This window comes from Clostridium sp. YIM B02569, from assembly GCF_022320765.1.
Taxonomy (GTDB): domain Bacteria; phylum Bacillota; class Clostridia; order Clostridiales; family Clostridiaceae; genus Clostridium; species Clostridium beijerinckii.
Window position 1 is genome coordinate 1 of record NZ_JAKJJX010000013.1, and the last position, 57,671, is coordinate 57,671.

Annotated in this window: 49 protein-coding genes, 2 tRNA genes and 2 riboswitches (1 of these 53 running past the window's edge); of the genes, 42 read left to right on the top strand and 9 right to left on the bottom strand. The window is 29.2% G+C overall.

Features of this window, described 5'->3' with window-relative positions:
* Positions 1-189: 189 nt before the first annotated feature.
* A riboswitch (SAM riboswitch) is annotated at positions 190-287 on the top strand.
* 146 nt (positions 288-433) lie between these two features.
* The 7 genes from metK (at position 434) to prfB (ending at position 11,069) form a co-directional block, all read left to right on the top strand.
* The gene (gene metK / locus L3B96_RS12945; protein WP_011967777.1) at positions 434-1,609 is read left to right on the top strand and encodes a methionine adenosyltransferase; all 1,176 of its coding nucleotides are present in this window, start codon (positions 434-436) and stop codon (positions 1,607-1,609) included.
* Between the two features lie 446 nt (positions 1,610-2,055).
* Positions 2,056-4,284: an ATP-dependent RecD-like DNA helicase gene (locus L3B96_RS12950; protein ID WP_039768516.1), complete on the top strand. Its 2,229-nt coding sequence runs from the start codon at positions 2,056-2,058 to the stop codon at positions 4,282-4,284.
* Positions 4,285-4,302: 18 nt separating this feature from the next.
* The gene (locus L3B96_RS12955; RefSeq protein WP_236895689.1) at positions 4,303-5,319 is read left to right on the top strand and encodes a hypothetical protein; all 1,017 of its coding nucleotides are present in this window, start codon (positions 4,303-4,305) and stop codon (positions 5,317-5,319) included.
* Positions 5,292-5,948 carry a ComF family protein gene (locus L3B96_RS12960; RefSeq protein ID WP_011967780.1) on the top strand — a complete coding sequence of 219 codons (657 nt, stop codon included), beginning with the start codon at positions 5,292-5,294 and terminating at the stop codon, positions 5,946-5,948. The genes L3B96_RS12955 and L3B96_RS12960 overlap by 28 nt, the downstream gene beginning before the upstream one ends.
* Positions 5,949-6,363: 415 nt before the next feature.
* The gene (gene raiA / locus L3B96_RS12965; RefSeq protein WP_011967781.1) at positions 6,364-6,897 is read left to right on the top strand and encodes a ribosome-associated translation inhibitor RaiA; all 534 of its coding nucleotides are present in this window, start codon (positions 6,364-6,366) and stop codon (positions 6,895-6,897) included.
* Positions 6,898-7,241: 344 nt separating this feature from the next.
* Positions 7,242-9,800, top strand: a complete 2,559-nt coding sequence (gene secA / locus L3B96_RS12970; protein WP_238861322.1) for a preprotein translocase subunit SecA — start codon at positions 7,242-7,244, stop codon at positions 9,798-9,800.
* A 170-nt stretch (positions 9,801-9,970) separates the two neighbouring features.
* Positions 9,971-11,069 (top strand): peptide chain release factor 2 gene (gene prfB / locus L3B96_RS12975; protein WP_238861323.1). Its coding sequence is split into 2 segments (ribosomal slippage): positions 9,971-10,048 and positions 10,050-11,069, totalling 1,098 coding nucleotides; the frame shifts between segments, so codons are not numbered across the junction.
* Positions 11,070-11,203: 134 nt separating this feature from the next.
* Here the strand turns inward: prfB and L3B96_RS12980 are convergent.
* On the bottom strand, positions 11,204-11,536 hold the full coding sequence (locus tag L3B96_RS12980) for a hypothetical protein (protein WP_017213034.1): 333 nt from the start codon (positions 11,534-11,536) through the stop codon (positions 11,204-11,206).
* Between the two features lie 194 nt (positions 11,537-11,730).
* Here L3B96_RS12980 and L3B96_RS12985 point away from each other — a divergent pair, with 194 nt between their 5' ends.
* The 11 genes from L3B96_RS12985 (at position 11,731) to L3B96_RS13035 (ending at position 24,531) form a co-directional block, all read left to right on the top strand.
* Positions 11,731-12,426, top strand: coding sequence for a response regulator transcription factor (locus tag L3B96_RS12985; RefSeq protein WP_017213033.1), 696 nt, complete (start codon positions 11,731-11,733; stop codon positions 12,424-12,426).
* The gene (locus tag L3B96_RS12990) at positions 12,416-13,915 is read left to right on the top strand and encodes a HAMP domain-containing sensor histidine kinase (protein WP_238861324.1); all 1,500 of its coding nucleotides are present in this window, start codon (positions 12,416-12,418) and stop codon (positions 13,913-13,915) included. The genes L3B96_RS12985 and L3B96_RS12990 overlap by 11 nt, the downstream gene beginning before the upstream one ends.
* A gap of 198 nt (positions 13,916-14,113) precedes the next feature.
* On the top strand, positions 14,114-15,025 hold the full coding sequence (locus L3B96_RS12995) for a site-2 protease family protein (protein WP_238861326.1): 912 nt from the start codon (positions 14,114-14,116) through the stop codon (positions 15,023-15,025).
* A gap of 17 nt (positions 15,026-15,042) precedes the next feature.
* Positions 15,043-15,378: a hypothetical protein gene (locus L3B96_RS13000; RefSeq protein WP_238861328.1), complete on the top strand. Its 336-nt coding sequence runs from the start codon at positions 15,043-15,045 to the stop codon at positions 15,376-15,378.
* Positions 15,379-15,533: 155 nt separating this feature from the next.
* Positions 15,534-17,711, top strand: coding sequence for a Tex family protein (locus tag L3B96_RS13005; RefSeq protein ID WP_238861330.1), 2,178 nt, complete (start codon positions 15,534-15,536; stop codon positions 17,709-17,711).
* A 257-nt stretch (positions 17,712-17,968) separates the two neighbouring features.
* On the top strand, positions 17,969-18,925 hold the full coding sequence (locus L3B96_RS13010) for a Gfo/Idh/MocA family oxidoreductase (protein WP_238861332.1): 957 nt from the start codon (positions 17,969-17,971) through the stop codon (positions 18,923-18,925).
* 55 nt (positions 18,926-18,980) lie between these two features.
* Positions 18,981-19,904 carry a DMT family transporter gene (locus tag L3B96_RS13015; protein WP_236895682.1) on the top strand — a complete coding sequence of 308 codons (924 nt, stop codon included), beginning with the start codon at positions 18,981-18,983 and terminating at the stop codon, positions 19,902-19,904.
* Positions 19,905-20,166: 262 nt separating this feature from the next.
* The gene (locus L3B96_RS13020) at positions 20,167-21,471 is read left to right on the top strand and encodes an MATE family efflux transporter (protein ID WP_238861333.1); all 1,305 of its coding nucleotides are present in this window, start codon (positions 20,167-20,169) and stop codon (positions 21,469-21,471) included.
* 20 nt (positions 21,472-21,491) lie between these two features.
* The gene (locus L3B96_RS13025) at positions 21,492-22,307 is read left to right on the top strand and encodes a MerR family transcriptional regulator (protein WP_077855887.1); all 816 of its coding nucleotides are present in this window, start codon (positions 21,492-21,494) and stop codon (positions 22,305-22,307) included.
* Between the two features lie 3 nt (positions 22,308-22,310).
* Positions 22,311-23,291, top strand: coding sequence for an AraC family transcriptional regulator (locus tag L3B96_RS13030; protein WP_238861334.1), 981 nt, complete (start codon positions 22,311-22,313; stop codon positions 23,289-23,291).
* A gap of 346 nt (positions 23,292-23,637) precedes the next feature.
* Positions 23,638-24,531: an ROK family protein gene (locus tag L3B96_RS13035; RefSeq protein ID WP_238861335.1), complete on the top strand. Its 894-nt coding sequence runs from the start codon at positions 23,638-23,640 to the stop codon at positions 24,529-24,531.
* A 155-nt stretch (positions 24,532-24,686) separates the two neighbouring features.
* Here the strand turns inward: L3B96_RS13035 and L3B96_RS13040 are convergent, their stop codons facing one another.
* The gene (locus L3B96_RS13040) at positions 24,687-26,780 is read right to left on the bottom strand and encodes a glutamine synthetase III (RefSeq protein WP_238861336.1); all 2,094 of its coding nucleotides are present in this window, start codon (positions 26,778-26,780) and stop codon (positions 24,687-24,689) included.
* Between the two features lie 724 nt (positions 26,781-27,504).
* Between L3B96_RS13040 and rhaB the strand changes: the two genes are divergently transcribed.
* The 4 genes from rhaB to kduD (L3B96_RS13060) all read left to right on the top strand — a co-directional run bounded on the left by rhaB (position 27,505) and on the right by kduD (L3B96_RS13060) (position 32,071).
* Positions 27,505-28,908 carry a rhamnulokinase gene (gene rhaB / locus L3B96_RS13045; protein WP_238861338.1) on the top strand — a complete coding sequence of 468 codons (1,404 nt, stop codon included), beginning with the start codon at positions 27,505-27,507 and terminating at the stop codon, positions 28,906-28,908.
* Positions 28,909-29,042: 134 nt separating this feature from the next.
* A complete protein-coding gene (gene rhaA, locus L3B96_RS13050) occupies positions 29,043-30,299 on the top strand; it encodes an L-rhamnose isomerase (RefSeq protein WP_011967795.1) in 1,257 nt (418 codons plus the stop codon).
* A gap of 128 nt (positions 30,300-30,427) precedes the next feature.
* Complete coding sequence (gene kduI, locus L3B96_RS13055) at positions 30,428-31,264, top strand: 5-dehydro-4-deoxy-D-glucuronate isomerase (RefSeq protein WP_238861340.1); 837 nt, start codon at positions 30,428-30,430, stop codon at positions 31,262-31,264.
* Positions 31,265-31,288: 24 nt separating this feature from the next.
* A complete protein-coding gene (gene kduD / locus L3B96_RS13060) occupies positions 31,289-32,071 on the top strand; it encodes a 2-dehydro-3-deoxy-D-gluconate 5-dehydrogenase KduD (protein WP_238861342.1) in 783 nt (260 codons plus the stop codon).
* Between the two features lie 398 nt (positions 32,072-32,469).
* Here kduD (L3B96_RS13060) and L3B96_RS13065 read toward each other — a convergent pair whose 3' ends face one another.
* A complete protein-coding gene (locus L3B96_RS13065; protein WP_236895673.1) occupies positions 32,470-33,597 on the bottom strand; it encodes a glycoside hydrolase family 88 protein in 1,128 nt (375 codons plus the stop codon).
* A 498-nt stretch (positions 33,598-34,095) separates the two neighbouring features.
* On the opposite strand from L3B96_RS13065, the gene L3B96_RS13070 reads away from it, so the two are divergent.
* Both L3B96_RS13070 and L3B96_RS13075 read left to right on the top strand, forming a co-directional pair.
* A complete protein-coding gene (locus L3B96_RS13070; protein ID WP_238861344.1) occupies positions 34,096-34,932 on the top strand; it encodes a sugar phosphate isomerase/epimerase in 837 nt (278 codons plus the stop codon).
* A 588-nt stretch (positions 34,933-35,520) separates the two neighbouring features.
* On the top strand, positions 35,521-37,059 hold the full coding sequence (locus tag L3B96_RS13075) for an MFS transporter (RefSeq protein ID WP_238861346.1): 1,539 nt from the start codon (positions 35,521-35,523) through the stop codon (positions 37,057-37,059).
* Positions 37,060-37,217: 158 nt separating this feature from the next.
* On the opposite strand, the gene rhaM is transcribed toward L3B96_RS13075, so the two are convergent.
* A complete protein-coding gene (gene rhaM / locus L3B96_RS13080) occupies positions 37,218-37,532 on the bottom strand; it encodes an L-rhamnose mutarotase (RefSeq protein ID WP_238861348.1) in 315 nt (104 codons plus the stop codon).
* A 235-nt stretch (positions 37,533-37,767) separates the two neighbouring features.
* Here rhaM and L3B96_RS13085 point away from each other — a divergent pair, with 235 nt between their 5' ends.
* From L3B96_RS13085 to L3B96_RS13110, 6 genes are all read left to right on the top strand, one after another.
* On the top strand, positions 37,768-38,526 hold the full coding sequence (locus L3B96_RS13085) for a DeoR/GlpR family DNA-binding transcription regulator (RefSeq protein ID WP_011967802.1): 759 nt from the start codon (positions 37,768-37,770) through the stop codon (positions 38,524-38,526).
* 371 nt (positions 38,527-38,897) lie between these two features.
* A complete protein-coding gene (gene rhaD, locus L3B96_RS13090) occupies positions 38,898-39,716 on the top strand; it encodes a rhamnulose-1-phosphate aldolase (RefSeq protein WP_238861435.1) in 819 nt (272 codons plus the stop codon).
* Between the two features lie 339 nt (positions 39,717-40,055).
* Complete coding sequence (fucO, locus tag L3B96_RS13095) at positions 40,056-41,210, top strand: lactaldehyde reductase (RefSeq protein ID WP_238861350.1); 1,155 nt, start codon at positions 40,056-40,058, stop codon at positions 41,208-41,210.
* 449 nt (positions 41,211-41,659) lie between these two features.
* Positions 41,660-42,127 (top strand): methylated-DNA--[protein]-cysteine S-methyltransferase, encoded by a 468-nt coding sequence (locus L3B96_RS13100; protein ID WP_238861352.1) that lies wholly within the window; start codon positions 41,660-41,662, stop codon positions 42,125-42,127.
* Positions 42,128-42,433: 306 nt separating this feature from the next.
* A complete protein-coding gene (locus L3B96_RS13105; protein ID WP_238861353.1) occupies positions 42,434-43,051 on the top strand; it encodes a DeoR/GlpR family DNA-binding transcription regulator in 618 nt (205 codons plus the stop codon).
* Positions 43,052-43,182: 131 nt separating this feature from the next.
* Entirely contained in the window at positions 43,183-43,995 is an 813-nt protein-coding gene (locus tag L3B96_RS13110; RefSeq protein WP_238861354.1) for a Cof-type HAD-IIB family hydrolase, read from the top strand.
* 242 nt (positions 43,996-44,237) lie between these two features.
* On the opposite strand, the gene L3B96_RS13115 is transcribed toward L3B96_RS13110, so the two are convergent.
* Positions 44,238-45,047, bottom strand: a complete 810-nt coding sequence (locus L3B96_RS13115) for an IclR family transcriptional regulator (RefSeq protein WP_238861355.1) — start codon at positions 45,045-45,047, stop codon at positions 44,238-44,240.
* 243 nt (positions 45,048-45,290) lie between these two features.
* Between L3B96_RS13115 and kduD (L3B96_RS13120) the strand changes: the two genes are divergently transcribed.
* The 7 genes from kduD (L3B96_RS13120) (at position 45,291) to L3B96_RS13150 (ending at position 51,536) form a co-directional block, all read left to right on the top strand.
* Positions 45,291-46,073 (top strand): 2-dehydro-3-deoxy-D-gluconate 5-dehydrogenase KduD, encoded by a 783-nt coding sequence (gene kduD / locus L3B96_RS13120; protein ID WP_077304101.1) that lies wholly within the window; start codon positions 45,291-45,293, stop codon positions 46,071-46,073.
* A gap of 136 nt (positions 46,074-46,209) precedes the next feature.
* Positions 46,210-47,157, top strand: coding sequence for a sugar kinase (locus tag L3B96_RS13125; RefSeq protein WP_238861356.1), 948 nt, complete (start codon positions 46,210-46,212; stop codon positions 47,155-47,157).
* A gap of 89 nt (positions 47,158-47,246) precedes the next feature.
* A complete protein-coding gene (locus tag L3B96_RS13130) occupies positions 47,247-47,873 on the top strand; it encodes a bifunctional 4-hydroxy-2-oxoglutarate aldolase/2-dehydro-3-deoxy-phosphogluconate aldolase (protein WP_238861357.1) in 627 nt (208 codons plus the stop codon).
* Positions 47,874-48,189: 316 nt separating this feature from the next.
* Positions 48,190-48,579 (top strand): hemerythrin family protein, encoded by a 390-nt coding sequence (locus tag L3B96_RS13135; RefSeq protein WP_011967812.1) that lies wholly within the window; start codon positions 48,190-48,192, stop codon positions 48,577-48,579.
* A gap of 164 nt (positions 48,580-48,743) precedes the next feature.
* Positions 48,744-48,861: riboswitch (FMN riboswitch) on the top strand.
* A gap of 191 nt (positions 48,862-49,052) precedes the next feature.
* Positions 49,053-49,634 carry an ECF transporter S component gene (locus L3B96_RS13140; protein WP_011967813.1) on the top strand — a complete coding sequence of 194 codons (582 nt, stop codon included), beginning with the start codon at positions 49,053-49,055 and terminating at the stop codon, positions 49,632-49,634.
* A 779-nt stretch (positions 49,635-50,413) separates the two neighbouring features.
* Positions 50,414-50,575, top strand: coding sequence for a rubredoxin (gene rd, locus L3B96_RS13145; RefSeq protein WP_023974876.1), 162 nt, complete (start codon positions 50,414-50,416; stop codon positions 50,573-50,575).
* Between the two features lie 196 nt (positions 50,576-50,771).
* Positions 50,772-51,536, top strand: a complete 765-nt coding sequence (locus L3B96_RS13150) for a DeoR/GlpR family DNA-binding transcription regulator (protein ID WP_023974877.1) — start codon at positions 50,772-50,774, stop codon at positions 51,534-51,536.
* A gap of 152 nt (positions 51,537-51,688) precedes the next feature.
* On the opposite strand, the gene rimI is transcribed toward L3B96_RS13150, so the two are convergent.
* From rimI to tsaE, 3 genes are read right to left on the bottom strand one after another with little or no spacing between them, the layout of a single operon-like run.
* Complete coding sequence (gene rimI / locus L3B96_RS13155; protein ID WP_011967816.1) at positions 51,689-52,129, bottom strand: ribosomal protein S18-alanine N-acetyltransferase; 441 nt, start codon at positions 52,127-52,129, stop codon at positions 51,689-51,691.
* Complete coding sequence (gene tsaB / locus L3B96_RS13160; RefSeq protein ID WP_041893893.1) at positions 52,129-52,863, bottom strand: tRNA (adenosine(37)-N6)-threonylcarbamoyltransferase complex dimerization subunit type 1 TsaB; 735 nt, start codon at positions 52,861-52,863, stop codon at positions 52,129-52,131. Before tsaB ends, rimI begins: the two co-directional genes overlap by 1 nt.
* Positions 52,860-53,321 carry a tRNA (adenosine(37)-N6)-threonylcarbamoyltransferase complex ATPase subunit type 1 TsaE gene (tsaE, locus tag L3B96_RS13165; RefSeq protein ID WP_011967818.1) on the bottom strand — a complete coding sequence of 154 codons (462 nt, stop codon included), beginning with the start codon at positions 53,319-53,321 and terminating at the stop codon, positions 52,860-52,862. Before tsaE ends, tsaB begins: the two co-directional genes overlap by 4 nt.
* A gap of 447 nt (positions 53,322-53,768) precedes the next feature.
* Between tsaE and L3B96_RS13170 the strand changes: the two genes are divergently transcribed.
* From L3B96_RS13170 to L3B96_RS13180, 3 genes are all read left to right on the top strand, one after another.
* On the top strand, positions 53,769-54,671 hold the full coding sequence (locus L3B96_RS13170) for a zinc ABC transporter substrate-binding protein (RefSeq protein ID WP_238861358.1): 903 nt from the start codon (positions 53,769-53,771) through the stop codon (positions 54,669-54,671).
* Positions 54,672-54,858: 187 nt separating this feature from the next.
* Positions 54,859-54,933, top strand: a tRNA-Trp gene (locus tag L3B96_RS13175).
* 208 nt (positions 54,934-55,141) lie between these two features.
* Positions 55,142-55,522, top strand: a complete 381-nt coding sequence (locus L3B96_RS13180) for a RidA family protein (RefSeq protein ID WP_011967820.1) — start codon at positions 55,142-55,144, stop codon at positions 55,520-55,522.
* 97 nt (positions 55,523-55,619) lie between these two features.
* On the opposite strand, the gene L3B96_RS13185 is transcribed toward L3B96_RS13180, so the two are convergent.
* Positions 55,620-56,687 carry a nitronate monooxygenase gene (locus tag L3B96_RS13185; RefSeq protein ID WP_238861359.1) on the bottom strand — a complete coding sequence of 356 codons (1,068 nt, stop codon included), beginning with the start codon at positions 56,685-56,687 and terminating at the stop codon, positions 55,620-55,622.
* A gap of 252 nt (positions 56,688-56,939) precedes the next feature.
* On the opposite strand from L3B96_RS13185, the gene L3B96_RS13190 reads away from it, so the two are divergent.
* Both L3B96_RS13190 and L3B96_RS13195 read left to right on the top strand, forming a co-directional pair.
* Positions 56,940-57,014 (top strand) — tRNA-Trp (locus L3B96_RS13190).
* Positions 57,015-57,369: 355 nt separating this feature from the next.
* Positions 57,370-57,671, top strand: the beginning of a protein-coding gene (locus L3B96_RS13195) for a hypothetical protein (RefSeq protein ID WP_238861360.1). 715 nt of this gene lie beyond the right edge of the window; the window shows 302 of its 1,017 coding nt (coding positions 1-302); it begins with the start codon at positions 57,370-57,372; its stop codon lies off the right edge, out of view.

A 57,671-nucleotide genomic window follows, 5' to 3' on the forward strand; every position in this document is an offset into this window, starting at 1 on the left:
AGTGGCCAAAGGGGGCAGACTGTAAATCTGTTACGTTTCGTTTCGATGGTTCGAATCCATCTTCCTCCACCAAAAAGAATAAGCTTAAGTTTATTCTTTTTTATTTTTTATCTTATATTAAAATTGATTGATAATATTGACTAATTATACAGCATATGATAAAATATTTTTGAAAATTGAATTATGTTACTCTTATCAAGAGAGGTGGAGGGAAAGGGCCCTGTGAAACCCGGCAACCTGTATTATATAAGGTGCCAATTCCTGTAGAGTTTTCTACAAGATAAGAAAATGATTGCTAAATTGCGCTCTTCTTATCGAAGAGCTTTTTTATTTTTTTAAGTTTGCGCATGCTTAAATTATAAAAGAAACAATTAATAAAATAATTTTATTCGTGAAGATAATTATAATATTTAAATCTAAGGAGAGAAAAGATATGAGAAGATTATTTACTTCAGAATCAGTTACAGAAGGACATCCTGATAAAATGTGTGACCAAATTTCAGATGCTATACTAGACGCTATTCTATCTAAAGATCCAATGGCTAGAGTTGCTTGTGAAACTTGCACAACAACAGGTATGGTTATGGTAATGGGAGAGATAACAACAAATTGTTATGTTGACATTCCTAAGGTAGTTAGAGAAACAGTAAGAGAAATTGGATATGATAGAGCAAAATTTGGATTTGACTGTGATACATGTTCAGTTCTTACATCGATAGATGAACAATCTGCAGATATAGCTATGGGAGTAGATGAAGCATTTGAGTCAAAAAAAGGTGAAAAAGATGAAGTTGAAGCAGTTGGTGCTGGAGACCAAGGAATGATGTTCGGTTTTGCAACTAATGAAACTGAAGATTTTATGCCGCTTCCAGTATATATGGCTCATAAATTATCAAGAAGACTTACAGAGGTAAGAAAGAATGGTACATTAAGTTACTTAAGACCAGATGGTAAAACTCAAGTAACAGTTGAATATGAAGATAATGTGCCAAAGAGAATTGATACTATAGTTATATCAACACAACATGATGAGAAGGTTACTTTAGAGCAAATTCAGGAAGACCTTAAGAAGTTTGTTATAGAGGCTGTTGTACCAGCAGAATTATTGGACAGTGAGACAAGATATTTCATAAATCCAACTGGAAGATTCGTTGTTGGAGGACCTCAAGGTGATTCAGGATTAACAGGTAGAAAGATAATAGTTGATACTTATGGTGGATATGGCAGACATGGCGGCGGAGCTTTCTCAGGTAAAGATCCAACTAAAGTTGATAGATCAGCTGCATATGCTGCAAGATGGGTTGCTAAGAATTTAGTTGCAGCTGGTGCTGCAGATAAGCTAGAAATTCAATTAGCATATGCAATTGGTGTTGCAAAGCCAGTTTCAATTGAAGTTGAAACATTTGGGACAGGAAAAGTAGATGAAGATAAGATTGTTGAAGTAGTAGAGAAGGTATTTGATTTAAGACCAGGAGCTATAATCAGAGATCTTGACTTAAGAAGACCTATCTATAAGCAAACTGCTGCATATGGACATTTTGGAAGAAATGATCTTAACTTACCATGGGAACAACTAAATAAAGTAGATGAAATAAGAAAAAATCTATAGTATAATTCTTAAGTGAATTTTTATTATCAATATATATAATAGAAGTTTTTGTAGAATGGTAAAAAGTCGTCTTAAATCTAGACGGCTTTTTATTATGGAGAAATTTATAATTATATATTTGAATAGTATATATATAGAAATTTAATAGATTGAGTGCTCAACTAAGATTAAAATTTATAACTTTAATTGCAAAACAGATAAGCATTTAAAAGCACTTAAAATCTGAGCACTTTAGAATTTATTAAATATTTATAGTTTTATTTTGCATACTCCATTTAAAAGTTATTTTATGTAGGGAAGAATAAGAAAAGATTATAAGTGATTAGTTTTAAATTGGTATAAATATTTATGATATAATTATAAGAAAAAATCAAAGTTAAATTTGACGCTAAATTTTAATTTTAGAAAGTTTAAGGTAAATATATAAAGATTTGGAGAGATTCTATATGGAAGTTCTAAATGGATTTGTTGAGAATATTGTTTTTAAAAGTGAAGATACTGGTTATGTAGTTTGTAGAATTAGAAACGAAAAGACATTAATTAGTGCTGTAGGAACGGTTCCTTTCTTGAGAGAAGGACAAAATGTAAAGTTAACAGGATACTGGACAGTACACAAACAATTTGGTAATCAATTTAATATTCAGGATTATGAAGAACTTCTTCCAAATTCATTAGATGGCATAGAAAAATATTTAAGTGCAGGAATAATACATGGAATTGGACCAGTTACGGCTAAGAAAATAATAGAGAGATTTGGTGAAGAAACTCTAGACATAATGGAAAACCATATTGAGAGGCTTATGGAGATAGAGGGTATAGGGGAAAAGAAATTTCAAATAATATATGAATCCTATATAGAGCAACAAGGTTTAAAAGATATAATCTTATATTTTCATAAACATGGAGTCACTAATAATCAGTGTGTAAAAATATATAAGAAATTTGGTCCAAATGCGAGGCAGATAGTATCTGATAATCCATATATATTATGCGATGAAATATCAGGAATTGGGTTTAAAACAGCTGACAGAATTGCTATGAGCATTGGCATTGAAAAGAATTCAGAGTTTAGAATTCAAAGTGGCATTAAATATGTTATGAATCAATTTTGCTCTGCAGGAAACACATTTATGCCTAAAAATAATATAATAGAAGAATGCGAAAATAATTTGTTAATATCTAAGGAATTAATTGAAAAAAATATATATGACATGGCTGCGCAACAAAAAATTATTGTTGAAAACATAAACGGTACTGAAGTCGGATTTTTGCTTCAATATTATTATTGCGAGCTAGGTGTTACTAGTAAAATAATAACTTTAGGTTTGCAGCAAATTCAGACTATAAACTCGGATGTTGATTTCGAAATTAACGTTTTTGAAAAGGAACAAAATATAAAATTTGCAGAATCACAAAGAGAAGCAATTATTGGCGCATTTAATAATGGTATAGAAATAATTACCGGTGGGCCAGGAACAGGGAAGACTACAATTATAAAGGCAATAATACATATATATGAGAATAATGGAATGAAAGTAATACTTGGGGCACCAACAGGAAGAGCTGCAAAGAGGATGACTGAATCAACAGGGAGAGAAGCTAAAACAATACATAGACTATTAGAAATGGGAATTTCTGAGGATGATGAATCAGTATTTGAAAAAGGAGAATCATCGCCTCTAGATTGTGATGTAATAATAATTGATGAGGCGTCTATGATTGACATTATCTTAATGCAGAATCTACTAAAAGCAATTAATTTAGGAACTAGGTTGATAATTGTGGGAGATGTTGATCAATTACCTTCTGTTGGACCAGGAAATGTGCTAAAAGATCTTATAGAAAGCGATTATATAAAGGTGGTAAGATTAAAAGAGATATTTAGGCAAGGATCAGAAAGTTTAATTGTAGTAAATGCTCATAGAATAAATGAGGGACAGATGCCTTTGCTAAATCAAAAAGATAGAGATTTTTTCTTTATTAGCGAAGATAATCAAGAAAGAATTGCAAATACTATAATGGATCTAATAAATAGAAGACTCCCTAAGTTTAATAAGTCTTGGAATAAACTGAAGGATATGCAGGTTTTAACTCCTATGAGAAAAGGTGTGCTTGGAGTCACAAATTTAAATACGAAGCTTCAAGAAATGTTTAATGCATCATCAAAAGATAAAAAGGAAAAGACTTCTCGAGATATAATTTTCAGAGAAGGTGATAAGGTAATGCAAACAAAAAACAATTATACATTAAAGTGGATTAGGGTTAGTGGTTATGGCGAAAATGAAGGAGTGGGAGTTTTTAATGGTGATCTGGGATTCATAGAGAGCATCGATGAAGAAAGAAAAACACTCACAATCATATTTGATGAAGAAAGAAAAGTTATATATGATTTTAATTTTTTAGATGAGTTGGATTTGGCTTATGCTACTACAATACATAAAAGCCAAGGAAGTGAATTTAAGGTTGTAATAATTCCGGTATTTATGGGATCGCCATTTCTTATGAATCGTAATTTGCTTTATACAGGTATTACGAGGGCAAAACAATTAGTAGTAGTTGTTGGGTTTCAAAAAGCATTAATGTATATGATTAATAATACAAATAGTATAGAAAGATACTCATCTTTGAGATATAGAATAAGAGAGATAATAACCAAAGATGAATTCGAAGAATAAGGGAAAGGAGATAGGTGTATGAGGAATTTATGTAAAGTAACTTTAGAAGATTTAAAGTATGCATTTGATAAGATAGATTATTGGTATAAGAAAAATATCAAATTTTTAACAGTAATAACAGTTCCATTTAATACATCGTGTGTTTTTTCAAAGATAATAAGTAAAGTTTCACAAAATAATGGAAATGTCTTATATGTATGGGGAAAAGAAGGTGAAAACAAAGAATTAGTAAATATAACAAGAGAAATGTATTCTGATATAACTCATTCGTATATTGTAAAAGAAATTTCAAATGCTAAACTTACTTTTACGCACTACAATAACTTAATGAAGATTAAGCAGAACTATGATTTGGTTATTTTTGATGATATAACATACTTCTCCAATCTAAGTAATGTAAATATAAGAGAGATGTTAGAAATGTGTTCAAACATAGGAGAAAGAGTTTTGCTATATAGCATAGAAAAGACGACTTTAGTAGGCGAAAAGTTCGAACTTGCAGCATATAATTATAAAAAACCGTTTGTGGAGCCTAGGGTATTAACTACACGAATAGATTTGAATTCAGATATTCCATTTTCTCTATATGACTATCTTAAATGGTTCAGGGAAAATAGCCATAAGGTGGCTATTTATGTACCCAATAAAGAGAAGCTTGACATAGTATATGATTATTTTTGTAATAAACTAAAACTTTCAAATGTAAAAGTAATAAAAGTTTCAGGAAATGATGATATAAAAAAGAGTGAAAAAGTATCAAAATACAAGGATAAGGCAATATTTATAATAACTAATAAAATAGAGGAGTTACTTGAATATTGCTATATGGATGATGCAGTAGTACTTTTTGCTGATAATGAAAGATATACTTATAAAAAGCTTTTGTATATATGTGGCCAAATAAGAAATGTAAATCTAAAATTACCAGAGGTTCTTTTGGTATCAAACGATATATCAGAAGATATTGAGAAGGCGAAGAATATGGCGAGAGATTTCAATAAAAAGGTATGGGAAAAGCGTTTAATAGAATTATAAAAAGTATATTAGAAGGATTAATTGAAGTAATATATCCAAGAGAAAATTATTGCATTATATGTAAAGAAGATAACTGCTTTGGTATATGCGAGCATTGTATGAAAAGTATAAAAACAATAGCAGATTCGTATCAAGATGAAATAATAAGTTATGGGTATTATGGAGGAGTATTAAAAGATTTAATACTTAAATTTAAATATAAAAGCAATTTTACAGCAGGAGATATATTAGCAGAATTTTTAGAAGAATATATTATAAGAAACTTGAAATATCAGGAGTATGTAATAACCTATATACCACTATCAAAAAAATCTAAAAAGATTAGGGGATTTAATCAGTGTGAGTATATAGCAAAGAAAATAGCTAATGATTTATCAATTGAAGCTCTAGAAGTTTTGATAAAGGATAAAGAAACAAAAGAACAGAAAAAATTAAAGAAGGATGAAAGATATGAAAATATAAAAGATGCTTTCAAAATAAAAAAAGGATTAGAAATTGGAAAATATAATATTATACTGGTAGATGATGTAACAACTACAGGTGCAACTCTTAAAGAAGCTTATAAATTATTAAGAAAATATCAAGTAAAAGACATAAAACTCTTGACCTTAGCTAAAAGTCATATATAATATTAATGTAAAGCTAGGTTTGTGGTTGAAAGTCGAAGCTAGTCGCAGGCAAAACGATCCACGTAATTTAGACAAAATGTCTAAGGAGCATGGTGCGGTATAGAAGTAAGTCCTGCCAGATTGTATTCTGAGAGGGTTAGTAGTGAGGGATTAAATTCTATTAGCAAAAGCTCCAGCAGGCGAGTGTGGGGTCAAAAACCAGGTCAACTAGCTTTACCTCTATTTATTTTAAAATTATCATTAATAGGAAATGTGAGGAATCTAATCTAAAGTTTGCGATTAGATTTATTTTTTGTCTTTAGTTTTCAGAATTTACTGATAATTCTCTTGTTAAGTTAATAAAAAAGTGATAAAATATTAATAACTTAAAGATATTAAGTTTAAAAACTTTTTCATATGAGAGGGGCTGGAATTTATGAAAGTCACAGTTATAGCAAAAAATATGGAACTAACAGATGCGCTAAAAGAAATAGTGCAAAAAAAGATAAGCAAATTGGAAAAGTATTTTGAAGTGAATGTAGAAGCTAAGGCTACACTAAGTGTTCAAAAAAATAGACATAAAATAGAGGTTATGATTCCTTTTAATGGAGTAGTATTAAGAGGCGAAGAATCAACTTCCGATATGTATAAATCTCTTGACTTAGTGGAAGATAAATTAGAAAGACAAATTAGAAAACAAAAAACTAGATTATCTAGAAAACATAGTGGGTCATTGAGATTTGGAGAAATAAATAATATAGATATTAAGCCATCAGAAGAGGACGATGGTAAATTGGTTAAGGTAAAGAAATTTGGGGTAAAACCAATGAATTCTGAAGAGGCAATTCTTCAAATGGATTTATTAGGACATAATTTCTTTGTATATCAAGATGCAGATAGTAGTAAAGTAAATGTAATTTATAAGAGAAAAGATGGGGATTATGGTTTGTTAGAACCAGAATTCATATAACATATAAGAGATTTTAATAATGGCTGTCCAATGTGCTTATTTAATTTGCATCATTGGACAGTTATTTTTCATATCAAATGATTGAACAGATAATGACAATATTTTTACATAAAATTTTCAATTAATATTAATAATTTGTGATTAAAATATTAAAAAAAAGTTAAAATTGGGTGCTTTATATAGGATTTAATACAAAAATCATGAGTTTTATTGAAAATAAGATAAGTAAAATGTTATAATTATAAAATACGTGATTTATAAAATAAATTACAGATTATGAATTATGGATAGTTAAAATATATTGGAAATTAACGTGAAATATATAATTTCGAAAGGATGACATTATGGGACTATTAAATGCCGTATTTGGAACATATAGTGAAAGAGAAGTTAAAAGGCTCAAACCTACTATACAAAAAATAAATGATCTAGATGAAGAGCTGCAAAAGCTTTCTGATGAGGAGTTAAAGGCAAAAACTCCAGCATTTAAAGAAAGATTAGCAAATGGTGAAACATTAGATGATATTTTACCAGAAGCATTCGCAGTTGTAAGAGAAGCTTCAAAAAGAGTTTTAGGAATGAAGCACTATGATGAACAACTTATGGGTGGTATGATACTTCATCAAGGTAGAATATCAGAAATGAAAACAGGTGAAGGTAAAACTCTAGTTGCTACTTTACCAGCGTACTTAAATGGGTTAAGTGGAAATGGTGTTCACATAGTAACAGTTAACGACTACCTTGCAAAAAGAGATGCTGAGCAGATGGGTGAGTTATATGGTTTCTTAGGATTAACTACAGGTGTTATTGTACATGAATTAAATAATGATCAAAGAAGAGAATCATATGCGTCAGATATCACTTATGGAACTAATAATGAATTTGGATTTGACTACTTAAGAGATAACATGGTTATTTACAAAGAGGAAAGAGTTCAAAGACCATTAAATTTTGCTATAGTCGATGAAGTTGACTCAATATTAATAGATGAAGCTAGAACTCCGCTTATAATTTCAGGTCAAGGTGAAAAATCTACTGAATTTTATAAAGTTGCAGATTATTTCGCAAAGAAGTTAGTTGCAGAGAAAGATTTTACTAGAGATGAAAAAGCAAATGCAGTAATGTTAACTGATGAAGGTGTTAGAAAAGCAGAAGTAACCTTTAAAGTAGACAATTATGCAGATGCTGAAAATATTGAATTACAACACTATGTAACTCAAGCGTTAAAAGCAAACTTTGCTATGAGAAGAGACAAAGATTACATGGTTAAAGATGGCGAAGTAATAATTGTTGATGAATTTACAGGAAGACTTATGGAGGGAAGAAGGTATTCAGATGGTCTTCATCAAGCTATAGAAGCTAAAGAAGGAGTTAAAATCGCTAGAGAATCAAAAACTTTGGCTACTATAACATTCCAAAACTATTTTAGAATGTATAAAAAGTTATCAGGTATGACTGGTACTGCATTAACAGAAGAAAATGAATTTAGAGAAATTTACGGGTTAGATGTTATTGTCATACCAACACATAGACCGATAGCAAGAAAAGATAATCCAGACTTAGTATTTAGCACAGAGCTTGGAAAAATAAAGGCAGTTGCTTCAGAGGTTGAAAAAGCTTATGCTAAAGGGCAACCAGTGTTAGTTGGTACAGTAAGTATTGAAAAGTCAGAACTTGTATCAAGTATGCTTAAGAAAAAAGGAGTACCACATCAAGTATTAAATGCTAAATTCCATGAACAAGAAGCTGAAATAATAAGTCATGCTGGTGAAAAGGGCATGGTTACTATAGCTACTAATATGGCAGGTAGAGGTACTGATATCAAGCTTGGCGAAGGTGTAGTTGAACTTGGTGGTCTTAAAATAATAGGTACTGAAAGACATGAATCAAGAAGAATAGATAACCAGTTAAGAGGACGTTCAGGAAGACAAGGAGATCCAGGTGAATCAACATTCTTTATTTCCTTAGAAGATGATCTAATGAGAATATTCGGATCAGAAAAAATTCAAGGTGTTGTTGAAAAATTAGGACTTCAAGAAGAAGAAGCAATTGAAAGCAAAATGGTTTCAAAAGCTATTGAGAATGCTCAAAAGAAGGTTGAAGGTAATAACTTCGATATTAGAAAACAATTATTGGGTTATGACGATGTAATGAATATCCAAAGAGAAGTTATCTACAAACAAAGATCAGAAGTTCTTGAAGGCGAAGATGTAAAAGAAGAAATATTATCAATGACAAAGGATATTATTGCTGACGCTGTTAATACTTATGTTACAGGTGAATCAGAAGATTATAGAGAAGAATTCTTGCATCTAATGGTTGCTTTACAAGATATATGTATAGCGCCAGGTACAGTTAATTTACCTAGTCTTGAAAATCTGTCAAATGAGGAAATAATCGAAAGCTTATTTGAATCAGCACGTAAGTTCTATGAACAAAAGGAAGAAGAGTTTGGTGCAGAAAGATTAAGAGAAGTTGAAAGAGTTGTTCTTTTAAGAGCTGTTGATACTAAATGGATGAATCATATAGATAATATGGATCATTTAAAACAAGGTATAGGGCTTCAATCATTCAAACAAATTGATCCAGTTCAAGCGTACCAAATGGAAGGTAGCGAAATGTTTAATGATATGATTAAAGCAATCAAAGAAGAAACAGTTAGACTATTATTCCATGTTAGAATAGAAGTTGCACCAGAAAGAGTAAGGGTTGCTCAAGAAACAGCAGCAATTCATGAGGAATCTTCAAGTGCTGCGGCTCCAGGGCCAGGACAAAATCAACCAGGTGGACCTAGTGCAGGGCCAGTAGCTCCAGTTAGAAATCTAGATAAGCATGGAAGAAATGAATTGTGCCCTTGTGGTAGCGGTAAGAAATTTAAAAATTGTTGTGGAAGAGAAGCATAAACAAGTTTGAAACTTTGTAATAAGCTCTAAAGAGTTTGAAAAATGATAAATATGATATAATAAATTCCGTAGAGGTTTGAAGAATTGTTATTTAGAATTAAATACAGTTTTAAGAAGGCTTCTGCGGAATTCTTATTAATACTGGATTTTTTGAAAGAGGTGAATAATAGATGATAATTGAACTTGAAAAGGAATTGGTTAAACTTCCAGGTATAAAAAAATCTATAGAAGAAATGGGGGCTTCACTTTGACCGAGATAGGTTAGAAAAGGAGCTCAATGAGTTAGAATATCAAATGCAAGAATCAGGTTTCTGGGATAATATAAAAAAGGCAGAAGAAGTTACAAAAAAGAGTAAGTTGATAAAAGACAAAATTGAAAATTTCGATAAGCTGAAGTCTCAGATTGATGATATAGAAGTACTAAAAGAAATCATGGAAGATGATGATGAAGAATCTGCTAATGAAATAATACAAACTTTAAGAGATATAGAAGCACAGATTGATGACTATAATATGAAAGTACTACTATGCGGAGAATATGATAAAAACAATGCCATCTTGACGCTTCACGTTGGTGTTGGAGGTACTGATGCTAATGATTGGACAGAAATGCTTTTGAGAATGTATACAAGATGGTGTGAAAAACACGGCTATAGTATTGAAACTCTAGATTTACTTCCTGGAGATGAAGCCGGAATTAAAAGCGTTACTTTAAAAGTTGCTGGGGAATATGCATATGGTTACTTAAAAGCGGAGAAAGGTATTCACAGACTGGTTAGAATATCCCCATATAACGCCAATGGTAAAAGACAAACATCATTTGCATCTATGGAAGTTCTTCCGGAACTTACAAAGGAACAAGATATAGAGATAAGATCTGATGATTTAAAGATAGATACTTATAGATCAGGAGGAGCCGGAGGCCAGCATGTTAATAAAACGGACTCAGCAGTTAGGATAACTCATATTCCAACTGGAATAGTTGTACAGTGCCAAAATGAAAGAAGTCAATTTTCTAACAGGGATACAGCTATGGAAATGTTGAAGTCTAAACTAGTCGAGCTGAAAGAAAGAGCACACAAAGAAAAAATTGAGGATTTAACTGGAGAATTAAAAGATATGGGATGGGGAAGTCAAATAAGATCATACGTATTTCATCCATACAGCATGGTTAAAGATCATAGAACTAATGTCGAAACATCAAATGTTACATCAGTAATGGATGGTGAGATCGATATGTTTATAAATGCATATCTAAAGCAACAATAAAAGAATATATATTCTCTTAATGAAAAAGGCTTCTATCAAATGATTTTATGATAGAAGTCTTTTTGTTAAGAGAAATTCTAAAAGTAAAGCTTATATAAAATAAATAGTAAAAATAAACTGGCATATCTGTATAGCTAAGCAGCTTTATAGAATATATCGATTAAAGAATAGACGGCAATAAGAATTATGCACACATATAGGGAAATATTAAGTCCAGGTTTTAGTATAGACATGATTCCCCCAACTACCAATGCTGTCATTATTACTACACTAACAAATTTAAAAAAGCCTGATTTGTTTGTTAGAAGAGTTGTAACAGACGAAAACATAATCAAAATTAATACTAGAAAGTAAAATATATTTTTTAAGTTAACTGAGTAACTCATTATTTGAAATTCGTTTAAAGCAAGTATTGAGAGTAAAAATAATAATGAGAAAGAGCAAATTCTACTAATATTTTTAACCATAAACCCATCACCTCTGGTAATTATTTACATAATAATTATACCGTTAGATCTTTATTCAATCAATAACAAATTTATATAAAATAAGTATTCTTATATGATTAGCATATAATATCAGAATTAATAATTGAAATTAATTCCTAAAATGGTATATAAATATGATAAAATATATTCATATTAGTGGAGGAGTTGAATTTATGAATATTCTAATAGTTGAGGATGAAAGGGATATTAGAAATCTTATTTCATTGCATATGAGGAAGGAAGACTATGAAGTTTATGAAGCTTCCGATGGACGAGAAGCTTTAAATATATTTGAAAATAAAAAAATAGATTTAATTTTATTAGATATAATGATGCCAAATGTTGATGGAATTTCAGTGATACAAAAGGTACGAGCCATCTCTACTATTCCTATAATCTGTATTACAGCGATGGGGAATGATTCTGATAAAGTTTTGGCTTTAGGACTTGGAGCTGACGATTATTTAGTAAAGCCTATAAGTCCGATAGAATTATCTGCAAGAGTGGCATCTAATCTCAGAAGATGCTACAAATATGCTGAGCATAAGGACGTAATTTATTCGACAGGAGAGTTAAAGCTATTTACTGAGACTTTTGAAGTTTATAAGGGGAACAGAAAGATTGATCTAAATCCAAAGGAATTCAAGATTTTAAAGTTATTAGTTTCAAATTTAGGGAAAGTATTTACTAAGAAACAAATATATGAAGAAGTATGGGAGGAAGCTTATTTTGGAGACTCTAATAATATAATGGTTCATTTAAGTCATATTAGAGAGAAAATAGAAGATGATCCTAAGAATCCAATCTACATAAAAACCATAAGAGGGATAGGTTATAAAATTGAGAGGGTTGCAATGCATGAAAGCTAAAAGAATAAAAAGGAGTGTTACAACAGAGTTATTTTTTATATATTTTTTGGGATATATAGCTATAAACATAATACTATTAATAGCGATTATTGGCTCAATTGTTGTTTATGGAACTTTATGCGGACCTAATACATATAATTCTTATTTTGGAGGGCTACAAAATAAGCTTGTAAAAGATTATACGAGTATAACTGATGGGGATTTGTCTGATATAGATGGTTTCATGGTAAAAATAAATAATGATAATAAAGTTCTTTACATGAGGGGACATGTTATCGAGGAATTTAAAAATATAAATTTGCAAAGCTATATGTATTTATTTGGATTAACAAAGGATAATGAAGAATCACTAAATGATGATATTAGAACAATGTTTGCATTATCAGATTTCAATAATTCAATAATTGAAACAAAAGATAATGTTAAATATTCACTATATAGCAAGTATCTAAAAGAAGAAGATTCTTTAGTGGTAGTTGGATTCCCGTATTCAGAGATTACAAAGCCGAATAGAATCACCAAAGTAATTCCTCATAATCTAATAATAAAAATAATGGGTGCGTTCAATGTTCTATTAATTCTCTCAATAGTGTATATTTTAGCTAAAGCAACTTCTAGCGCATTTATAAAACCAATAAAGACATTATTGGCTGGAGTAATAGAGATATCTCATGGCAATTATAATATACGTTTAGATATAGATAAAAAGAATGAATTTCTTGAATTAGCAAATGGATTTAATATGATGGCAGGAACTATACAAAATGAAAAAAGTCAAAATGAAAAATTACAGAAGATAAAAGAGGATTTAATATTAGATATATCGCATGATTTAAAAAACCCTCTTTCATCGATTTTAGGATATAGTGAGATTTTAATTAATAATAATGATTTAGATGAAAAGGAAAAGTTAGAATACTTAAACATAATAAATAAGAATTCACAAAGAGCAAATAAATTAATAACAGACCTGTTTGAATTTTCATTATATGATAATTCTGATTATAAAATGATTACAGTAAAAGCAGATATAGCTGAATTTGTTAGGCAAATAATAGCAAACTATATTCTAGAATTTGATCATAAAAAATTCGAATATGATTTTGAAATAATTGAAGAGCCCTATTATGTAATGATAAATGAAGAAAAGTTATCTAGAGCTATAAATAATGTTTTGGACAATAAAGTTAAATACAATCCTGCAGGAAGTAGAATAGGAGTAAAGACAGAAGTGAGAGAGAATTATTTCTACATTATATTATCAGATAACGGTGAATGTATTCCTCAAAAATACAGAGAAAATATATTTAACCCATTTGTTAGAGTTGATAAATCAAGAAATTCAAAAACCGGAGGAACAGGACTTGGATTATCTATCACAAAGAAAATATTAAATAAACATAATGGTGATATTAAAATTATAGATAGTGGAATAGGGACAACTTTTGAGATCATGTTGCCACTTGTTGTGTTTAAGAATAAAATCTAAATTTAAAGCTTGGATTAGCAATTTATTTTTTAGGTTAATTTAATATTGTTGTAAGCAGCTTTTAATAAAATGCATTTATACTAAGTATAGTGGAGGAGGAGTTTGAGCAGGCATTATACATTATTCTTAGTATAGTTTATTAAAAGTAACTTTAGCTTAATGCTTTAATATCATGTATAAGAAAGAGAAGGAAAATTTATGGACAACGATAAAAATGAATTAGAAAATATTGATTCAAACATAGAGTATGATAATTTGAAAGAAGAAACTGATACCATTAATACGGAAGAACACTTTGAGGAAAATGGTTTAGTTGCAAAATTAAAAGATAAAAAAGGAATTTTAGGAGTAGTAGGAGCTTTTCTATTAGTACTTTTGAAATTTAAAGCTATTTTATTTTTAGTGCTAGGAAAATTAAAATTCTTAATAATATTATTAAAGCTTGGTAAATTTGCATCTACCTTTATATCTATGATACTAATGATCGTCATATACGCTAAGATGTATGGAGTGGCATTTGGAGTTGGCTTTGTATTACTGCTTTTGATTCATGAAATGGGACATTATCTTACGGCTAAATTAATTAAATTGGATGTAAGCCTTCCAATTTTCATTCCTTTTGTAGGTGCTTTTATTAGCATGAAAGAAGAACCTAAAGATGCAGCAACAGAAGCGAAAGTTGCTATAGGAGGGCCTGTGTTAGGAAGTATAGGTGCACTAATTTGTTTATTGTTTTACTTTATATCTGGAGAAGACTTTTTGGCAGCGCTAGCCTATGTAGGTTTTATGTTAAATCTATTTAATCTTATACCTGTTCATCCACTTGATGGTGGAAGAGTGGTTTTGGCTATATCACCAAAGTTATGGCTCATAGGAATACCAATTGGTATAATTGCTCTCTTCAAGGCTTTCAATCCAATTATTGTATTATTACTTATACTTGGAATTGCAAAAGTTATTGAACAATATAGAAATTCAGATAAATCGTATTATGAAGTAAAGACATCTATTAGGTGTATGTTTGCATTAAGTTATTTCGGATTAATGTTACTTTTGGGACTTGGAATAACATATATCCATGGGATTCATTCTTCTGTACTTATTCAATAAAAATTGGAGGGGTAAATATGTATTTTAATATACCAGGAGCAAAAGATATTCTTATTAAAAACTTGACCGGTGAAGACTTAAAGGATATATATTTAAGCTTTGAGGGAATTGAAAAACATCCATTAAAGATATCTAATATAAGAAAGGATGGGCAAGTAGTTAAGACTTTAGTTTTAAGTTATTTGAATAGAGTAACAGAGCTTAAACTCTGCTATTATAACGATGGGCAAAAACAAGAAATCGTAGTATATAATGAATTAAGCAAAAAGGATTTAAGAAAATTAATTCTTGAGATTAGTAAGGAAAATGGGAAACTGAAAGTGAGGACAACTGTAGAAGAAAAATATATATAATTATTGCTTTCAATTAAAATAAGTTTATAATATTAATAGTGATATAGGATTATTGCCATTACTAAAAATAGTAATGGCAATAATGATTTATATGGTAAAATAGTATTGTTGTGGCAATAACTATTTAGGTAATTTAATATAAGCAGGAGGAAATTATGAATTCAATTGAAGAAAGAATTGCAAAAGAATTAGAAATAAAGTTAAGTCAGGTTCAAAATGTTATTGGACTTTTAGATGATGGAAATACGGTTCCATTTATTTCAAGATATAGAAAAGAAGCAACAGGAGGACTTTCAGATGAAGTCTTAAGAAAATTATCTGAAAGACTTACGTATCTAAGAAATTTAGAGGAAAGAAAAGCTGATGTTACAAGGCTTATACAAGAACAAGAAAAATATACTGATGAAATAGGAAAAGCTTTAGGGAATGCAAAGACCTTAACAGAAGTTGAAGATATATATAGACCTTTTAAACCTAAAAAGAGAACAAAAGCAACCATAGCAGTAGAAAAGGGATTAAAGCCTCTTGCAGAACTAATTTTGGAAGGAAAATTAAGTGGGAACCTAGATGAAGAGGCAGCTAAGTATATAAGTGAAGAAAAGGGAGTTACAAATAGTCAAGAAGCTATCCAAGGAGCTTCAGATATAATAGCTGAAAGCATTTCTGATGAAGCTAAGTACAGAAAGTATATAAGAGAATTTGTTATTAGAGAAGGTAATATAGAATCAAAGGGAAGCTCAGATGAACCAACTCCATATGAAATGTATTATGAATATTCTGAAGCAGTAAATAAGATACCACCTCATAGAATATTAGCTATAAACAGAGGAGAAAAAGAAAAAAACCTAAATGTTAAGATAACTGTTAATGAAGATAAGATAATTCAATACTTAGAAAATCAAGTATTAAAAGGCAATGAAACTTTAGATGAAAAATTAAAACTTGCAATTAGAGATTCATTAAAAAGATTAATTTATCCATCGATAGAAAGAGAAATAAGAAGTGAATTAACTGATATAGGTGAAGAAGGTGCTATTAAGATATTTAAAGAAAACTTGAAAGCATTATTATTACAAGCGCCTATTAAAGGAAAAGTAGTAATGGGATATGATCCAGGGTTTAGAACTGGCTGTAAAATAGCGATTCTAGATGCAACAGGAAAGTTTTTGGAAAATACAGCAGTATATCCTACAGTGCCTAAAAGAGATATCGAAGGAACAAAGAAAACTTTAAAAGCTCTTATTGCTAAGCATAATGTTGATGTTATATCCCTTGGAAATGGTACAGCATCAAGGGAATCAGAAGAAGTTATTGCAGAAATGATTACGGAAATAAAAAATGAAACTGGAAAAGAATTAGCATATGTAATAGTATCTGAAGCAGGAGCGTCAGTTTATTCAGCATCAGAACTTGCAACTAAGGAATATCCAGATCTAGATGTTACAGTAAGAGGTGCGATTTCAATAGGAAGAAGGTTGCAAGATCCACTTGCGGAACTAGTTAAGATAGATCCTAAGGCTATAGGAGTAGGACAATATCAGCACGATGTCACTCCTAAAAAGTTAGAAGAATCCTTAGCAGGTGTAGTAGAAGACTCGGTTAACACTGTTGGAGTTGACTTAAATATAGCAACACCATCGCTTTTAACACATATTTCGGGAATAAATGCATCTATCGCTAAAAATATTGTTGACTATAGAGAAGAAGTTGGAAGATTCACTTCAAGAAAAGAATTATTAAAAGTTAAGAGATTAGGTCAAAAGGCTTATGAGCAATGTGCTGGATTTTTAAGAGTTGATGATAGCAAAGAACCTTTGGATAATACATCTGTGCATCCAGAGTCTTATGCTATAGCTAAGAAGCTAATAGAATTACTTGGTTACAATAAAGAAGACCTTAAGAATAATAAATTAGGTGACATTGATGAAAGAGCTCAATCTCAAGGATTAAAAAAATTAAGTGAAACATTAGAAGTTGGGGAAATGACTCTAAAGGATATAATAAAAGAATTAAAGAAGCCAGGCAGAGATCCTAGAGAAGAAATGCCAAAGCCAATATTAAAAACGGGAATAATAGAACTTAAGGACTTAAAACCCGGTATGGTTTTAGCTGGAACTGTTAGGAATGTATCTGATTTTGGAGCATTTGTAGATATAGGAGTGCATCAAGATGGATTAGTTCACAAAAGTCAAATGGCAAATAGATTTGTAAAGCACCCTTTAGATATAGTTAAAGTTGGAGATATAGTAAAGGTGGCGATATTGGAAGTTGATGAAAAGAGAAAGAGAATATCATTAACTATGAAAGATATTGATGAATCAGCAGAAGTATAGCTAACATAATAAATTAAATTTAAAGTCTTAAGATTATGAATATGTTCATTCTTAAGACTTTTCTGCTTACAAATTTTTTATAGTAAGAAATATATGATTGCATACTAATAATTATTTAATATGTTCTAAGTATTGTGGGTATTTTTGTACTAGCGATTAGCGTGTATGAATGGAGAGTATGATATAGTAATATAGAATAGTATTTTTAATAAATAAAGATGAATAAAATTGTAGGTTTATAATGAGGAGGAAAAGTAATGATTAGATGGGGAATTATAGGACTTGGAAATATAGCTTTGAGATTTGCAAAGAGTTTATCATATTCTAATGAAGGTAAACTATATGCTATAGCATCTAGAACTAAGGAAAAACGTGATGAATTTTATGATAAGTATAATTGTGAGAAAGTTTATGAAAATTATAATGAATTATTAAGAGATGAAGAAGTGGATGCTGTATATATAGCATTACCTCACGGCTTTCATAAACACTGGTCCATCGAAGCTTTAAGGCATAAAAAGGCTGTGCTTTGTGAGAAGCCTGTAGGGATAAATTCGGAAGAAATGAAGGAAATAAAAAAAGAAGCTGTGTTAAATAATACATTCTTTATGGAAGCAATGAAGACAAGGTTTATTCCAATAATTAGTGATATTAAGAAAGTAATAAGAAATAAAGAGATTGGAGATATAACGGCTATAGAAGCTAATTTTTGCAATAATGTAGAAAACATTAAACCGGGATCGTATTTATTAGATAAAGACCAAGGTGGGGCGTTACTAGATATAGGAATTTATCCATTGTCATTTGTAATGGATATGATTGATTCAGAGGTTAAAAGTGTCAAATCTTACATGGATATAAATGAGTCAGGAGTTGATTCATATTTCGAAGCAAAGCTTACTTTTGAAGATGGAGTAATAGGAACTGTAGAAGGGGCAATTGATAGAAATAAAGAAAGGACAGCTATTATTAGAGGAACAAAGGGATGGATGGAGATTCCGATGTATAATAGACCAAACAAAGCTGTTGTTAATCTAAATTCGGGCAAGTCATATACAATTGAAAAAGATATAGAATTTGATGACATGTATGCAGAGGTTAAGGAAGTTCATAACTGTTTAAAAGAGTCAAAGCTTGAAAGTGATTATTTAACTTTAAATGAGTCAATTCGAGTTATGGGAGTATTAGATAGAATTAGAATGAATGCGGAATAAAAAGTGATTGGATGAACTACTTATAATGATTAGGCGGGAGAGAGAAACATATAAAATGGATGAAGTGAAAGTTTATACTAACAGAAAAAATATTGTACTTTTAGCAACATTGTGTTGCTTTTTATGGGGAAGTGCATATCCGGCTATAAAAGTTGGATATTCACTATTTAATATAAGTGATGTAGGCTCTAAATTAATTTTTGCCGGATATAGGTTTACACTTGCAGGTATTTTTATACTCATATTTGAGCTTATATCAAAAAGAGTTATATTTAAATTTACTAGAAAGCAATTTGGTCAGATAACTTTATTAGGTTTAACTCAAACTGCACTTCAATATATATTCTTTTATGTGGGAATGTCATATACTACAGGGGTTAGAGGATCTATAATAAATGGAACAGGAACTTTTGTAAGTATAATTCTAGCTCATTTTATATATAAGAATGATAGGTTAAATTTAAATAAGATAATAGGATGCGTTATTGGATTTATAGGAGTAGTAATTGTTAATTTAAATGGAGAATCATTAGGAGGAACATCTGTCACTTTTAAAGGTGAGGGGTTTATAATGATTGCTGCAATAATATTTGCTGTGTCAGCAATATATGGAAAGAAGATAACGCAAACTCAAGAACCTTCAATAGTAACTGGTTTTCAGCTATTTATAGGAGGAATTCTTCTTACAGCATTAGGATTTGCATTAGGAGGTAGCTTAGAAGGATTTACGGCGAAATCAACATTACTACTTATATATATGGCATTACTATCATCAATAGCCTTTACTGTTTGGACACAATTATTAAAATATAACAAAGTAGGATTAATATCAGTATTTAATTTTTTAATACCTGTATTTGGAACATTGTTATCAGCATTAATCCTAGGAGAAAATATATTTGATATCAAGATATTAATAGCGCTTCTTTTAGTTTGTTATGGAATATTTCTAGTTTATAGAGTTAAGAAAGAAAAGTAGAATGGGCATATTGTGTATAACATATATTTAGAAAACTCAATTTTTGTAAGGAAATTTTTTAACTTATGAGAATGGATGCATAATTAAATTCTAAATAAGGAGATATTGATTTAGGATTGATATAAGATTATTATGGATAGCGATTTTATAAAAGAGGACTTGCTTTTAGGCAAGTCTTCTTTTATAAAGAGGTTGACTCTATTCCAACTATAGACTTTATAATTTATATTAGGAAATATATTTGTAAAGGGAAGATAAAAATATGTTTAAAAAGTTTTTAAAATACTCTATTCCATCAGCATCGGCTATGTTTGTATCGTCATTATATACAGTTATAGATGGTATTTTTGTAGGTCGAGGTGTAGGAGATTTGGGGTTAGCAGCGGTTGCAATTGCAATGCCAGCTACAATAGTTTTATTTGGAATAGCTACAATGTTTGCAGTTGGTGGAGGTGCTCTAGTTTCTAAAAACTTTGGAGCTAAAGATAAAGAAAGAGCAGTATATATTTTTCGCCAAGCATTTAAATCAATTATAATATTAAGTAGTATTATTAGTTTTGTATTTATAGTTTTTTCGGAGTACATAGTAGTTCTTTTGGGGGCAACTGAAAATTTGAAGGAGTTGTCGGCAGAATTTTTGAGATACTATTCATTGTTTTGTATACCTAGTTTGTTAGGAATAACTTTGAATGGATTCATTAGAAATGATGGAGGTCCTAAGTTAGCTATGATATCAACGATAGCTGGTACAGTGGTAAATATATTATTAGATTATATATTTATATTTCCTTTAAATATGGGGGTTAGGGGAGCCGCTATTGCTACTGGACTTGGGCAAGTAGCGACAATAGCTATAATACTGCCTCATTTTTTAAAGAAGAAAGGTCAATTAACTTTTGGAAATGTGAAGCTAGAAATGAAAGTGGTTAAAGAGATTATTACCATAGGTTTCCCATCGTTTTTTGCAGAAGCAGCCTTTTCGATAATAATATTCTTCTATAATATAGTTTTAGGAATCTATATGAGAGAGGAAGGAATTGCGTCATATAGTATAATAAATTATATAACTACAAATATTTATATGATGCTTCTAGGTGTTAGTTTAGGAGCCCAACCATTAATAAGTTACTATTTTGGAGCTAGGGATACAAAAAAGATGTTTACATTTTATAAGTTTGCACTAATAGCGTCAGTCTCGGTAAACTTATTGTTTACCTTAGTATGCTTTATATTTGGAAAAAATCTTATAGGTTTGTTTACAACAGATAAGGAATTAATAAATATAGCGTATATTGGACTTAATATGACTAATTTAGCTTATTTTTTCACAGGTTTAAATTTAAGCACATCGATGTACTATCAATCTATAGAAATGCCAAAGTTCTCTAACTTAATTTGTGCTTTTAGATCTTTTGTATTTTTGCCAGTAATTTTATTTTTAGCTGCACATTATTATAGTACAAATGGAATATGGGCTAGTATGATTTTTTCAGAAATATTAACGTTTTTAGCAGTAAACATTGTTACTAATACAAAAACTAATACAAAAAAAGCTATATCAGTATAAGGTGGCAAGGGGGATAAATATTGAGTAATTTTTCTATTGGGGAAATGTCAAAATTGAATAACATATCAATTCAGACACTGAGATATTATGACAAAATAGGTTTGCTAAAACCAAAGGTCATTAGTGAAAAAAGCCAATATAGGTATTATAGTATAGAACAATTTTTTCAAATGGATGTGATTAAATATTATAAGACATTGGGATTATCCCTAAATGAAATAAAAAAATTAATGGGTAGAAGCACTTCTATGGAAGAAAAACTTGATATGATAAATTTTCAGCAAGAGGTTTTGGAAAATAAACTAATAGAAATGGAAATAATAAAAAATCACTTAGAGTATATGAAAAACACAGTTTCTTCAATTATTGAATATGAAACTGATAAAATATTTATTAAATATAATGAAAAAAGGGAATATATAAGTTATGATTGCGTTTCAGCCACTATTGATGAATTGGAAATTAATTATAGAAAAGTAATGCCTAATAGTGAAAATCAGCTAGAAAAATTAAGTTATGAATTATCCTCAATGGTTTCCTATGATGAGTTAAAAGAAAAGATGGTTTATAAGAATATAATGACAAATAATTATATAAGAATGCTAAAAAATGAAGGAAGGGCAATTGTCTTACCAGAGGGAGAGTATATAACAATATATTTTGAAGGAGGATGTTTTGAAAATAAGAAATATTATAATAAAATTATTGATTATATAAATACGAATAATATTAAGATAAGTGGCGATTTCCATGAAGTGTATATCCTTCCTCAAGTAAATGAAGATGGAAAAGAGAATACTTTGATGAAGCTTGAGATAATGAAAAAGGAGAATTAACATATGTTAAAAGAAATTCATGATAAACTGATTGCTCTGACAGATGAAGAAGTAAACATTTTAAGTGGAGAGAATTCTGTAAATAGAAGCATTTATACAGACGATGGAAGTTTCATTGTAGATAGCAATAAACTACTACCAAGTGGGGAACTAATAGATATTAGAAAGCATATTAGATTTATTAATTTTCCAAGTCATAATCATAATTACATTGAGTTTAATTATGTTTATCAAGGCAAGCTTACTCAAATCATAGATAACAATGAAATAACTTTACAAAAGGGCGAATTAATTTTCTTGAATCAATATATAACTCATGAGATAAAAGCATCGGACAAAGAGGACATAATTATTAACTTTATAATCAGGCCTGAATTTTTTGACTATATAATAACTCTGTTAGATAAAGAAAATATAGTAAGTAAATTTTTACTAACTACATTATATACAGATTATGATGAAGGAGAATATCTATATTTTAAAGTTTCTGAAAGAAAAAATATTCAAGAGTTATTAGAAAAAATAATAATTGAGCTGTATACTAATTCGATAATGAAAAAAGCGACAATAAAATTGCTAGTAGGGCTTTTATTAGTGGAGTTAGTAAAAAATTCACAGGATATAGAGACATATTCTGTGGATAACTATGAGAAGATGTTGATAATTCAGAGTCTTAAATACATAGAGGAATTTTATAGTATAGCTACTCTGCTAGAGCTCTCAGAAAAATTAAATCAACCAGATTATAAACTTAGCAAATTAATAAAGAAACATACTAAAATGACTTTTAAAGAATTATTGCAAGAAAAAAAGTTAAGCAAAGCAGTTGAATTAATCAAATTAACTGAGTATTCGATTATTGAAATAATTGAGTTTGTAGGATATGAGAATCCAACATACTTTTACAAAATATTCAAGAAAAAATTTGGAATGACGCCTAGAGAATATAAAATGAACAGAATTAACAATTTTAGATTTACTTAAATTAGAAAAGTTTCTAAGTTGAAATGAAAGGAATATATAACTTTTAAATAATTCAATTTATGTTTAAAAATTATTTATTCCGCAGTGCTATAGTTTAGAATAAATTTTAATAAGTTAATCTCTTTTAACATATATAATGCATAATTTAAGAATGAAGAAGCTATCTTAATGAAAAGCTGAGAGAGCTTTTTTTGTTAATAATTGAGATGCTTTGAAGTTACTTACTTTGAATTGAAAGAGGTTTAACATTATGCTATGATTATTTTAGTAAACGTTATTTTTGTAAATATTAGGGCATAGAGTGTGGGCAAATTAAATTTTAAAGATAATAATGAGGGGTGTAGAGATGAGATATTTAGTGTTAGATGTTGGTGGAAGTTCTATTAAGTATGCACTGATGACAGAGGATTTGGAGTTTATTGAGAGGGGGAAAAAACCAACACCACTTGATAAAATTGAAAGTTTTATAGATGTAATAGGTGAAATCTATGATATATATAAAGATGATATAGAAGGAATAGCTATAAGTATGCCAGGAGTATTAGATAGTGAAAAAGGTTATGCTTATACAGGTGGTGCACTATCATATAATGAAGGTAAAGAGATTGTAAAAATTCTTAAAGAAAGATGTCCGATAAAGATTACAATAGAGAATGATGGAAAATGTGCAGCTTTAGCAGAGGTTTGGAAAGGAAGTTTAAAAGATTTCGATGATGGAGTTGTAATAGTTCTAGGAACAGGTGTGGGTGGAGGAATAGTTCGAAATAAGAAAATCCATAAAGGAAAAAACTTCTTTGCAGGTGAGTTTAGTTTTATAAATACGAATGTAAATAATACTGAGAATACGGATGATTGTTGGGGATCTATAAGTGGTTCTAAAGCATTGATAAATGAAGTTGCAAAGGTAAAAAGTCTTCCGCCGGATGAATTAGATGGGTATAAAATATTTGAATATGCAAATAACAACGATCCAGATATTCTTAAAATTTTAGATGATTTCACTTATAAGCTAGCGGTACAAATTTTTAATTTACAGTGTATATTAGATCCAGAAATATTTGCAATCGGTGGAGGGATAAGTAGTCAAGAGATATTGATACAATATATTAAGAGGAATGTGGACAAGTATCAGAAGAGTTTTGAAATTGATGATTTACCACTACCTAATGTAGTTAGCTGTAAGTTTAGAAATGATGCTAATCTCATAGGAGCACTATACAATTTTATAACTAGCAAATAGAATATAATTGTATTAAATGTTAATGATATTTTCTAGAAGGGTGTCATTAGCATTTAGCCTTTCTAATAATAACATTATATAAATTAACTTAGTAATAATATATAAAATGGAGTGATTCCTTTTGGAATCACTCCATTTAATATAAAGATTTTATATTAAACGTTGAATAACATATCGCTATAAGTTGGAAGTGGCCAGAACTCTTCGTCTACTAGAGTTTCAAGTTTATCAGCATCAGCTCTTAAAGTATTCATTTGTTCAAATACTTCATATCTGTACATCATTCCTAAATCGAATATATCTCCATCGAAGTTATCAGCTTTTTCAACTAATTTTTCAAGAAGGGCAACATTATTATTTAATGAGGCTGTTAATGTTGAAACTTCAGTTAATAATTCAGTTTGAACTGATATGTCTGCATTCACACCAGTAGCTTTTATAGTATTAATTGATTCTGCAAGACTTGTAGCAAACTTAATTACAGCAGGTAAAATTTGACGTTTTGCCATTTCAAGTGTTGTTAAAGCTTCAATATTTATAATCTTATTGTAGTTTTCTAAAGTGATTTCATAACGAGATGTTGATTCTACTCTAGTTAAAACTCCATGCTTTTCTAATACAGCTTGATTCTTTTCATCTATCATAGCTTTAGCAGCTTCTACAGTTGAGTGGATGTTTGGAAGCCCTCTTCTTTCTGCTTCAGCAACCCATTCATCTGAATATCCGTTACCGTTGAATATGATTCTCTTATGGTTTTTAACGATATTTGTTAAGATTGATTGAATTTCAGTATCTAAATCAGTAGCTTTTTCAAGTTTATCTGCAATTTCAGATAAAGTTTCAGCAACTATAGTATTTAATACAAAGTTACATCCAGCAATTGAAGCAGAAGATGGAACCATTCTAAATTCGAATTTATTTCCAGTGAACGCAAATGGAGAAGTTCTGTTTCTATCAGTTGCATCCTTTGGAAGTGGAGGTAATGTATTTACTCCAATAGTTAATTCACTTGCAGACTTAGAACTTGTAGCTGGACCCTTTTCAATTTGTTCTAATACATCCTCTAATTGATCGCCTAAGAAGATAGAGATTATAGCAGGAGGAGCTTCGTTAGCACCTAATCTATGATCATTTCCAGCATTAGCAGCTGATACTCTTAATAAGCTTGGATATTCATCAACAGCTTTTATTACAGCACAAAGGAATAAAAGGAATTGTTGATTTTCGTGTGGAGATCTACCTGGTTCAAGAAGATTCATTCCATCATCAGTACCCATTGACCAGTTATTATGCTTACCTGATCCGTTTACGCCAGCGAATGGTTTTTCATGAAGCAAGCAATATAAATCATGTTTTGCAGCAACTTTCTTCATTATTTCCATTGTAAGTTGGTTATGGTCAGTCGATATATTTGTTGTGCTAAATATAGGAGCTAACTCATGTTGAGCAGGAGCAACTTCGTTATGCTTAGTTTTAGCTAATATTCCAAGCTTCCAAAGTTCTTCATCTACTTCTTTCATGAAATCAGAAATTCTTTGTTTGATTGTTCCAAAGTAATGATCTTCAAGTTCTTGACCCTTTGAAGGTTTTGCTCCGAATAATGTTCTTCCTGTTAAGATAAGGTCTTTACGAGCATCATACATTGACTTATCGATTAGGAAGTATTCTTGTTCAGGACCAACAGTTGTAATTACTCTTTTAGTAGTAGTATTACCTAATGCTTTTAAAACACGTAGAGCTTGTTTGTTTAAAGCTTCCATTGAACGTAATAATGGAGTTTTCTTATCTAAAGCTTCTCCGTTATAAGAACAGAATGCAGTTGGTATACATAAAGAACCATCTTTTAGGAATGCTGGTGAAGTACAATCCCATGCAGTATATCCTCTAGCTTCAAAAGTAGCTCTAAGTCCTCCTGAAGGGAATGAAGATGCATCTGGTTCACCTTTGATTAATTCTTTTCCTGAGAATTCTAATATAACTTTTCCGTCAGAAGTTGGATTTATAAAAGAATCATGCTTTTCAGCAGTAATTCCAGTCATAGGTTGGAACCAGTGAGTAAAGTGAGTAGCACCTTTTTCAACAGCCCAATCTTTCATTGCAGCTGCAACAACATCTGCTACATCTGGTTCAAGAGTAGTTCCTTTTTCAATTGTCTTTTTTAAAGCTTTGTAAGTAGCTTTAGGAAGACGTTCTTTCATTACAGCATCGCTGAATACATTTGAAGCAAAAATTTCATTGATTTTGTTCATTAATAAGATCCCCTTTCAGAATACACAACATTTATTTAAATTAATATTAACTAATTAAAAACATTAATAATTTAAAAAAAATTTTAGAGTATAAATGATAAATTGTCAACAAGAAATAAGAAATTGCTACATATAAACTCCCACCATATAAATTCATATATGGTAAAAAATTCATATTAAAAAATAAAAAGCTAAAGAATTATTTTAATATTCTCTAGCTCCTTTGCTAAAATCTTATTCAATTAATAAATTAAACATAGTTAATATATAACACTGCTAAGACTGCCATAGCCTTAAGTATTTTCTATAATAATTATACTATATTGTTGTAGGTTGTACAATACAAAAATCCGATTTTTTGAAGTAAGAAATTAGTAGAAATTTAAATATTTATATTACATTTCTACCAATTTTATTTAAATTTATGTAGTAAGTTAAAGGTAATTGTTTTTATAGATAACATACTTAATTATAAATAAAGTTAGTGATATGAGATTTTTACTAAGGCTGAGATTATAAGGAGGATTTTTAATAACAATTTAACCTAGCGTTATTTATATTTATGTAGTAATTCTTAATATAAAAAATTATATTAAGAAGATTATAAAGTTTTAGTAGTGCAAATAAGGATAATAATTTATACAAATGCCGATATTAAAAACGGTTTTTTAATACAATATAATTTAACTATAGAGTGATGTATGAAGAGAACAGGAGGAGAGAAATGGAGTACTATTTAGCTATTGATATTGGAGCTTCAAGTGGAAGACATATTTTAGGTTCAGTAGAAAATGGAAAGATAAAATTGGAGGAAATATACAGATTTGAAAACGGAATTAGTAAAATAGGAAATGAATATTGTTGGAATATAGAACAATTATTTAAGGATATAAAAAAAGGAATTAAGAAATGTAAAGAAATAGGGAAAATACCTACTAGTATAGGAATAGATACCTGGGCAGTAGATTTTGTTTTGCTAGATGAAAACGATAAAATGCTTGGGAACGCCGTATCTTATAGAGATGATAGGACTGAAGGAATGATGGAGGAAGCATTTAAGATTATTCCAAAAGATATGATGTATTTATATACAGGTATCCAATTTCAAAGATTTAATACGGTATATCAATTACTTTCCATAAAGAAGAATAATCCAGAAGTATTAGATGAGGCAAAAACTTTCTTAATGATACCTGATTACTTAAATTTTTTACTCACAGGAAAAAAGATAAATGAATACACAAATGCATCATCAACACAGTTAGTTAATTCTTTTGAGAGAACTTGGGATGAAAAAATACTGGATGAGCTAGGAATTAAGAAGGATATCTTTCAAGAGATAAAATTACCTAAAACTAATCTTGGTACTTTGAGAAAAGAACTGGCCGAAGAATTTGGATTTGATATGGAGGTGATACTTCCTGCAACCCATGATACTGGATCAGCATTTATATCATCAGTTTGCAATGACAGCGACAGTGTTTACCTGAGTTCAGGAACTTGGTCATTGATTGGTGTTGAAAATAGATTCCCAATTTGTGTGCCTCAAGCTATGGAACATAATTTTACAAATGAAGGTGGAATAGACTATAGATATAGATTCCTCAAAAACATTATGGGCCTATGGGTAATCCAAGAAGTTAGAAGGAATTTAGATAATAAATATTCTTTTGGAGAATTAGTAGATTTGGCAAAAGAACATATTGATTTTTCATCAATAGTAGATGTAGATCATGACAGATTCCTCAAACCAGAAAACATGGTTGAGGAAATAAAATTATATTGTGTTGAAACCAGTCAAAAGGTTCCTCAAGAGGTAGGGGAGATAGCTATGTGTGTATTTAATAGTTTAGCTCACTGTTATAAAAAAGCTGTTTATAATTTAGAGGAAATCTTTGAAAAGAAATTTGAAAGAATAAATATATTTGGTGGAGGCTGTCAGAATAATCTTTTAAATGAATTGGTTTCTAAAGTTACAGGGAAAGAAGTACTTGCAGGTCCAGTTGAAGCTACGGCCATAGGAAATATTGTTGCTCAAATGATGAGTAAAGATATTCTTAAAGATTTAAGTGAAGCTAGACAAGTAATAAAAGAATCTTTTGATATTAAGATATTTAAATCCAATTAATTTGTTCACTCTCTCAATAGTATAAATTAAAATATTCAATTCTTTACTGCTATTTGTTTGAAATATATAGTGAATTATTGAATATTGCAAATAAAGATAATCAGTAAATTTAAATATAAATAGGAGGCATAAAAATGAATGTTAAAGAAAAATATGAATTAGCTAAAAAAGAATATGAAAAATGGGGAATAGATGTAGATAAGGTTTTAGATGAACTTAATAAAGTTAAAATATCAATTCATTGCTGGCAAGGTGATGATGTTAAGGGATTTGAAGTAGTTCAAAATGAGTTATCTGGAGGAATTCAATGTAATGGTAATTATCCAGGTGCAGCTAGAAACGCTGAAGAACTTAGAAAAGATTTAGATAAAGCATTAAGCTTAATTCCAGGAAAACACAAAGTTAATCTTCACGCAATTTATTTAGAAACTAATGGCGAATTTGTAGACAGAGATGAAATAAAGCCAGAACATTTTGCAAATTGGGTTAAATGGGCAAAAGAAAATGGGTTAGGGTTAGATTTCAATCCGACAATATTTTCACATCCAAAGTCAGCAGATGGATTAACACTTTCCCATCCCGATAAAGAGATAAGAGACTTTTGGATAAGACATTCAATTGCATCAAGAAAAATTGGAGAATATTTTGGTAAGGAATTAGGGCAAACTTGCTTAACTAATATTTGGATTCCAGATGGATACAAAGATATTCCGAGTGATAGATTAGGACCAAGAAGAAGACTTAAAGAATCTTTAGATGAAATTTTTAAAGTTCAAATAGATAAAAAATATAACCTTGACTGCGTTGAGTCAAAAGTATTTGGGATAGGGGCAGAAGCTTATACAGTAGGTTCAAACGAATTTTATTTAAATTACGCAGCTAAAAATAACATAATGTCATTAATGGATACAGGCCACTACCATCCAACTGAAGTTGTTTCAGATAAACTTTCTGCAATGTTATTATTCGATGAAAAAGTAGCTCTTCACGTAAGTAGACCAGTTAGATGGGATTCAGACCACGTTGTAGTTTATGACGATGAACTTAAAGAAATAGCGAAGGAAATAGTAAGAAACGATGCATTAGATAGAGTAATTATTGGTCTTGATTTCTTTGATGCAAGTATTAATAGAATTGCAGCATGGACAATTGGTTCAAGAAATATGATAAAAGCTTTATTAAATGCAATGTTAACACCGAATGATAAGCTAAGGGAATTACAAGAAGAAGGAAACTTCACAGAAAGATTAGCTTTAATGGAAGAATTTAAAACTTATCCAATGGGTGATATTTGGAATTACTATTGTGAAAAGAACAATGTACCAGTTGGTGAAAGCTGGATCAAGGAGGTAAAGGAATACGAAAAGGACGTTTTGTCTAAGAGAAATTAATTTAGGTTTGTAATAAATAATATTCAATTTGTAAAGATAATATAGTATTTAACAATAAAATATAAAACAAATAAGTTTATAGCGGTTATGTAATTGACTATAAACTTATTATACAAGGAGAGAATATTATGAAAATGGAAATTAGATACTCAAATCATCCAGAAGATTCTAAACAGTACGACACAGAAACGTTAAGAAGACATTATTTAGTTGAGAAAGTATTTGTCGGTGACGAAGTGAATTTAGTTTATAGCCATAATGACAGAATCATATTTGGAGGAATTACACCAGTAAAAGAAATATTAAAGCTTGGAGCTTCTAAAGAATTAGGAACAGATTACTTTTTGGAAAGAAGAGAACTTGGAGTTATTAATGTAGGTGGAGAAGGAACAATTATAGCAGATGGAGAAGAATATAATCTAAATTATAGAGATGGATTATATGTTGGACAAGGTACTAAAAATATAGAATTTAAATCAGCTAATGGAAAAAAGCCAGCTAAGTTTTATATAAATTCTGCACCAGCACTTAAATCATATCCAACAGTAAAAATAGATTTGGAAAAAGCTAATAAAATAAAATGTGGCGATGAAATAAACATGAATAAAAGAACAATAAATCAGTATGTTCATCCTGCAGTATGTGAAAGCTGTCAATTAGTAATGGGATTAACAATACTTGAGCCAGGAAGTGGATGGAATACAATGCCATGTCATACTCATGAAAGACGTATGGAAGTATATTTATATCTTAATGTACCTGAAGATCAAGCAGTAATTCACTTTATGGGTGAAGGACAGGAAACAAGACATATAGTAATGAAGAATGAGCAGGCAGTAATTTCACCAAGCTGGTCAATTCATTCGGGAATTGGAACTCAGAATTATTCATTTATATGGGGAATGTGTGGAGAAAATAAGACTTTTGATGATATGGATCATATAAAAATTGATGACTTAAGATAAAAGAAGAAGAGGAGAAATAGAGTAATGTCAAATATTTTAGATGAATTTTCAATGAATTTTTTTAGATTGGATGGAAAGATAGCCATAGTAACAGGAGGAAATACAGGACTTGGTCAAGGATATGCAGTGGCATTAGCTAAGGCTGGAGCTGATTTGGTAATTCCAACTTACGATACAAATTGGGACGAAACTAGACTATTAATAGAAAAAGAAGGTAGATCAGTAACATTTGTTCAAGCAGATTTAACAAAAAAAGAGGATAGAGAAAAAGTAGTAAAAATAGCAATGGAAGTGTATGGCAAAATAGATGTATTAATTAATAATGCTGGAACAATAAGAAGAGCACCACTTCTTGAGTATAGAGAAGAAGATTGGAATGCAGTAATGGACATTAACTTAAATGCAGTATACTTTCTAAGTCAGGAAGTTGCTAAAATTATGGTAAATCAGGGGTCTGGTAAAATAATTAATGTAGCATCAATGTTGGCGTTCCAAGGAGGAAAATTTGTACCGCCTTATACAGCAAGTAAGCATGGAGTAGCTGGAATAACAAAGGCATTTGCTAATGAATTAGCAAGCAAGAATATTCAGATTAATGCTATAGCACCGGGATATATAAAAACTGCAAATACTGCGCCAATAAGAGCAGACAAAGAAAGAAATGCAGAAATACAAGGAAGAATACCGGCAGATAGATGGGCTGAACCATTCGATTTAATGGGAGCAATAGTATTTTTAGCAAGTAGAGCATCTGATTATGTTAATGGACACATATTAGCTGTTGATGGTGGCTGGCTAGTAAGATAATCATAAAAATCCTATAACGGCGAGATAAATGCCTTGTTAAAATTATATGAATATTTTAACAAGGCATTTTTAGATTGTTGTATTGGATACTACTCAAGCAATGCAATATAATTGCAAATGCCTGTAAATTAATAGAAATTTCAATCTAACAATAGTTTAATAAATATTATGTATTGATGTGTTGAATAAGATAGCGTATGGAAAATAAACTCCAGAAATGTGTGCTAAAGAAGCGTATGATAGTTTAGATAGAACATTAGGCATTGTAAGAAAATATTAAATATTAGAGAAAAATTAATAATCCCCATTCTCAAAATAGAAGATGGGGATTATCAATGTATAATTTCAATATTTGAAGCAATGATTCAAATATATAATATTTTTAGAATAAATTAGTATTAACAATCAATATGATTAAGTGCTTCAACAAGAGCCATTATAGTCAATGATTGGCCATATGCCATTGGAGCTATAATTATATTCCTATAGTGTTCTTTATTATAGCCCATTCCAGTTCCACCAGATACATTTAATACAGTTCCATCTTTTGCTATATTATTGCAAATTGCTTCTATAGCTTTTTGACCAGCAGGTTTAAATGAATCGTCTAATATCCCTAATCTTATTCCTGTTAGTATCCCAGCAGCAATTGCGGCTGAGCCAGATACTTCTTCATAACTTGTAGGATCATCTATAACTGTGTGCCATAATCCAGATTTAGATTGGTATTTAACTAAAGTCGTTACTTGAGCCTTAAATGTATCAATTAGAAATTTCTTTAGGCCTGAATTCATTTTACCGTCAAACATTTCAATATAATCTAAGATTCCAAATGTGAACCACGAATTACCTCTACACCAGAATACTTCTCCAAAATTACTATTTTCATTGAAACTCCATCCGTGATAGAATAGACCTGATTTTTTATCATATAAGTATTTTATATGAATAAGGACTTGATGAATCGATTCATTAATCCAATCTTGTCTATTATATTTTTGTCCCATTCTATTTAAAAATAATACAGTCATAAATAAAGTATCTATCCACATTTCGCTTTCGTTTAGCCTAACCCCTTGTCTATCGCCATTAGCACTAGTAACATGCTGGAATCCACCTTCTTTAGTTCTTGGAAGACAGTTCATAAGCCAATCAGCCCATTTTAGGCAAAGGTTTTCAAAATCTGTATTTGGACTTACATCTAATAGATTTATAAGTGTTAATAGAGGGGCAGTTGTATTAATGTTTTTTGATGGTAATCCATTTGATATATTATTTTTATACCATTCATTTAAAAAATCCAGATATTTGTTGCTTCTATCGTGTTTGTCTAACTTTAATAAGCCATATAAACCTACACCTTGTGGCCAATCCCATTCTTGAATTCCAAAATCTCTTGGAAACATTCCTATGGCTTCTCCGCCTTCTTTAGTTAATTTTTCTTCATCTGTTGGTCTATCTAAGTTTAAAAGTTTATCAACAACTAAGTCAAGTTTTGCACGTAATTCTTTTTCTGTTAATTTCATTTTATATCACCTCATAATATTTATTTGTAAAGAGCATTATAAACAATACTCTAAAGTTTTTGTATTTTGAAATAATGAATAAAAGGTATCGGTGTAACGATTAATTACAATAAATTTAAATCTCATGTAAGTGTTAACAATATAGTTATTATAATAACTTAGTGAATTTATTGTAGTATAAATTAAAGTTTTCTATCATTTATTCTCAATTCAAATTATACATCACGAAACAAAATAAATCTACATAAAAACAAAATAAAATAAAGAAAAAGTAAAAAAGAAAATGATTATTTAGTAGTGAAAATTAAGGGGGTAAATTAAATATAATTAGAGAAAAACCTTACAAATAGTGAGTTTGAATAAAATAAAAGTAAGGAAATATATATATTGTTTTATGTTGTTTTTAAAAATAAAGCAAGTAAATGATGTTGAGTTTTGTTAAAAAAGAGTTTATTATCTATATAAAGCTATATTTATTTTGAGAAAGGAATTACGATTATGAGAATTGGAGTTAGAGGACACGATATTGGACTTTATAAGTTAGATGATATAGGAAGAATAATGAAGGAAAAAGGGTTGAAAAGCGTTCAATTCGTAGCGAAAAAAATAATATCTGAATTTGAAGTTACTAGAGGATGTATGACACCAGGGATGGCCCAATACATAAATAATACTTTGAATAAATATGAAGTAACTGTAAGTATTCTTGGGTGTTATATTAATTTAGCTAATCCAGATGATAATGAACTTAAGGAATCATTAGATACCTTTAAAGAGCATATACGTTTCGCAAAATATTTGGGGTGTAATGTAGTTGGAACAGAAACTGGAGCTTTTAATAAGGAATATATTTATACAGAAAAGAATAATACAGAGGAAGCCTTTTTAAGGAGCCTAAATTCAATACGAATACTTGTGAAAGAAGCAGAGAAGTTCGGGATTGTAGTTGGAATAGAAGGGGTTACAAAGCATATAATGAATACTCCAGAAAGGTTAAAAAGAGCTTTAGATAATGTTGAATCAAATAACTTACAAGTTATTTTCGATCCGATTAATTTTATAGATGAAAGTAACTATGATAAACAAGACGAGATAATAAGAAAATCTTTTGAACTATTTGGTGATAGGATAGTGATTATACATGCAAAAGATTTTATCTATAAAGATGGAAAGGTACAACAAGTGTCTATTGGAAAAGGTCAATTTAACTATCCATTATTACTAAAACTAATAAAGGAAAGAAAACCATATATAGATATAATTCTTGAGGATACAATACCTGAAGATTTAGATTCAAGTATTAAATATATAGAAGAAATATACAAGAGTTTATAATGAATAATTAAATGTATATATAAAATGAGAAATGGCATGGAAATTTATATTTTCTATGCTATTTTTATATTAAAAAAGTATTAAATACAGATCTGTGATAAAGGAGGGAAGATAAATATTGCACTAAAACGTTAACATATAGCTATTTGAGATTGTTTTTAAAACAAAACTAACATAAACAAATAAAAAACAAATAAAATAAAAGAAATTATATTGACTTTGTGTTGGAATGGAAGTAATATATAAGTGTAAGTGATGTAAATGTTTTAAGTAACCGATGACAAGATTAAAATGTTAGATATTAGAATACTTAGGAGGAATGTCATGATAAAAAGAATTTTATAAAAAACTTTTGGTAAATGATACTTAGATATATTTAATAAATACATACTATATAAAATATTAAGAGAAATTGATTTGATAAATTGAGGAAGAATACAGAATTAAACTAAGAATTAAAAATGGACATGCATTAGGCTTATTATAGTATTTTATTTGTAGTTCTTTAGGGTTTATATTAAAGCTATAAAACGTTAATACTTAAATACTATGTAAAAAATAAAATTTATAATATATGTAGGAGGAAATATGAGTAAGAAAGATGGGAAAATAAGATTTATAAATTATTTTTCTTATGGGATGAATGATTTTATAGGAGCAGGAGCATTTGCCTTAACAAGTGCATGGTTATTATACTTTTATACAACTTTTTGCGGATTAACACCAATTGAAGCGAGTTCAATATTTGCATTAGCTCGTATAGTTGATGCAGTAGCAAGTCCGACAATGGGATTCATAACAGATAATTTTCACAAAACTGCGCTTGGAAGAAGATTTGGAAGAAGAAAATTCTTTTTATTAGCAGCAATACCTTTAATTATTGTATATTCAGCTATTTGGGTCAGTGGTTTCTCTTATTTATATTACGTTGGGACTTATATAGCGTTTGAAATCGTGTATACAATGGTACTTATACCTTATGATACCTTAGCGGCAGAAATGACATCTGATTTTAAAATTCGTGCTAAGCTTACTAGTGCAAGAATGTATATTGCCCAATTTTCAGCATTTTTAGCTGCATTTATACCTGGAAGACTTATAAATACATTAGGGAAAGAGTCTCCACAATCATTTTTGATTGCTGGTGGAATCTTTACTGTAATATTTATAATTGTTTTAATTCTTGTGTATACATTTACTTGGGAAAGATCTTTAGAGGAAATAGAGATATTAGAAGGCAGACACTCAAAGGAAAAGTTATCATTTGGACAAAATGTAATGAAAATTTACATAGATTTGGTTACAACTCTTAAAATTAGAACGTTTAGAGCACATTTAGGAATGTATATCGGAGGATATTTAGCACAAGATACATTTAATGCAGTATTTACTTATTTCATAGTGTTTGCATTATTTAAAGGTGCAGTTGTAGCATCAAACTTGTTGGCATTAATGTATATATTCCAAATTGCAGGAGTTGGTATAGCAACTTATTGCACATTAAAATTAAGTCCTGGTGGAGCATTTAGAGTTGTATCATTAATATTCCTTGCAAGTATTGCAGGATATTTAATAGTATATGGAACAATTCCTGATAGCCTTGTTGCACTATATGTTGTATCGGCATTAGCAGGACTCGGACGAGGTGGAATAAACTTTGTTCCTTGGAATAACTATACTTTTGTTCCAGATGTAGATGAAATAGTATCTGCTGATAGAAGAGAAGGTGTTTTCGCAGGATTTATGAGTTTGTTGCGTAAAGCTTCACAGGCACTTGCTGTTTTCCTAGTTGGAGTTGTATTACAAGAATTTAACTTTAAATCTGGATCAACATCACAACCTCCAGAAGCATTAACAGCTATGGCAGTTATATTAATAGTGGCGCCAGCAATACTGCTTGTTTATGGTATAATATCATCATATAAGTTCAAAGTATCTCATGAATCGCATGAAGTGCTTAAGAAAGAAATTGCAAGATTAAAAGATGGTGGATTAAAAGAAGATGTAGATGCTGAAACTCGTACAACAGTTGAAGAATTAACAGGATTAAATTACGAGAATGTATGGGGGAATAACAAAGTAGGATATAGAAACTGGAGAAGATACAAAGAAAATCAAAAAGCTTAGAAAAAATATAATATAAAAATAATCTGCATTGGTTCTAAAATCTATTTAAGTGAATAGTGAAATCAATGCAGATTATATTTTTATGCAGGTGAAAACTTATTAGTGCACTGCTTATAATTGCACTAATAAGTTTTTCTCTATTTGTTTAATTCAAATAATTATTTTAAGTTGAATACATTAGATAATTCCAAAGATATTGGACTATTATCTGGATTTGTTTCCATAATATCTTTCATAAATGCCCACCACTTTTTACAGGCATCTGTTTCGGCAATTTCATCCCATAATTCTTCGTTCTCCATTTCTATATAAGAAAACAATAGATTGGTGTCTTTATCATAAAATATTAAATATTTTGATGCTCCGTGAGATTTTAATTCTTTTACAAGATCTGGCCAAATTTCGTTATGCCTTTTTTTATATTCTTCTTCTTTACCTTCAAATAATTTCATTTTAAATGCTTTTTGTATCATAAGTACCTCCTTAAAAAGTATAAGTTACTTATATTATATAGTTATTCGGAAAAAACAGTCAAGAATTAACTTTGATTTATATTGTGTTGTCTGTGTTAATTTGGTATATTAAAGTTGAATTGATTAAATACAAAAAAATATACACTATATTTGAATTGCCTTACATATGATTTAAAATATAATTATATAATAGCGGTGAATAAATAGAAACTTATTCATATAAGGAGGAAAAGTAATGTTACCTAGAGAAAGACTAGAAATAATAAAGGAAATAGCAATAAAGGAAAAGAAAGTTTATGTATCTAAGCTGAGCAAAGAGTTTGAAGTTACAGAAGAGACCATAAGGAGAGATTTGGAAAAACTAGAGTTACAAGGAGTAGTTACTAGGAGTTATGGTGGCGCAATATTAAATGTTGATAAAACTAACGAGGATGTGCCTTTTTATAAAAGATCTAGGACAAATATAGAAAGTAAACAATATATAGCATTGAAGGCTATAGAGTTTGTTAAGGGAAGTAGTACGATTGTTGCTGATTGTAGTTCAACAGTATTTGAAGCATTGAAATTAATTAGAAATAGAAATGATGTAACTGTAATAACAAATTCAGTGGAAGTATTACAAGAATTAAACCAATCGGAGTTGAATATTATATCAACTGGTGGTGGCTTGGATCAAAGAACTTTGTCGTTACAAGGACCAATAACGCAAAATGCTATTAAAAATTATAATGTGGACATAGCATTTGTAAGCTGTAAAGGAATGGACATAAATAAAGGAATATTAGACTCGAATGAGACAGAGGCAGAAATTAAAAGATCTATGATCAAACAATCTAATAAAGTCATTTTGTTAGTGGATCATAGTAAATATGATAAAACATCATTTGTAAAGCTTTTTGATTATGAAGACATAGACTATTTGATAACAGATATTGAACCAAATGAAGAATGGATTAATTTACTGCATGCTAATAATGTTGAGGTTATATATTGATGTACATATAGAAAAGGTTGTAGAATCACTTAAAAATAAATAGGTGATTCTTTATTTTTTGATAAAAATGCTAATAAATTCGTTATAAATGCTAGTTTTAGCAGATCTTAATATACTTTAATAAAGCTCTATAATGATATGTTGTTTTTAAAATATTAATACAAATAAAAACAAACAAAAACAACAAAAAGCAATTGAAATTAACAAAAGAATGAAGTATAATTTATTTATAAGATAAAATTAATCTGGAATTAAAATGATTAGTTTGTATCTTTAATCGGTAAATAAAGTTACATACATTTACAAATAGAATTATTTAAAATGGACCAAATATTAAAATACATAATAAATATATGAAAGCAGGAGAAAGTATGACAATAGAAGATATGAAGTTTATACAAAATTTTAAGAGGATGACAAATGATGCGTGGCTTAAAGGATGGCATGAAAGAAATGGTGGAAATATAACTTATAGATTAACAAAAGAAGAAGTTTCTGCAATTAAAGAATTTATCAACGAAGTTTCGGAATATAATTCAATTGGTGTAACTGTAAAAAATTTAGCCAATGAATATTTCTTAGTAACCGGAAGTGGAAAGTTTATAAGAAATATGACAGTTTGTTTAGGAGAAAATGCAGGAATAATCAAAATAGATGAAAAGGGAGAAAACTATAAGGTAGTTTGGGGATTGTCAAATAATGCAAGACCAACAAGCGAACTTCCTTCACATTTAATGAGTCACTCAATAAAAGTAGAAAAAACAAATGGATGTCATAGAGTTATAATGCATTCTCATACTACAAATGTAATTGCATTAACGTTTGTATTGCCATTAGAAGGAAAAGTATTTACAAGAGAATTATGGGAAATGGCAACAGAATGCCCTGTAGTATTTCCAAGTGGGATTGGGGTAGTTCCTTGGATGGTTCCAGGTGGAGCTGCAATTGCAGAAGCTACTGGTGAACTAATGAAGGATCATGATGTTGTAATTTGGGCGCATCATGGAATGTTTTGTTCAGGTGAAACATTAGATCTAACTTTTGGATTGATGGATACAGTAGAGAAATCAGCTGAGATTTTAGTTAAAGTTCTATCAATGGGTGGAAAGAAACAAACAATTGTTTCTGAAAATTTTAGAGATTTAGCAAAAGACTTTAATGTTAGTATTTCTGAAGATTACTTAGTTTAATAAAGTTATTTTGAGACTAGAGTGAAAATTAGCTTAAGTATAACCCTATCTCCGTATAAGATTAGTCTCAGACAACTTATTATATATATCATAATATGGAAACAATCTAGTTGTTATATTATGTATAGTAACTAGATTGTTTAATAATGATAGATATAGATATGATTTTTATATGTATATAAACAGTTAGTATTATAAAAATACCTAACTAGAATATAATTTGAAAACTATTTATAAATTATAAATATGAGATTGCACTTTGCTGATAAATTATTATTATATAAAATTCAGTGGATACATTATACATTTATCAAAATTATTAAAGGAGAATTGATATTTATGACAAATAGAATAATATTAAATGATACAAGCTATATAGGAGGAGGAGCAATTGAAAATATTGTTACCGAAGCTAAAATAAGAGGCTATAAGAAAGCACTAGTTGTAACAGATAAGGACTTAATAAAATTTAATGTAGCATCTAAAGTTACAAATTTATTAGATAAAAATGATTTGATTTTTGAAATTTTTGATGAAGTGAAAGCGAATCCAACTATAAATGTAGTTTTAGCTGGTATAGAAAGATTCAAAGCATCTGGAGCAGATTATTTGATTGCAATAGGCGGAGGATCATCAATTGATACTGCAAAAGCTATTGGAATTATTGTTAATAATCCAGAATTTTCAGATGTAAGAAGTTTAGAGGGAGCAGTAGAAACTAAAAATAAATGTGTTGATATAATAGCAGTTCCAACTACAGCGGGAACTGCAGCAGAGGTAACAATTAACTATGTAATTACTGATGAGGAAAGGAAACGTAAATTTGTTTGTGTTGATCCTCATGATATTCCAGTAATAGCAGTTGTTGATTCAGAAATGATGTCGTCAATGCCAAAGGGATTAACAGCAGCTACAGGCATGGATGCTTTAACTCATGCTATTGAAGGATACATTACAAAAGGAGCCTGGGAATTAACTGATACATTACATTTGAAAGCTATTGAGATAATTGGACGTTCTCTTAGAAGTGCAGTAAATAATGAGCCGAAGGGAAGAGAAGACATGGCCCTTGGACAATATATTGCAGGTATGGGGTTCAGTAATGTTGGACTTGGAATTGTCCACTCGATGGCACATCCGCTTGGAGCGTTCTATGATACACCACATGGAATTGCTAATGCAGTATTATTGCCATATGTTATGGAGTACAACGCAGAGGCTACAGATAAAAAATATAGAGAAATAGCAAGGGTAATGGGTGTTGAAGGTGTAGACAATATGTCTCAAAAAGAATATAGAAAGGCAGCTATTGACGCAGTTAAAAAGCTTTCAGAAGATGTAGGAATTCCTAAAGTGTTAAATGAAATTGGTGTAAAAGAAGAAGATTTACAATCACTTGCAGAATCAGCATTTGTTGATGCTTGTACTCCAGGTAATCCAAGAGATACAAGTGTGGTAGAAATTTTAGAAATTTATAAGAAAGCTTTTAAATAGAAAAATAGTTTTAGGATGGGTATATAATTATATTCATCCTTTTTTATATGTATAGAATAAAATATATGATTCTATCATAGTTTTTGAGATTATGAAAATTTTAGATATAGATAAGTTAGGAGAATTGTATTAGATACTATAAAATAGAGTTTTATGTTAAGATATTAAGTAACAAAGTTTCTAGTCTAATTAAAGACATTAGTTTTTATATGGATATAATAAAAAGTATGTTCAGGTATGTTAGCGACATAAGCATGATTTCCCACTATATAATTAAAGAATTTTAAAGAATAGGAGTGTAGCAATAGATGCGACATTGGGGTTATGATACTGATTTTTTAGCGAAAGTTTTTAAAAATGTATGCTTTTGAAGCGCAAAAGCATGCATGTGAAGAATCGCCTATTCTAATTGTAATAGAAAAAATAATATTGAGAAAAGGAAGAGGATTATGGAAAATGTATATTACTATAACACTAAAATTGGTAAAATCAGTATAGTGGAAAATGGGGCAGCAATTACAAAAATTTGTTTCATAAACAAAGATGAATTTAATGTTGAAGGAAATGAAACCGAGTTATTACGGAAAGCTATAAAACAATTGGAAGAGTTTTTTGAAGGAGAGCGGAATTGTTTTGATTTACCATTAGAGCCTAAGGGGACGGAGTTCCAAAGAAAAGTATGGAGTGCTCTACAAGAGATTCCTTTTGGAGAAACAAGGAGTTATGGTGAAATTGCCCAAATAGTTGGTAATGAGAAAGCGGCGAGAGCTGTTGGTATGGCTAATAATAAAAATCCAATTCCAATTGTAATACCTTGTCATAGAGTAATTGGCGCTAATGGTAAATTGGTCGGATATGCTGGTGGTCTTAATATAAAGGAAAAGCTTCTTAAAATTGAGAAGGATTATAAAAGATGACTTAAAAAATAATATGATTTAATAATATAGGTGGCGAGTCTTTATAAATAGTAAACTATTTGTAGAGATTTGCTTTTTTTACTTACGACAAATAAATAACATTGTTTCAAGTAAAGTTGCAGTTCTTTAAATAATTAGTATATAAATGAATTTTTAGGGGGGGCTTAAAAGCAAAGCATATAATAATTCTTTTTAAGATAAAAATAATTATTATATAAAGTATTTTAGGTGAATGATGATTAAAGTGCTTATAAGTATTGAAAAAATAATTAAATATACTTATAATTACTTATAAGGGGTGATTTTATGATTGGGAAAGAAGGGTATGAAAATTTTAATAAAGACAATATATTTTCATATAAGGAGAGGTTGAAATTAAATGTTAATGAAAAAACTAAGATTGTTGAAAAGGCAATGAAATTTATTCATAACAATAAAACATATTTTTTTGATGTTTCTACTAGTATTGAATTTCTTTCAAGATCTTTAGATAAAAAAGTAACCATATTTACTCATTCCATAGATAATTTTAATATACTTTCGGAAAAGAATGGTTTGGTAGTAAATTTGATTGATGGAAAATTTAATAAGAAAAATCGCTTCTTCTATAGAAGGAATTATGATGAGTATTTGAGCAAAATTGAGTTTGAGGCAGCATTTATAGGGGCTGGAGCTATAAATGGTGATGGTATTTATTATGAAAATGAAGAAGATGCTTATATTAAAGGGGAGATTGTTAAAAGAGCTAAGAAGGTTATTTTACTTGCCGAACATCAAAAGTATGAAAAAGATGCCTTTTATAAAGGGCTAAACCTAGATCAGGTAGATATTATTATTGTTGATCCAATATCGGTTTCTTCTTTTAGTAATATTATGGAATTGTATAATATTAAAATTAATCCTAAAAGTCTAGTGATTATATAAAGAAAACATATTAATTTAAGTAGCGTTATTTAGGAGAATAAAATTGAGTTTTATTTGCTTATAAATATTGGATTCAATAAGCAATTATAAGTAATTTGACGTTTTATTATAAATAGTTAGGGGATGAGTCCATGGATAAATTTGGAATGATATGTTTAGATATTGATGGAACCTTGTTAAATTCAAATCATGAAGTAACTGAAAAGGTAAAAAGTACTATAAATAAAGTTGCAAATAATAAGAAAATACCTGTAATTTTAGTTTCAGCTAGAATGCCAAAAGGAATAAGGTTTCTTCAAGAAGAACTTGGAATAGAGGAACCAATTATATGCTATAGCGGTGCTTTAATCTTAGATAAGGATAATAGTGTATTGGCTAGTGAGGCAATTGATATTTCTAATTTTGAGAAAATATATAAGTTAACAAGTGAAAATAACATTCATATGAGTTTATATAAGGATGATGAATGGTATATAGAAAAATTAGATTATTGGGCTAAACAAGAAAGTGAAATAACTAACATCATTCCTAATATTATTGATTTTAATAAATTAATAGAACAATGGAAAAGAGAAGGAGTAGGACCAAGTAAGATTTTATGTATGTCTAATCCAAAAGAAATAAACTTCTTAAAAGAAAATATTTATGATAATGATTTAAATATATATCCTTCAAAGCCAACATACTTAGAAATTATGCCTATAAAGGCATCAAAAACATCTGCAATTACCTGTTTACAAAAGAAATTCAGTATAGATAAATCAGAAATAATAGCAATGGGAGACAATTATAACGATATTGATATGTTAGAGTATGCAGGAGTTGGAGTAGCGATGGGAAATGCTCCAGAAGATGTGAAGAAACATGCTGATGATGTAACCTTAACTAATGATGAAGATGGGGTAGCAGAAGCACTGATAAAATATGTTATCAACAAGAAATAAAGAAAATGTTTTACAGCCGTTTTATTTAGAACTTTCATAAAATTCTTTTTTTAGAGATGAATAAGCATAGATAATAAGTATAAAAAAATTTAAGTTTAACTCATGTTATTTAATTTATGTGAAATAGAAATGAATTACATATATTTGTGTAATGTTTATTTGTAAACTTAAGCAAATGTATGTAATTTATTTCAATTCCAGTCTTTTTATATTTGAAATTTATAAATTTTTTATTTAAAAATTTATTTTATATCTGTATAATATGCATATCCCATAAGTCTACTAATATTTTTAGCGACATTCATAAATTCCTCTTTGTATTTTAGTAAATCATCCATAGTATTAAAGAGTGTTACGGATGAGAGACTGGTTGCAGCAATAATTTTATTGGTTCTATCAAAAATAGGAACAGCTATGCATATAACACCCGTATCGTATTCAATATTGTCTAATGCATATAGGTTCTTTCTTATAACATGAATTTCTTCTATAAGAACATTTATATCAGTTATTGTGTTCTCTGCATATTTTATGAATTCTGTATCTTTTAATAATTCTCTTATTTTATCATCAGAATATTGAGATAATATCAATTTACCAGAAGCAGTACAATAAATAGGCGCTTTTTTTCCTATACTAGAAGACATTATTATATTTCTACTAGTATTTTCGGAAGATACTTTATCTACATAAATTATGTTAGTAAATGACTCGTCAGGAATACAAAGATGTATGACTTCATCAAACTTATTAGCAAAGTCATATATATGAGGTCTGGCGACATTTATTAAATCCATACTATTTGTTATAGAAGAAGATAAGTTAAGAAGCTTAATTCCTAATTGATATTTATCGTTTTCTGCATTTTGCGTAACATATTCTTTATATTTTAAAGTTGTAATTATTCTATGTATGGTACTCTTGCTTAAACCTAAAATTTTTGACAATTCAGCAATTCCACATCCTTTTGGATATTCGGCTAAGCAATCAAGTATATCAAGAGCACGTTCCACCGATTGAACTAAGTTTGGATTGCTTAAATCCTCTGACATATAAAATCCTCCTAAATAGTTTTATCTTTATACTACATTGTAATGTTTAATTTTAATTTTAACAAATAAAAAGTTAAAAATTTTATTTTTATACCAGTATCATTGACAATTGTAAGTGATGATATTAGAATTAAGATAATAAATGAAACGGTGTTCCACAATACGGAACGATGGCGTGCGTTGAAAAAATTTAATAATACATGTAAGGATGGAAATATTTATATGGAAAGGGGAGAATAGATAATGGAAAACATTTTGAATCAGTTTTCAATGGACTTTTTTAGATTAGATGGAAAAGTGGCAATAGTTACTGGAGGAAATACAGGTCTTGGACAAGGATATGCAGTTGCATTAGCTAAAGCAGGAGCAGATTTAGTTATTTCTACCCACGGTGATAATTGGGATGATACACGAGAATTGATAGAAAAAGAAGGTAGAAAAGCAGTATTCGTGAAAGCAGATTTAACACAAAAAGAAGGAAGGCAAGATGTGATTGATTCTGCGATGAAATCTTATGGGAAAGTAGATATATTAGTAAATAACGCTGGAACTATAAGAAGAACACCTCTTCTTGATTATAAAGAAGAGGACTGGAACGCAGTTATGGATATTAATTTAAATGCTGTATATTTCTTAAGCCAAGAAGTTGCTAAAATAATGGTTAAACAAGGCTCTGGTAAAATAATAAATATAGCGTCTATGTTATCATTTCAGGGTGGAAAGTTCGTTCCTCCATATACAGCAAGTAAACATGGAGTTGCAGGTATAACAAAGGCATTTGCTAATGAATTAGCGAGTAAAAATATTCAAATAAATGCGATAGCACCTGGATACATAAAGACAGCAAATACTGAACCAATAAGGGCAGATAAAGAAAGAAATGCAGAAATACAGGGAAGAATACCAGCAGATAGATGGGCAGAACCATCTGACTTAATGGGAGCGGTAGTGTTTTTAGCAAGCAGAGCATCTGATTATGTTAATGGTCATATTCTAGCAGTTGATGGAGGATGGTTAGTAAGATAATCAGTATTCAAAATTATATATAAATATTGACTAAAATTTAAAAATGGCCTTATCAAAAGTATGAATATAGAAATCTATCTCTAACTTATTTGGTAAGGTTAAAAACAAATATATAGTGAAAGTGGTGTATTTATTTATGGACGTAATTACTATAGGAGATGCAATGATTGCAATGTGCCCTCAAGAAAAGGGACCAATAATATTTTGTGACACATTCAAAAGAAAAGTAGGTGGAGCAGAATTAAATGTTGCAATGGGATGTGCAAGATTAGGGTTAGAATCTGGATGGATAAGTAGATTGGGAAATGATGATTTCGGAAAATATATACTAAAGATTGTAAGAGGTGAGGGGATAGATACATCAGAAGTACAACTTGTTGATGGATATCCAACTTCAGTATATTTTAGAGAAGTTTTATCTGATGGATCAAGTAGATCATTTTATTATAGAGAAAAATCTCCAACTAGTACAATGGATGCAAAGAAATTGAATGAAGAATATATAAAAAATGCAAAAGTTCTTCATATTACAGGAGTTTTTCCTTCAATAACTGAAAATAATAGAGAAGTTATATTAGAAGCAGTAAAATTAGCTAAAAAGAATAATCTTATAATATCATTTGACCCAAATATTAGATTAAAGATGTGGACTAAGGAAGAAGCAAAAAACTATATAGAAAAACTTTTACCTTATGTTGATATTCTTTTAATAGGTGATGAAGAAATAGAGATATTATTGGGAGATACAAATATAGAAGAGGCAATAAAAGTTTTCCATAACAAAGGAATAGAAAAAGTGATAGTTAAAAAAGGAGCCAAGGGAGCTATAGGGTCAGATGGTAAAAATATTTATGATATTGAAGCTATTAAGCCAAAAGCTTTAGTTGATACAGTAGGTGCAGGTGATGGATTTGCAGCAGGATTTTTAACGGCCTTATTAAAAGGTAAGTCACTAGAAGATTGTGTTAGATTTGCAAATGCAGTTGGATCATTAGTTGTAGGTGTCGAAGGCGATAATGAGGGACTACCTTACTATGATGATGTTTTAGTACATTTAGGACAAGCAAAGAAAATAGAACGTTAAGAAATATATATTTGTATTTAATAAAGTATTTTATGAATGATGTAGATTAATTTTAAATAAAATAAATTAAAGATGAGGTGTAATAAATAATGTTTGAAAAAATTTATAATACATTAAAAGAAGAAAAGGCAGTAGCTGTTATTAGAACTAAGACATATGAAGAAGCAAAAGAAATAAGTATAGCAGCAATTGAAGGTGGAATGAAAATTATAGAGGTAACTATGAGCGTGCCAAATGCGCCAAAGTTAATAAAAGAATTGAAAGAAGAATATAAAAATGCTTGTGTTGGTGCAGGAACTGTGTTAACAAAAGATGCTGTAGATGCATGTATCGAAAATAATTCTGATTTTATTGTTTCTCCTTGTATAGATGAAGATGTAATTGCTTATGCAAATCAAAGAAAAGCATTAATAATTCCAGGATTAATGACAATGTCAGAGTTAAATAAGGCTTACAAATTAGGTTTAAGATTTATCAAAGTATTCCCAGGTAATGTTGTTGGAAAGGCATTTATAGGGGCAGCAAAATCAATATTCCCAGACCTTAGCGTTATGCCTACTGGAGGAGTAAACAAAGATAATATAAGTGAATGGATACAAGCAGGAGCAGATTGTAGCGGTATAGGTAGTGATTTAAATAAAGTTTATAAAAGCAACGGTGCTGCAGGTGTAAAAGAATATTGCGCAGATGTTATAAGTAAAGTTAAAAATTTATAATTTTCAGTAAAGATTTAAAGCACTTAATTTTATTGATTAAGTGCTTTAAATCTTTTTTTATTAATGATTTTCTGAGCTATTTTTTTAGATATTTATAAAATAGTTATGTTAAAAGGCAGATTGTTTTAGAAAGCAACAGATACTATTAATATTATTTAAAATGTAGGGTTAAATAATATCAATTTGCAATTTATATTTAGAAATTTATCTATTGAATAGAAGACTAAGTGTAGTGACTTTATATTAAAAAAATGATATATTAATAAAAAATGAACCGAGTATGATTAAAATAATGAGTAGAAAGAAGGTATTATACATGTATGAAATGAAGGAAGAATACAAAATAGGAATTGATCAGATTGATGAGCAACACAAAAAGCTTTTTGAATTAGCAGATCAAGCTTATACGCTGTTAAAAGATGAATTTGCAATTGATAAGTATGATAAGATAATACATATTATGGACGAACTGAAGGATTATACAATTTTTCATTTTAAATCAGAAGAAGAATATATGAAAAGTATAAACTATAAAAGACTCTTTACTCAAAAGATTGAGCATGATAAATTTATTAAAAGTCTTGAAGAAATTGATTATAAAAATATTGATGAAAACCAAGATGAAAGTTTAATAAAACTTTTGAATTTTTTAAATGATTGGTTAACAGAGCATATATTAAAAACCGATAAGCTTATAGGAGAATAATATAATTATAATAAAAACGTTTTATTTTTTATTATAATTATTTTGCGGTGAGGGTGAGATATAGAAATCTTACTCTTTTTTTATTAAAAATTTAGAAATGTAAAAAGTGCTCAAATAGATGTTGCAAAGTATTGATTAAAGTTATATAATAAAGAAAATAAAATATATATCTTCAGGGCAGGGTGTAAATCCCTACCGGCGGTATAGCCCGCGAGCTTTTAAGAAAGCAGATTCGGTGTAACTCCGAGGCCGACAGTATAGTCTGGATGAAAGAAGGTAACCTATTAGGAATTGAAAGTTGATCTATTATCACTTGCTGAATGTATGCCCTGATGTATTTTACATCAGGGCTTTTTGTTTTTTTTTATTAAGTATTGCAAATAGTTCAGGAGTAACTAATGTACTAAGAATACTTTGACACTAAATTCCTAATAAGCTACACCAAGAAGATAATCTTTTGGGAGGCAAAGAATATGAATGAAAAAACAAGTAAATTAATCAAAATCTCTTTATTATCAGCAATTGCAATTATACTTATGTATTTTGATTTTCCAATAATACCTGCGTTTCCATGGCTTAAGATAGATCTAAGTGATGTACCAGCATTGTTGGGTGCTTTTGGATTTGGTCCTGTAGCAGGGGTGATAATAGAATTAATAAAAAATCTTTTGGTTCCATTAATCAGAGGAAGTCAAACAGGTTTTGTTGGAGAGACAGCAAACTTCTTGTTTGGAGCAGCATTAATTTTACCAGCATCATTTATCTACTATAGAAATAAGAATAAGAAAAATGCAATATTAGGAATGATAATAGGTGGAATTGCAATGGAGGCAATGGGAATCGTGGGTAACATATATTTATTATTGCCAGCTTATGGGATGAAGATGCCAGCGGATATGTTACAGAATTATGTTTGGGCATTACTAGCTTTCAATGGAGTAAAGGCGGTTATGGTGTCGGTATTAACATATATTCTATACAAAAAAGTATCTGTTTCAATTTTTAAGGTTGAACCAAACTTTGGCAGTCCAGAAAATAAGACAAAAATTGTATAATTTTAAAATAATATAAGCAGAAAAAGCTGTAACAAAATAATTTGAATTTTGTTACAGCTTTTTATTGTATATTGGTTGGTATATAAATTTAATGTTATATATAAACATTAATATTAAATTGATTTTTAACATGATTATTAAATAAGCTAAAGATGATTACTCATTTAATATCAGATCAAATTTTAATAGCAACTATTCACATAAAGATGAGTGCTTTCTCCTTTTAAATTTTATAATTTAGATTTAATTTGGCATAATGGTTATAATAATATATAAATAATTAACGTTAAACAGATAGATATATTATAGTTTTTATATGTATTAATATTTATTGTTCAAAAGGTTATAAAATAAATTCATATGATAGAAAATTAAAATTAATTAATAATAATTATTGATTAATAATGAATTATTTGGTATTATATATATAGAAAATATTTAAAGATTAAAGAAGATATTTAATGATCAAGTGAATATAAAAAAATGAGATTACAATAATTTATGATAGTATGTGAAATGGAACAAGATAGATGGCTAAATGTATATCATAAGGAATAACAAGTAATAATAGAGAGAGGTAGTAGTTAAATTATTAACTCTGCAAGAAGTCACAAAAATGATATAATTATAGAAGCTTTTAAACTAAAGATCGTTCTAATTAGCTCATCACAATAAATGCAGAAGCGCTTAATTGATATATATTTTACAAGATGATAAATTAACATAGTAAGATATGTATTTATTAATATTTAATTATCAAATCTAAGGGAGGTTTTTTTATGGAAAAATATATTTGTACAGTATGTGGTTATATTTATGATGAGGCAGCAGGTGATCCAGATAATGGAGTTGCACCAGGAACAAAATTTGAAGATATCCCAGACGATTGGGTTTGCCCATTATGTGGAGTTCCAAAATCAGATTTTGAAAAAGAACAATAGTAGATATTGTTTTAATTTAAATTTGACTATATAATTATTTTAGAAAATTTATAAATAAGAATAAAATATTTAAAAACAATAGATATAAGGGGCTATCAAAATAATTTTGTTATATTTTGAAAGTCCCTTATAATATATTTAGATTAATTATTTACCACAAGGTCCTAAATAATAAAAAATGGGAGAATGCATAGATATGTTTACAGAAGAGAGACTAAACGAAATATTAAATATTCTAAATACATATGGAAAAGTTAAAGTTAAGGATTTAAGCAAAAAGTTTAATGTGACAGAAGATTGTATTAGAAAAGATTTAAAACAACTGGAGCATGCAGGAAAGCTGAAAAGGACGTATGGAGGTGCGATTCAAATAAGGGAATCATCGCAGTTGTATGACATTTCAGAAAGAGAGAAGATAGATATTTCAACTAAAAGCATAATTGCTAAGAAAGCCTTAGAACTAATACAAGATAGGGAAACTATATTTTTAGATTTATCAACAATTAATATTCTTATAGCTAAATCTATTTTAACAACTCAAAAAAGAATAACCGTAGTAACCAATATGTTGGAGATAGCAAATATTTTAGCAAAGGCAGCCAATAATATTACTGTTGTAGTTGCGGCTGGGGTTTTAAATAAATCTCTTAATGGTTTTATTGGATCTTCAACTAATGATTTTATTAAAAAATATAAATTTGATAAATCTTTTATAGGAAGTTGTGGAATTGATGCCTTTGATAAAAGTATAACTACTTTTGAAATTGAGGATGGAATTACTAAGGCCACAATAATACAATCGAGTAAAAAGACATTTTTAGTTATGGAGAACAAGAAATTTTTTGTAGATGGTAATTATAAATTTGCAATGATTGATGATATAAATGCTATAATAACGGATGAAAAGCCTAATCAACCAATTATAGATGTGTTAGAAAGTAATGAAATTGAATTGATATAGAATATAAGTAAATCAATTATTAGAGGTAGTTTTTTGCTACATATAAATTGATGATAAGTGTAAAGAGACAATTTATGCAATTTGAACATAATGATTGCATGAATTGTCTCTTTGATATGTTTACCTAAGCACAGAAATTTGTAATTGAGATATTACTCCTTTAACCACATTAAAATAGCATCTTCCTTGTTATCTTCATAGTACCCTTTTCGAATTCCCTCTTGTTTAAAGTTATATTTTTCATAAAGGGCTTTGGCAGCGGCGTTACTTTTTCTAACTTCGAGAGTATATGCTACACACCCTTGAGATTTACAATAAGATAGTAATTCTTCTAGGATTTTAGAGGCTATCCCTTGTTTTCGATAGTTTGGATGTGTTGCTATGTTTGTTATATGAGCCTCATCCAATACTATCCATGTTCCAGCAAATCCTACAACTTTATTATCAACTTTAGCAACAAAATATTTAGCAACAGGATTGGTTAGTTCCTGCATATAAGAATTTTTGCTCCAGCATATAGAAAAGCTCAACGAGCTTATATCTAAAATTTCATCTATATCTTCTTCTTTCATTAAATTTATAGCTATATTCACTATAATCTCATCCTTTGCTCGTATTCTCTTTCAGCCTGAGATTTTTTGAGATAAACCGGAGCAGAATTTGGATCGTCATATTCTCCGTTCTTTAATAGTGCACTGCCTATTTCACCTAATGAAGAGGCACGAATTAAATTAAGGTGATTAGGAGGAAAATATGAATTTGGACAATTATCAATCAAATAATCTTTATATTTATCAACACCATCGCCTATAAAAATAACTTTTTCATTTTTGGATTTAATTATTTCTATAAGTTCATCAATATCCAATGCTGAATAATCTAATAGACGTTCCAATTTTATAGGTAAATTTGAAGCATTATTGTTATTGCAGCAAGTATATTCTCCTTTATATAGTGAAGTATAAACACTATTTCTTAAAGCATCCATTATAGGGCATATTATACCATCGAAATTAGATACGCTAAATGCAAGTGCATCTAAACTAGAAACACTAATGTAAGGCTTGTTACTTCCCAAGCTAAGACCTTTTATTGTTGCCATGCCTATTCTAAGTCCAGTAAATGAACCGGGACCCTTCGAAATAACATAGCCATCAATATCATCAATACTTAAGTTGTTATTGTTTAGCAACTCTTGAATTATAGACATTAGTATTATAGAGTGTTCTTTCTTATCGTTTAATGTAATTTCTCCAAGTAGTTTATCATCTTTCATCAAAGCAGCAGTTGCCACTTTAGAAGATGAATCTACGGCAAGAATAATCATATTTTCAACTCCTTTATATAATCATATCTTTTTCCATAAGCATTTAGCGTGATTTTTCTATAATCTTCGCCTTTGCTGTAATCTTTCTTTATATCTATATGAAGTAAATCATTTGGTAGAATTTCTTCTATATAATTTGCCCACTCTATTATTGATACTGCATCTGAAAATATATAATCATCAAATCCAATTGCATATATTTCATCAGGATCACTTACTCTATAAACATCGAAATGATTGAGCTTTAATCGACCGCTATCATATTCGTTCACTATAGTAAATGTTGGACTAGTAATATTATCGTTAATGCCTAATCCTTTAGCTATGCCCTTTGTAATATGAGTCTTACCTACACCTAAATCACCAGTTAAGCAGATTATATCACCGGCATTTAATAATTTGCCTAAATTTATTCCTAATTTAGCAGTATCATCTACATTATAAATTTCAAATTCCATGAAGTGCCTCCTTTAAGTGAGAATTAATTCTTATTAATTAGAATTTTATATCAATAACTTACATATAGTTATTATGTATAGAACCTAATAATTGTTAAATCTAAAAACTCTCATCTTTTTATTTTATCTCAAAATTGCATAAAAGCAAATTAATAATGTATTAACTAATTTAATTATATAAAACAGGAAATAAGCATTCAAAAAAATGTAATAAATTTGTATATATTTATTTTAAATTAGTTGGTATAATAAGAACAGGTATATGCTAAAAGTTAATTAACAGAGTAATTACTGAGGTAACATATGTAACTCAATATATATAAAGTGAATTATTTTATGTTTAACCTAATAAATGTTAATTAATAATTAACTTAAGAAATTAATTACAGTACATATTAAAAAGAAAGTTATAAATGAAGTCAGTTAAATTTTGGAGGTGACTTGTCTTTGAAGAAAATTACCTTTGCCATGGTGATAATAACCATAGCATTGTCTTTTGGTATGAGTTTTTTTTCAAATCCTTTATTAGCTAATACTGAGAATAATAGAACTGAAAGCAGAGATAAATATCTAAATATAATGACAGTTAATAAACCACAATATTATATGGTTAAAAAAATTATAAAGGAAAAGAATAATGCGGAGTATATGTTTACTAATGAGAAAGATATTAGTGAATTTAAATATAGTGAAGATGTTTTAAATAATATATCCAATATGGATTTATTTATATATTCTGGCACATCTTTTGAACCATGGAGTGATTCACTAATTAGTGAATTGAAGAAAGGAAGCCTTGGGATAATAAATTTAGCTAGAGGCATAAAATTATTAAATTATGGGCATGATAATGACACTAAAGAAAATCCTTACTATTTTGAAGGTATAGAAGAGTATAAAATAGCATTATACAATGTAAAGGCAGCTATTCAAGATAGAGACCCTCAAAATAGAGATTATTATGAGGAAAATTATAATGAAGCTATCAAAAATTTTGATACTAGCATAAAGGACTATAGTGAGAAAATAAAATCCTTAAGTGAGTATAAATTTATTACATTAAATAATGATTTTGATTACTTAACTAAGTCTTTAAATTTAAACACTATTCAGCTTGATAATCATGAGTTAAGTGAGTTCATAAAAATTAATAATTTAGATCCTAAAAAGATAATAATAATAGTTGATGGTGAAAAAGGAACGAAATTAGATTTGTCAGGTTATAATACTATAAAGTTGTGGAAATATTATGGAGATATGTCTTTTGATGATTTGATTTTATACAATATAAAAGAATTATCAAAATGGGCTAAACCAAATGAAGTCGTAAATTCTAGTAATGCAAAATAGAATTACTTATTTTGGAGTTATATATCCTTTTGTTATTAGATGTGATTATATACTGCACTAAAGAATCTGCAAATTTTGAATATAAATATAAAGTATTTTATATTTAGTGTAGTTTTATTTTCACGATAATTAATTATAAAAATATGTTGCTTTCTTTATAGATATGTTATATAATGATTATTGTCTTAGGGGTATGGCTCAACGGTAGAGTAGTGGTCTCCAAAACCATTGGTTGTGGGTTCAAATCCTACTGCCCCTGCCACAAAAATCGTAGTACATTGTACTACGATTTTTTTATATAAAAAAATTTAATTATAACAACAAAGAATTGGGATCATAAGGAAATCCTTATTTATAATACTTAATTTTCCCTATTAGAGATATGAATTTAAATCAATAGATATAAATAATGATGGTATTAATAAAAAGTAAATTAATATAACTTAATTTTGATTTGGAGGGATTATAAAATGTTAGAAGTAACAAATACAAAAAAGGCACCAGCAGCAATTGGACCATATTCTCAGGCAATAGGATTTGGAAATATATTATTTACATCAGGACAAATACCGTTGGATCCATCAACTGGTGAGGTTGTAGGAAGTAATATAAAAGAGCAGGCAACTCAAGTAATGAAAAATATATCAGCTATATTAGAAGCTAATGATATTAATTTTGAAAATGTAATTAAGACTACTTGCTTTATTGCAAATATGAGTGATTTTGCTAGCTTTAATGAAGTATATGCTAAGTATTTTGTTAGTAATCCAGCACGTTCATGCGTTGCCGTAAAGGAGCTTCCTAAAGGAGTATTATGCGAGGTTGAAGTAATAGCTTTCAAAAATGTATAGTTTATAGATGAAATGCTAAAATAATATTATTGTAAATAAAATAGACTATCTCAAAGATATCCTCGTGATAAGGAAGTTCTTTGAAATAGTCTATTTTTTAAGCTTTCTTAATTTCAGATACTAATTCATCTATAAGCTCTTTTACTGTTGTGATTTTTGTTATTCTGCTTGCATTTTCACCACAGAATATGAGACCTTCATCAAGGTTACCCTTTACTGCATTTATTAAAGCTTTGCTTATACAATAAGGTGTATTAGCAGGGTTGCAAGGTGTTAAACAATTATAACAATGAGTTATTTTCTCTCTCTCAGAGCTAGTTTTCTTTACAAATGTATTCTTCATAGCTCTACCTGGCATTCCAACGGGACTTTTTACTATTTGAATATCATCTTTGTTACAATTAACATAGGCATTTTTAAACTCATCCGAAGCATCACATTCTTCAGTTGCTACAAATCTCGTTGCCATTTGAACGCCGCTAGCACCTAATTTTAAATATTTAGCAATATCATATCCATCAAAAACACCGCCAGCAACTACTACTGGGATTTCTTTATTATACTTTTCAGCGTACTTCTTTGTTTCATTTATTATATCTACAACAGATTTATCAAAATCTAAATTTTCATCTTCTAACTCTTCAACTTTAAAGCCCAAATGACCGCCGGCTTTTGGTCCCTCAATTACAACAAGATCTGGAGCTACATTATCGTGCTTATCCCAAAGTTTCAAAATTACTTTTGCTGCTTTTAAAGAAGAAACTATTGGTGCAATCTTTACAGAGGAATTCTTTACTATTTTAGGTAACATAGTAGGAAGTCCTGCACCAGAGATTATTAAATCAACTCCAGCTTCTATTGCAGTTTTTATATGATCTTCATAATTATTAGTTGCTACCATAGCATTAATACCTATAATGCCATTTACTGCTTTAGCTTTAGCAATAGTAATATGTTTTTTTAAAGCCCTTAAATTCGCCTCTAAAGGGTTCTTTTCAAAGTCATCTTCATTATAACCAAGTTGTGCAGCAGAGATGATTCCAATTCCACCAGCATTAGCAACAGCAGCAGCTAAATTAGAAGATGAAACACCAATTCCCATACCCCCTTGAATAATAGGAATAGGAGCAACTAAATTTCCAATTTTAAGAGAATTAAAATTCATTTTACATATATCCTTTCACGAAAAATTCGACAATAAAATATTTTGACTATCAAAGTATTATATTTTATTATAAAATAATATGAGTAGTTAAACAAGAAGTATTTAAAAAAACTACTATTTAGTTAAGTTTGTTTGGTGCATTGGGGTGTTAAGATTATTATAATAATTTATTGATTTGAATGATTACTAAAAATTAAAATAATAAAATTGTTGACATAAATGATAAACACATGATACAATACTTAATGTCTTAGGGGTATGGCTCAACGGTAGAGTAGTGGTCTCCAAAACCATTGGTTGTGGGTTCAAATCCTACTGCCCCTGCCACAAAGGTCGTAGTACGTTGTACTACGGCTTTTTTATGTACAAAAATGTTATGGCTTATAAAAAAATATATTTTAGAGTTACAGAAATGCATCTGATTGGTTTGCATATCTGTGTAAATAATTAGCTAAAAATGAGTAAAAAGAGAATAATTTAGTATAAAATGTAGAAAATAACTTGACCTTTCCCAGAAAAAGTATATAATTTTATTAATATAATGAACTATATGTAAACATAAATAATTATGCATTTATAGAAACTATTTTGTGTCTTGTGAATGAGCTATTATAAAATACATTCAATATTTGAATATTGAAGACATATTATGGTAATAATCCATTGTGAGGTGGAATACGATATGAATAAATTAGTTTTGCTAAACGAAGTTAGAAAAAAAGGAATAGAGAATAAAAATAGATTGGCAAAATCAACTAATAATACTATTAATGAAAAAGAAAGCAATAAGTCCTATATATCTTTTAGAGAGAAGTTTAATTGCTTCAAAGAAGATGATGAAGCTAATAACTCGAAAATAAGATATAATGAGGAATTCAATAAGAATGATGGTATAAAGAACCTAAATAAAATTATTGAGAGAATTTTTTTGTTAAATAATACAACAATAATTGAGCTTGTAAATTCATTATATAATGATGATTT

Excerpts from the sequence above, each read along its gene's own strand:
- metK (WP_011967777.1), top strand. The coding sequence starts at position 434 with ATGAGAAGATTATTTACTTCAGAATCAGTTACAGAAGGACATCCTGAT.
- L3B96_RS12950 (WP_039768516.1), top strand. The coding sequence starts at position 2,056 with ATGGAAGTTCTAAATGGATTTGTTGAGAATATTGTTTTTAAAAGTGAA.
- L3B96_RS12955 (WP_236895689.1), top strand. The coding sequence starts at position 4,303 with ATGAGGAATTTATGTAAAGTAACTTTAGAAGATTTAAAGTATGCATTT.
- L3B96_RS12960 (WP_011967780.1), top strand. The coding sequence starts at position 5,292 with ATGGGAAAAGCGTTTAATAGAATTATAAAAAGTATATTAGAAGGATTA.
- raiA (WP_011967781.1), top strand. The coding sequence starts at position 6,364 with ATGAAAGTCACAGTTATAGCAAAAAATATGGAACTAACAGATGCGCTA.
- secA (WP_238861322.1), top strand. The coding sequence starts at position 7,242 with ATGGGACTATTAAATGCCGTATTTGGAACATATAGTGAAAGAGAAGTT.
- L3B96_RS12980 (WP_017213034.1), bottom strand. The coding sequence starts at position 11,536 with ATGGTTAAAAATATTAGTAGAATTTGCTCTTTCTCATTATTATTTTTA.
- L3B96_RS12985 (WP_017213033.1), top strand. The coding sequence starts at position 11,731 with ATGAATATTCTAATAGTTGAGGATGAAAGGGATATTAGAAATCTTATT.
- L3B96_RS12990 (WP_238861324.1), top strand. The coding sequence starts at position 12,416 with ATGAAAGCTAAAAGAATAAAAAGGAGTGTTACAACAGAGTTATTTTTT.
- L3B96_RS12995 (WP_238861326.1), top strand. The coding sequence starts at position 14,114 with ATGGACAACGATAAAAATGAATTAGAAAATATTGATTCAAACATAGAG.
- L3B96_RS13000 (WP_238861328.1), top strand. The coding sequence starts at position 15,043 with ATGTATTTTAATATACCAGGAGCAAAAGATATTCTTATTAAAAACTTG.
- L3B96_RS13005 (WP_238861330.1), top strand. The coding sequence starts at position 15,534 with ATGAATTCAATTGAAGAAAGAATTGCAAAAGAATTAGAAATAAAGTTA.
- L3B96_RS13010 (WP_238861332.1), top strand. The coding sequence starts at position 17,969 with ATGATTAGATGGGGAATTATAGGACTTGGAAATATAGCTTTGAGATTT.
- L3B96_RS13015 (WP_236895682.1), top strand. The coding sequence starts at position 18,981 with ATGGATGAAGTGAAAGTTTATACTAACAGAAAAAATATTGTACTTTTA.
- L3B96_RS13020 (WP_238861333.1), top strand. The coding sequence starts at position 20,167 with ATGTTTAAAAAGTTTTTAAAATACTCTATTCCATCAGCATCGGCTATG.
- L3B96_RS13030 (WP_238861334.1), top strand. The coding sequence starts at position 22,311 with ATGTTAAAAGAAATTCATGATAAACTGATTGCTCTGACAGATGAAGAA.
- L3B96_RS13035 (WP_238861335.1), top strand. The coding sequence starts at position 23,638 with ATGAGATATTTAGTGTTAGATGTTGGTGGAAGTTCTATTAAGTATGCA.
- L3B96_RS13040 (WP_238861336.1), bottom strand. The coding sequence starts at position 26,780 with ATGAACAAAATCAATGAAATTTTTGCTTCAAATGTATTCAGCGATGCT.
- rhaB (WP_238861338.1), top strand. The coding sequence starts at position 27,505 with ATGGAGTACTATTTAGCTATTGATATTGGAGCTTCAAGTGGAAGACAT.
- rhaA (WP_011967795.1), top strand. The coding sequence starts at position 29,043 with ATGAATGTTAAAGAAAAATATGAATTAGCTAAAAAAGAATATGAAAAA.
- kduI (WP_238861340.1), top strand. The coding sequence starts at position 30,428 with ATGAAAATGGAAATTAGATACTCAAATCATCCAGAAGATTCTAAACAG.
- kduD (WP_238861342.1), top strand. The coding sequence starts at position 31,289 with ATGTCAAATATTTTAGATGAATTTTCAATGAATTTTTTTAGATTGGAT.
- L3B96_RS13065 (WP_236895673.1), bottom strand. The coding sequence starts at position 33,597 with ATGAAATTAACAGAAAAAGAATTACGTGCAAAACTTGACTTAGTTGTT.
- L3B96_RS13070 (WP_238861344.1), top strand. The coding sequence starts at position 34,096 with ATGAGAATTGGAGTTAGAGGACACGATATTGGACTTTATAAGTTAGAT.
- L3B96_RS13075 (WP_238861346.1), top strand. The coding sequence starts at position 35,521 with ATGAGTAAGAAAGATGGGAAAATAAGATTTATAAATTATTTTTCTTAT.
- rhaM (WP_238861348.1), bottom strand. The coding sequence starts at position 37,532 with ATGATACAAAAAGCATTTAAAATGAAATTATTTGAAGGTAAAGAAGAA.
- L3B96_RS13085 (WP_011967802.1), top strand. The coding sequence starts at position 37,768 with ATGTTACCTAGAGAAAGACTAGAAATAATAAAGGAAATAGCAATAAAG.
- rhaD (WP_238861435.1), top strand. The coding sequence starts at position 38,898 with ATGACAATAGAAGATATGAAGTTTATACAAAATTTTAAGAGGATGACA.
- fucO (WP_238861350.1), top strand. The coding sequence starts at position 40,056 with ATGACAAATAGAATAATATTAAATGATACAAGCTATATAGGAGGAGGA.
- L3B96_RS13100 (WP_238861352.1), top strand. The coding sequence starts at position 41,660 with ATGGAAAATGTATATTACTATAACACTAAAATTGGTAAAATCAGTATA.
- L3B96_RS13105 (WP_238861353.1), top strand. The coding sequence starts at position 42,434 with ATGATTGGGAAAGAAGGGTATGAAAATTTTAATAAAGACAATATATTT.
- L3B96_RS13110 (WP_238861354.1), top strand. The coding sequence starts at position 43,183 with ATGGATAAATTTGGAATGATATGTTTAGATATTGATGGAACCTTGTTA.
- L3B96_RS13115 (WP_238861355.1), bottom strand. The coding sequence starts at position 45,047 with ATGTCAGAGGATTTAAGCAATCCAAACTTAGTTCAATCGGTGGAACGT.
- kduD (WP_077304101.1), top strand. The coding sequence starts at position 45,291 with ATGGAAAACATTTTGAATCAGTTTTCAATGGACTTTTTTAGATTAGAT.
- L3B96_RS13125 (WP_238861356.1), top strand. The coding sequence starts at position 46,210 with ATGGACGTAATTACTATAGGAGATGCAATGATTGCAATGTGCCCTCAA.
- L3B96_RS13130 (WP_238861357.1), top strand. The coding sequence starts at position 47,247 with ATGTTTGAAAAAATTTATAATACATTAAAAGAAGAAAAGGCAGTAGCT.
- L3B96_RS13135 (WP_011967812.1), top strand. The coding sequence starts at position 48,190 with ATGTATGAAATGAAGGAAGAATACAAAATAGGAATTGATCAGATTGAT.
- L3B96_RS13140 (WP_011967813.1), top strand. The coding sequence starts at position 49,053 with ATGAATGAAAAAACAAGTAAATTAATCAAAATCTCTTTATTATCAGCA.
- rd (WP_023974876.1), top strand. The coding sequence starts at position 50,414 with ATGGAAAAATATATTTGTACAGTATGTGGTTATATTTATGATGAGGCA.
- L3B96_RS13150 (WP_023974877.1), top strand. The coding sequence starts at position 50,772 with ATGTTTACAGAAGAGAGACTAAACGAAATATTAAATATTCTAAATACA.
- tsaB (WP_041893893.1), bottom strand. The coding sequence starts at position 52,863 with ATGATTATTCTTGCCGTAGATTCATCTTCTAAAGTGGCAACTGCTGCT.
- tsaE (WP_011967818.1), bottom strand. The coding sequence starts at position 53,321 with ATGGAATTTGAAATTTATAATGTAGATGATACTGCTAAATTAGGAATA.
- L3B96_RS13180 (WP_011967820.1), top strand. The coding sequence starts at position 55,142 with ATGTTAGAAGTAACAAATACAAAAAAGGCACCAGCAGCAATTGGACCA.
- L3B96_RS13185 (WP_238861359.1), bottom strand. The coding sequence starts at position 56,687 with ATGAATTTTAATTCTCTTAAAATTGGAAATTTAGTTGCTCCTATTCCT.